Source organism: Bifidobacterium sp. wkB338 (genome assembly GCF_003688325.1).
In the GTDB taxonomy this organism is placed as follows: Bacteria; Actinomycetota; Actinomycetes; order Actinomycetales; family Bifidobacteriaceae; genus Bombiscardovia; species Bombiscardovia polysaccharolytica.
Genome location: NZ_NPOR01000018.1, coordinates 57,672 through 109,907 on the forward strand (window position 1 = coordinate 57,672; position 52,236 = coordinate 109,907).

The 52,236-nt window shown below is 58.7% G+C and carries 40 protein-coding genes and 1 tRNA gene (1 of these 41 cut by a window edge); 21 read left to right on the forward strand and 20 right to left on the reverse strand.

The window, feature by feature from the left end:
- Positions 1-1,233, reverse strand: the 5' portion of a protein-coding gene (locus CI603_RS04260) for a CocE/NonD family hydrolase (protein ID WP_121913166.1). Its footprint begins 687 nt before the window's first position; 1,233 of the gene's 1,920 nt are visible here — the first part of the coding sequence; it begins with the start codon at positions 1,231-1,233; its stop codon lies beyond the left edge, outside the window.
- A gap of 283 nt (positions 1,234-1,516) precedes the next feature.
- Here CI603_RS04260 and CI603_RS04265 point away from each other — a divergent pair, with 283 nt between their 5' ends.
- On the forward strand, positions 1,517-1,747 hold the full coding sequence (locus CI603_RS04265; RefSeq protein ID WP_110425556.1) for a helix-turn-helix domain-containing protein: 231 nt from the start codon (positions 1,517-1,519) through the stop codon (positions 1,745-1,747).
- 66 nt (positions 1,748-1,813) lie between these two features.
- Positions 1,814-2,569 carry an HAD family phosphatase gene (locus tag CI603_RS04270; RefSeq protein ID WP_259465470.1) on the forward strand — a complete coding sequence of 252 codons (756 nt, stop codon included), beginning with the start codon at positions 1,814-1,816 and terminating at the stop codon, positions 2,567-2,569.
- Between the two features lie 10 nt (positions 2,570-2,579).
- Here CI603_RS04270 and CI603_RS04275 read toward each other — a convergent pair whose 3' ends face one another.
- The gene (locus CI603_RS04275) at positions 2,580-2,912 is read right to left on the reverse strand and encodes a nucleotide pyrophosphohydrolase (protein ID WP_121913168.1); all 333 of its coding nucleotides are present in this window, start codon (positions 2,910-2,912) and stop codon (positions 2,580-2,582) included.
- A gap of 304 nt (positions 2,913-3,216) precedes the next feature.
- Between CI603_RS04275 and CI603_RS04280 the strand changes: the two genes are divergently transcribed.
- The 5 genes from CI603_RS04280 to CI603_RS04300 all read left to right on the forward strand — a co-directional run bounded on the left by CI603_RS04280 (position 3,217) and on the right by CI603_RS04300 (position 10,367).
- Entirely contained in the window at positions 3,217-5,142 is a 1,926-nt protein-coding gene (locus CI603_RS04280; RefSeq protein WP_220702256.1) for a DNA/RNA helicase domain-containing protein, read from the forward strand.
- Between the two features lie 96 nt (positions 5,143-5,238).
- Positions 5,239-6,183, forward strand: a complete 945-nt coding sequence (locus CI603_RS04285; RefSeq protein WP_046323844.1) for a nucleoside hydrolase — start codon at positions 5,239-5,241, stop codon at positions 6,181-6,183.
- A gap of 92 nt (positions 6,184-6,275) precedes the next feature.
- A complete protein-coding gene (locus CI603_RS04290; protein ID WP_232346978.1) occupies positions 6,276-7,637 on the forward strand; it encodes an MFS transporter in 1,362 nt (453 codons plus the stop codon).
- A 244-nt stretch (positions 7,638-7,881) separates the two neighbouring features.
- Positions 7,882-9,063 (forward strand): SLC13 family permease, encoded by a 1,182-nt coding sequence (locus tag CI603_RS04295; RefSeq protein ID WP_121913171.1) that lies wholly within the window; start codon positions 7,882-7,884, stop codon positions 9,061-9,063.
- A 101-nt stretch (positions 9,064-9,164) separates the two neighbouring features.
- Positions 9,165-10,367, forward strand: coding sequence for an MFS transporter (locus CI603_RS04300; RefSeq protein ID WP_121913172.1), 1,203 nt, complete (start codon positions 9,165-9,167; stop codon positions 10,365-10,367).
- Between the two features lie 47 nt (positions 10,368-10,414).
- Here CI603_RS04300 and CI603_RS04305 read toward each other — a convergent pair whose 3' ends face one another.
- From CI603_RS04305 to CI603_RS09255, 3 genes are read right to left on the reverse strand one after another with little or no spacing between them, the layout of a single operon-like run.
- The gene (locus tag CI603_RS04305; protein ID WP_121913173.1) at positions 10,415-11,020 is read right to left on the reverse strand and encodes a DNA-3-methyladenine glycosylase; all 606 of its coding nucleotides are present in this window, start codon (positions 11,018-11,020) and stop codon (positions 10,415-10,417) included.
- Positions 11,017-11,403 (reverse strand): ferredoxin, encoded by a 387-nt coding sequence (fdxA, locus tag CI603_RS04310; RefSeq protein WP_029678651.1) that lies wholly within the window; start codon positions 11,401-11,403, stop codon positions 11,017-11,019. Before fdxA ends, CI603_RS04305 begins: the two co-directional genes overlap by 4 nt.
- Positions 11,400-12,152: a metalloregulator ArsR/SmtB family transcription factor gene (locus CI603_RS09255; protein ID WP_121913174.1), complete on the reverse strand. Its 753-nt coding sequence runs from the start codon at positions 12,150-12,152 to the stop codon at positions 11,400-11,402. Before CI603_RS09255 ends, fdxA begins: the two co-directional genes overlap by 4 nt.
- A 58-nt stretch (positions 12,153-12,210) precedes the next feature.
- Between CI603_RS09255 and CI603_RS04320 the strand changes: the two genes are divergently transcribed.
- The gene (locus CI603_RS04320) at positions 12,211-14,865 is read left to right on the forward strand and encodes a multicopper oxidase domain-containing protein (RefSeq protein ID WP_259465471.1); all 2,655 of its coding nucleotides are present in this window, start codon (positions 12,211-12,213) and stop codon (positions 14,863-14,865) included.
- A 777-nt stretch (positions 14,866-15,642) separates the two neighbouring features.
- Here CI603_RS04320 and CI603_RS04325 read toward each other — a convergent pair.
- Together CI603_RS04325 and CI603_RS04330 are read right to left on the reverse strand one after the other, a co-directional pair.
- A tRNA-Arg gene (locus CI603_RS04325) sits at positions 15,643-15,719 on the reverse strand.
- A gap of 44 nt (positions 15,720-15,763) precedes the next feature.
- Positions 15,764-17,659 carry a 1-deoxy-D-xylulose-5-phosphate synthase gene (locus tag CI603_RS04330; protein ID WP_121913175.1) on the reverse strand — a complete coding sequence of 632 codons (1,896 nt, stop codon included), beginning with the start codon at positions 17,657-17,659 and terminating at the stop codon, positions 15,764-15,766.
- A gap of 179 nt (positions 17,660-17,838) precedes the next feature.
- Here CI603_RS04330 and purE point away from each other — a divergent pair, with 179 nt between their 5' ends.
- From purE to CI603_RS04345, 3 genes are all read left to right on the forward strand, one after another.
- The gene (gene purE, locus CI603_RS04335; protein WP_121913176.1) at positions 17,839-18,345 is read left to right on the forward strand and encodes a 5-(carboxyamino)imidazole ribonucleotide mutase; all 507 of its coding nucleotides are present in this window, start codon (positions 17,839-17,841) and stop codon (positions 18,343-18,345) included.
- On the forward strand, positions 18,329-19,495 hold the full coding sequence (gene purK / locus CI603_RS04340; protein ID WP_121913177.1) for a 5-(carboxyamino)imidazole ribonucleotide synthase: 1,167 nt from the start codon (positions 18,329-18,331) through the stop codon (positions 19,493-19,495). The genes purE and purK overlap by 17 nt, the downstream gene beginning before the upstream one ends.
- A gap of 69 nt (positions 19,496-19,564) precedes the next feature.
- The gene (locus CI603_RS04345; RefSeq protein WP_046323168.1) at positions 19,565-20,008 is read left to right on the forward strand and encodes a Fur family transcriptional regulator; all 444 of its coding nucleotides are present in this window, start codon (positions 19,565-19,567) and stop codon (positions 20,006-20,008) included.
- Here CI603_RS04345 and CI603_RS04350 read toward each other — a convergent pair.
- Both CI603_RS04350 and CI603_RS04355 read right to left on the reverse strand, forming a co-directional pair.
- Positions 19,980-22,565, reverse strand: coding sequence for a bifunctional lysylphosphatidylglycerol flippase/synthetase MprF (locus CI603_RS04350; RefSeq protein ID WP_121913178.1), 2,586 nt, complete (start codon positions 22,563-22,565; stop codon positions 19,980-19,982). The two genes, CI603_RS04345 and CI603_RS04350, sit on opposite strands and share 29 nt — an antisense overlap.
- A gap of 54 nt (positions 22,566-22,619) precedes the next feature.
- Positions 22,620-23,984: an esterase family protein gene (locus CI603_RS04355; protein WP_121913179.1), complete on the reverse strand. Its 1,365-nt coding sequence runs from the start codon at positions 23,982-23,984 to the stop codon at positions 22,620-22,622.
- A gap of 219 nt (positions 23,985-24,203) precedes the next feature.
- Here CI603_RS04355 and CI603_RS04360 point away from each other — a divergent pair, with 219 nt between their 5' ends.
- Complete coding sequence (locus tag CI603_RS04360; RefSeq protein WP_121913180.1) at positions 24,204-25,124, forward strand: metal ABC transporter solute-binding protein, Zn/Mn family; 921 nt, start codon at positions 24,204-24,206, stop codon at positions 25,122-25,124.
- A gap of 125 nt (positions 25,125-25,249) precedes the next feature.
- Positions 25,250-27,397 carry an alkaline phosphatase family protein gene (locus CI603_RS04365; RefSeq protein WP_121913181.1) on the forward strand — a complete coding sequence of 716 codons (2,148 nt, stop codon included), beginning with the start codon at positions 25,250-25,252 and terminating at the stop codon, positions 27,395-27,397.
- Here the strand turns inward: CI603_RS04365 and purD are convergent.
- The 6 genes from purD to purT form a co-directional block, all read right to left on the reverse strand.
- The gene (gene purD, locus CI603_RS04370) at positions 27,394-28,665 is read right to left on the reverse strand and encodes a phosphoribosylamine--glycine ligase (protein ID WP_121913182.1); all 1,272 of its coding nucleotides are present in this window, start codon (positions 28,663-28,665) and stop codon (positions 27,394-27,396) included. The genes CI603_RS04365 and purD overlap by 4 nt on opposite strands.
- An 18-nt stretch (positions 28,666-28,683) precedes the next feature.
- The gene (gene purM / locus CI603_RS04375) at positions 28,684-29,733 is read right to left on the reverse strand and encodes a phosphoribosylformylglycinamidine cyclo-ligase (RefSeq protein WP_121913183.1); all 1,050 of its coding nucleotides are present in this window, start codon (positions 29,731-29,733) and stop codon (positions 28,684-28,686) included.
- Positions 29,734-29,771: 38 nt separating this feature from the next.
- Positions 29,772-31,280, reverse strand: a complete 1,509-nt coding sequence (gene purF, locus CI603_RS04380; RefSeq protein ID WP_121913184.1) for an amidophosphoribosyltransferase — start codon at positions 31,278-31,280, stop codon at positions 29,772-29,774.
- A gap of 17 nt (positions 31,281-31,297) precedes the next feature.
- On the reverse strand, positions 31,298-35,077 hold the full coding sequence (locus CI603_RS04385) for a phosphoribosylformylglycinamidine synthase (protein ID WP_121913185.1): 3,780 nt from the start codon (positions 35,075-35,077) through the stop codon (positions 31,298-31,300).
- Between the two features lie 79 nt (positions 35,078-35,156).
- Positions 35,157-35,909, reverse strand: a complete 753-nt coding sequence (purC, locus tag CI603_RS04390; protein WP_121913186.1) for a phosphoribosylaminoimidazolesuccinocarboxamide synthase — start codon at positions 35,907-35,909, stop codon at positions 35,157-35,159.
- Positions 35,910-35,986: 77 nt separating this feature from the next.
- On the reverse strand, positions 35,987-37,294 hold the full coding sequence (gene purT / locus CI603_RS04395; RefSeq protein ID WP_121913187.1) for a formate-dependent phosphoribosylglycinamide formyltransferase: 1,308 nt from the start codon (positions 37,292-37,294) through the stop codon (positions 35,987-35,989).
- A gap of 135 nt (positions 37,295-37,429) precedes the next feature.
- Between purT and CI603_RS04400 the strand changes: the two genes are divergently transcribed.
- From CI603_RS04400 to CI603_RS04420, 5 genes are all read left to right on the forward strand, one after another.
- Complete coding sequence (locus CI603_RS04400; protein ID WP_220702257.1) at positions 37,430-38,482, forward strand: methionine ABC transporter ATP-binding protein; 1,053 nt, start codon at positions 37,430-37,432, stop codon at positions 38,480-38,482.
- Positions 38,479-39,159: a methionine ABC transporter permease gene (locus tag CI603_RS04405; RefSeq protein ID WP_045935580.1), complete on the forward strand. Its 681-nt coding sequence runs from the start codon at positions 38,479-38,481 to the stop codon at positions 39,157-39,159. The genes CI603_RS04400 and CI603_RS04405 overlap by 4 nt, the downstream gene beginning before the upstream one ends.
- A 25-nt stretch (positions 39,160-39,184) precedes the next feature.
- A complete protein-coding gene (locus CI603_RS04410) occupies positions 39,185-40,066 on the forward strand; it encodes a MetQ/NlpA family ABC transporter substrate-binding protein (RefSeq protein ID WP_121913188.1) in 882 nt (293 codons plus the stop codon).
- A gap of 33 nt (positions 40,067-40,099) precedes the next feature.
- Complete coding sequence (locus tag CI603_RS04415) at positions 40,100-40,963, forward strand: MetQ/NlpA family ABC transporter substrate-binding protein (RefSeq protein ID WP_015022162.1); 864 nt, start codon at positions 40,100-40,102, stop codon at positions 40,961-40,963.
- Between the two features lie 90 nt (positions 40,964-41,053).
- On the forward strand, positions 41,054-42,211 hold the full coding sequence (locus tag CI603_RS04420) for a glycosyltransferase (RefSeq protein ID WP_121913189.1): 1,158 nt from the start codon (positions 41,054-41,056) through the stop codon (positions 42,209-42,211).
- A gap of 12 nt (positions 42,212-42,223) precedes the next feature.
- On the opposite strand, the gene CI603_RS04425 is transcribed toward CI603_RS04420, so the two are convergent.
- Both CI603_RS04425 and CI603_RS04430 read right to left on the reverse strand, forming a co-directional pair.
- Positions 42,224-43,000, reverse strand: a complete 777-nt coding sequence (locus CI603_RS04425) for an ABC transporter permease (protein WP_121913190.1) — start codon at positions 42,998-43,000, stop codon at positions 42,224-42,226.
- On the reverse strand, positions 42,997-43,929 hold the full coding sequence (locus tag CI603_RS04430; protein ID WP_121913191.1) for an ABC transporter ATP-binding protein: 933 nt from the start codon (positions 43,927-43,929) through the stop codon (positions 42,997-42,999). Before CI603_RS04430 ends, CI603_RS04425 begins: the two co-directional genes overlap by 4 nt.
- Before the next feature lie 157 nt (positions 43,930-44,086).
- Here CI603_RS04430 and CI603_RS04435 point away from each other — a divergent pair, with 157 nt between their 5' ends.
- On the forward strand, positions 44,087-44,779 hold the full coding sequence (locus tag CI603_RS04435; RefSeq protein ID WP_046323156.1) for a response regulator transcription factor: 693 nt from the start codon (positions 44,087-44,089) through the stop codon (positions 44,777-44,779).
- Positions 44,780-44,834: 55 nt separating this feature from the next.
- Positions 44,835-45,734, forward strand: a complete 900-nt coding sequence (locus tag CI603_RS04440) for a HAMP domain-containing sensor histidine kinase (protein WP_183122242.1) — start codon at positions 44,835-44,837, stop codon at positions 45,732-45,734.
- A 189-nt stretch (positions 45,735-45,923) separates the two neighbouring features.
- Here CI603_RS04440 and CI603_RS04445 read toward each other — a convergent pair whose 3' ends face one another.
- Complete coding sequence (locus CI603_RS04445; RefSeq protein ID WP_110413184.1) at positions 45,924-46,973, reverse strand: NAD(P)-dependent alcohol dehydrogenase; 1,050 nt, start codon at positions 46,971-46,973, stop codon at positions 45,924-45,926.
- 247 nt (positions 46,974-47,220) lie between these two features.
- Positions 47,221-48,246 carry a low specificity L-threonine aldolase gene (locus tag CI603_RS04450; protein WP_121913192.1) on the reverse strand — a complete coding sequence of 342 codons (1,026 nt, stop codon included), beginning with the start codon at positions 48,244-48,246 and terminating at the stop codon, positions 47,221-47,223.
- Between the two features lie 1,052 nt (positions 48,247-49,298).
- On the opposite strand from CI603_RS04450, the gene CI603_RS04455 reads away from it, so the two are divergent.
- Positions 49,299-50,681, forward strand: a complete 1,383-nt coding sequence (locus CI603_RS04455; RefSeq protein WP_121913193.1) for a Sau3AI family type II restriction endonuclease — start codon at positions 49,299-49,301, stop codon at positions 50,679-50,681.
- On the opposite strand, the gene dcm is transcribed toward CI603_RS04455, so the two are convergent.
- A complete protein-coding gene (gene dcm / locus CI603_RS04460) occupies positions 50,650-51,918 on the reverse strand; it encodes a DNA (cytosine-5-)-methyltransferase (protein WP_121913194.1) in 1,269 nt (422 codons plus the stop codon). The two genes, CI603_RS04455 and dcm, sit on opposite strands and share 32 nt — an antisense overlap.
- Between the last annotated feature and the right edge of the window lie 318 nt (positions 51,919-52,236).

The following is a 52,236-nucleotide window of genomic DNA, read 5'->3' on the forward strand; positions in this document are numbered from 1 at the left end:
CTTGTCGACCTTCAGTCCAAACAATGTCAGAGCGCTGGCAACTGAGAAGGCGGTGGCTGACAGCAGGCAGGCCCACAGCCATACTGAACCTCCCTTGTAGGCATCAGCTTGACGCATGCGTGCCGGTTCCTCTGATCCGGCCTTTTTGAAGAGGCTGGTTCTGACCAGACAGAGGGTCCCGTAGACCATGAAGAGCATGAGTCCTATCAGTCCGAGAAGCCCTCCGATCATTTTGACAGGGTAGATATGGTCGCCGTCGGCAAGGTCTGTTTTCATGTTGAAAGCCCGGACCATGAATTGGACGGCATCGGTGCATGGGCGGGATAGGAAGAGCACTGTTCCATGCGTCCCGTTCTCCATATATATGACGTGCGAGGCTCGATGACCATTGATCTGCTTGTGGTACCAGCGGCCGCTGATCCCTGCAGGGGTCTGATCGGTGGGTGTGATGCCGAAGTTGAGGAAGGATCGTGCGTTATTTGATTTGAGATACTGCGGATTGGGCTTGATTTTGCCAGTTGACGTATCTTTTTCCTTGAAAGAGTAGTCGTCATATTTGCCGGCGAGTACTCCTACAGTACGGTCACGGTAGTAGTTGAAATATTTGCCGTTGGTGTTCTTCTTGGCTGCTTCGACGACGTTGGTCTTGCCGGGAACATACCCGAAGGCGGCCGTCTCGTTGTCCTTATAGACCGGGTCTCGGCTGACATAGAGCACGGTCTTGATCAGTGGATGCTGTCGCTTATTGTCGATCAGGATGGATTCATGTATTGTGTTCCCACCTCTTGAATGCCCTGAAACCCCTATCCGATCAGCATCGACAAATGGGAGAGAGGTGAGGTATTCCACTGTGTCATACAGTCCACGTCCGTTCACCAGCCATTCCTGGTCATTGAGAATTTCGGATTCGCCATGGCCATAAAGGTCGAAAGATACCACGACGAAACCTCTGCGAGCCCACTCAATCTGGAAGTCATCGCTTTTCTCCTTGTTGGTGTTGCCTCCGTGAGCAAAGACAATGGCAGGTGCCGGGTGCTTAGGAGTAGCCGTTTTCGGCTGGAGCATGTCCATGCTCAACCGGTGGCCTGATGGAGATTCAATCTGCAGCGTCTCCTTGGTGACGCGGCCCCCATCGGTTTGGGCCAGATTGGACATAAGCCCGCACGCCAGACAGAGGATGAGTGAAATGGCCAAGCCAATGGCCGGGTTATGAAGAATGGCAGATTTTTTCATGGATTCGTCCTTTTTGCAATGTTTGCATAGTTGCCTTGTATTGTGTCTTTCATTGATGATCCTCTTTGTTCATCGGATTTGTAGGTGCCGAAACCAGTAACGACTACGACAGACCTATTTTTGGCGTGAGGCAGAGCTAGGAAATCGTCTCCCGTTTAAATAACCGGTAATGCCTTACTGATATAGTATTACCGGTAAGGCATGACATTTTATTTATTGTTTCTATCTTGGCTCTGTGGCACATTCTCAAGTACCGAGTGGATGGGCGGATTACGCCGTAATAATGGGCTTGAACATACAACGCAGAAGGGCAGCTCTGCACTACAGCCAAGAGTTCGTTGCTTATAATGCCAACCTTTCCCGGTTCGCATACCAACAGTTGGAGCATGGCCAGTCGCGACCCGGGAGTCCAGCCAATCCCAGTTTGATCAACATCATGGCAGTTGCCCAAGTGCTTAATGTGAGTCTGGATGAGCTGTTGCCTGATCCGTGGCCTGATCTTCATGCCAAGTAATTTGGGTGGCACCATTGTCAAGACAAGCCCTGCCGATAGGGTGAATGCATGAACATGGAGCATCAAATGGAAGAAAGTCGTGCCGGGTCGACTGACAAAGCCCGGTCTGCTGTGAGTGGCCGACCGCTCGCGGTCTTTTGGGACATGGACGGAACCTTGATCGATTCAGAGCCCTACTGGCATCAGGCGGAGGTTGATCTAGTGCGCGAGCATGGGGGAGACTGGAATGCCGACATGGGTTGGCAGGTTTCCGGCAAACCTCTGCCCACCGTGGCAAGGTTGATGCGGGAGCGTGGTCTTGACCTTCCTGAGGATCAGATTCCAGATTTGTTGATTGATGGGGTCATTGCCATGGAGGAGCGTCACATGCCTTGGATTGAAGGTGTTCGCACTATCCTGACAGACCTGGTTGGGGCCGGCATTCCCTCGATTCTGGTCACTACTTCGCCACGCCGCATGGCCCAGGCAGTGGTTGCCAAGGCGCCCGAGGGGGCTTTTGCCGACTATGTTTGCGGGGACGATGGGCTGGCGCAGAAGCCCGACCCTGCGCCCTATCTGCATGCGGGCAGTCTGGTTGGCATCAACAGCCCTGATTTGATGACCTCCTGCTTGGCTTTCGAGGATACCTTGACCGGCATCACTTCGGCTGTGGCATCAGGAGCCACCACTGTGGCCTATACCGGCACCAACCCGGTCGACACCTCATCAGGCCCTCAGTTCGCTTCCATGAAGAGCTATGTTGGAGTCACCCTGGATGATCTGTCTGCACTAATCGCCAAGCGACTCGGACGATTGGGGTCGTCGGCTGCGCAGACCTGCTGACTCAATCTGACTACTGCAGGGGGCGGTATTTTCGGCTGGAGCCGCGTGAAGTGGCCACCGGATACCTTTCGGCCGTCCTCTGCAGTTTATCCATGATAATTTGATCCATGTCCAGATTCAGCCGATCCGCCAGCTGGATGCAATAGGTGAGCACGTCAGCCAGCTCGTCGGTTACGTGGCCTTCATCTCCGTCCCTGGGATCGTCCCCCCACTGATAGCATTCCAAGAGCTCGGCAGCTTCGATGCAAATTGATTTGGCCAGGTTGGCGGGCGTGTGGAATTGATCCCAGTCGCGCTCGTGTACAAAATTCATCACCGCTGTTTCTGTTTCCTTGCTGATCATGATTTCGAGCCTATCAGCCGGCCCTCCTGCCATTAGATTGGTATGGGTTCGTGGCATAGTGAAAAACATGGATTCATCAAGCGCGCCGCAGCCTGTTGTGATGACTCTGCCCTATGGCGATTTTAGAGATGAGGATTTTTCCAAGGCTATTGCAGAGTACAAGCAGGCGAAAGCTGTTGGCAGTCAGGGCAGTCATTTGGAGGAGAGGCTGCTTGAGGAGCTGTTCCTACGCTATCCCACTGTATATATTGTCTCTGCTGATGAAAGGGACAGCAGCAAAAAACATGGCGGTGGACCCCCTTACGTGGTTTACGTCGGGGAAACCAATGACATTCGTTCTCGGACCAGGCAGCACATCGAGCTGGATCCACGAACCCGCACGGATTGGGAACGCCTGGTGCGATTCATGCGCAATCACCGAGACAGGGTCTGCCAGTACATCATCGGTGATCGCCACCTCAACAAGTCCCTGACCCTGGATATGGAAAATCGGTTGATGGGGTATATGCAGAGCGTCGATGCAGTCAAGCTGGTTATGAACCGTAGAACTAACGCTCAAGACATGTATTACACCAGCGATGAATTCGACAGCATCTTTTCCAAGGCTTGGCAGATCCTGCATGAAATGGAGCCTGATCTGTTTCCGGAAGAGAAGGCCATCCTGGACTCCGCCCTGTTCAAGGCCTCGCCCTTCCGCAAGCTCACCGACGAACAACGGCGAGCTGAAGAAGCTGTTCTGCATGTGCTGGAGTCGGTCATTATTCAAAACCCCGGCGAGGGTTTCCACTCGATGACAGAATCGATAGGCCCGGTTCGGATCAACGATAAAGCCCATACTCGAGTCATAGTCGTTCAGGGCATGTCAGGAACTGGCAAGACCGTTTTGCTTAGCCATCTCTTCTATCAGATATGTGCCAGATATGGCATCTATGGGAACTTGGACGGCAAGGACGATAACCGTTCGGCAAATGCCAGACAGCGTTCCTACATCATTGTCAACCAGGCCGAGCAGGCCAATGTCTACAACCAAATGGCTCTGAAGCTGGGACTGCAGAAGAAGCGCGGCCAGTGCGTTGTTGGCGCTGTCCAGTTCATCAACCGGTTCAGCAAGCACACTCATCGAAATGGCCGGTCCACAGGCAGGGCGGCAGACCCTATGAATAGCGTCGAGGCGAAGGCGGATGTGGTGCTGGTTGACGAGGCGCACCTGCTGCTGACGCAAGGGTCGCAGAGCTACTCCGGAAGCAACCAGCTTTACGACATTCTGCGGCGGGCAAAAGTAGCCATCGTGGTCTTCGACCCGGAACAGGTCTTGCGTGGATCCCAGTTCGTAGATGCTCAGGAAAGTCGGCTTCTGGGGTTGACGGGTTCTGAGCATGACAAGACCTTTTCGCAACCCATGCTCATTCGCGAAAAGTCAAGGGACGGTCAGCATTCACGCGAGGATATCTTCCAGGTCAGTCATGTTCATTTGGATCAACAGATGCGTATCCAAGCTGATCCTGCAACCTGCGCCTGGCTGGATCGGATGACAGCTAAGGATGGCACCATTGGCCAACTGCATCCGGATCCCTGGGAGCATCCTTATGAGATCAAGGTTTTCGATTCGCCTAAGGCTTTGAGAAAGTTCATTCGCCAAAAGGACCAAGAGCAAAGGGGAGAGGGTTCCTTGGGCCTTTGCCGACTCCTGGCCACCTATGACTGGCCTTACAGCAGCCAGAATCACCCGGACCCACAGGATCCCTCCCATCACTGGCAGGTTGTACTGCGCCAAGGGGATTCAGGCCAGTGGGTGTGGGCCGAAGAGGGTCAGGACGGGGATGGTGAATTCGCCATGCCTTGGAATTACGAACTGTATGAGGAGCAGGGAAACTCTGCTGCAAATCACCGGATCGCCTGGGCCGAGCTGCCCTTCACCATTGATGAGGTCGGCTCCATCTTCACCATCCAAGGTTTTGACCTCAACTATGCGGGAGTCATCATCGGGCCCTCGGTCACCTACAGGAATGGAAAGGTCGAATTCGAACCGAAGCTCAGTTGCAACACACTGGCGACCAATCGGCGGTCGGAGCAGGAGATGGACCCTGTGGATAATCTTCGGCACGAGTTCAACGTGTTGCTCAAACGAGGGGTGCACGGATTGGGGTTATTCGCGGTGGACCCCGAGCTTCGGGATCGACTGGCCTGGGCAGTGGGTGGATTCGCCACCTCCGGTCCCGACCCAGCCTAACGCGCCTACATCGTTTCAAGGCCAATCAGGGGTATCATGTCCTGGGCCATGGTCCATGGCCCAGGACATATCCATGAGAAAGGCGTAGGCGAGTATATGACGACGCGCAAGATCATCCTGGACTGCGATCCAGGTCATGACGATGCGGTGGCTATCCTTCTGGCAGTAGGTGATCCGCGGATCGACCTGATCGGAGTGACTACGGTTGGCGGCAACCAGAGTCTGGACAAGGTTACCTATAATGCGAGGGCTGTGCTGGAGAAGGCTCATGCGCGCCAGGTGCCGGTCCACGCCGGATGTGATAGGCCGCTGGTGCGTCCACAGGAGGTGGCCGCCTCCATCCATGGCCAGACTGGTCTGGACGGTGTCGAGCTGCCTGAACCTACCAGGCCCCTGGATCCTGGCCACGCCGTCGATTGGATCATCGAGACCATCATGCGCGAGGAGCCAGGCACAGTGACCCTGGTCCCCACCGGACCCCTGACCAACATCGCCATGGCCGTCCGCAAGGAACCCCGCATTGTCGACCGCGTCCGTGAGGTCGTGCTCATGGGTGGCGGCTACCATGTGGGCAACTGGAGTGCTGTCGCTGAATTCAACATCAAGGTGGATCCCGAGGCCGCGCACATAGTCTTCAACGAGCCCTGGCCGGTTACCATGGTGGGGCTGGATCTGACTCATCAGGCCCTGTGCACCCCCGAGGTCCAGCAGCGCATAGAGGGCATCGGCACCGATCTGGCCCACTTTGTAAGCGGGCTGATGGATTTCTTCCGCAAGTCCTACCAGGATAACCAGGACTTCGTGGACCCGCCCGTGCATGATCCATGCACTGTGGCCTATCTGATCGACCCCTCTATTGTGAGCACCCGTCGTTGCCCGGTTGATGTGGAGCTGCGTGGGGACCTGACCTGCGGGATGACCGTGGCCGATCTGCGCGGCCCTGAGCCCTCAGCTGAGGACTGCCACACCCAGGTGGCCGTCAAGCTGGACTTCCAGGGATTCTGGGACCTGGTGGTCAAGGCCATCACAGCGATTGGATGAGATCAATGAAGACTTCGAACACAGCCGCACCCAAGACTGACAAGCCCACCACCACAACCGCTGGCGGTTCAGGCTCTTCCATCGTCGCCTTGATGACTGCCCTGATGGCCGCCGTCTTCGCCTTCCAGCTCAACGCCTCCATGCTCTCGCCGGCTCTGACGACCATGGGGAACGAGCTCAATGCCAGCAGCTCCAGCATTGGTCTGACCCAGACGGTGTTCTTCACCTCCTGCGCGGTCTTCTCCCTTTTCCTGCCTCGGCTGGGCGATCTTGCCGGCCGCAAGAAGGTGCTGCTGGGCATGCTGAGCTTGACGGCGCTGGGATGCGTGGTTTCCGCTCTGGCACCGAATGTGACGGTGCTCATGATTGGTCGTGTCATTCAGGGGGTGGCCGGTCCGGTCGTGCCTATGACCCTGATCATGCTGCATGCCGAGGTGACTGATGAGGCCCGATACGCCAGGCTCATGGCCGTTTTGACGGCGGTCAACGGCGGCATCGGCGGCGTGGATGCCATCTTAGGCGGGTGGCTGGCTGGTACTTTCGGTTTCCGCTCGGTTTTCTGGTTCATGGTGGCCATTGCTGTGATCGCCGTACTCCTGGTGGCCCTCTTCGCCCGCGAGAGCTATGCAGACGATCGCCCCCGCATGGACTGGGCAGGTGTGGTCTTCCTCTGCATCGCCTTCCTGGCCGCATACCTGGCTATCAATGAGGTCGAGAAGCTTGCCCAGGCGCGCTGGCTACTGGTGGTTGTCGAGATCCTGGTGGCCGCGGTCTTCTTCGCGATCTTCTGGAAAGTTGAAAGCACAACGTCAGCACCCATGGTCACCACCACCTATCTCAGACAGCGGCGCACCTGGGGACTTCTGCTGACGACTCTCACCACCATGGTCGGTGTCTTCGCCATCATGAACGGGATCGTTCCGGCCCTTGCCCAGGATGGCGAGGTAGGTGTCGGCTTGAAGGCCAGCATCGTCTCCTTTGCGACGCTGACCCCCTATGCCTTGGTCGGTCTGGTCTTTGGTCCGGTTGCCGGGATGCTGGCCTCACGCTTTGGCTACATCAAGGTCCTGAGAGTCGGTCAGCTAGTAAGCGTGCTGGGACTGGTCTTCGGCATCTACGTCTGTCTGGTTCCCAGCATCTGGAGTCTGGTGCTCCTCTCCCTGATCCTGGGTGTCTCCTATGCAGGGACGGCCAATATCATGCTCAATGGGTTGGGCGTGGTCCTGTCTCCTGCGGACAATACCGGGTACCTGCCGGGACTCAACGCCGGAGCCTTCAACCTGGGCTCAGGCCTAAGCTATGCGGTCCTCTACGCATTCATGAGCGGCCTGGCGGCGTCCGGGGGAGCCCGCGCTGGATATGTTGCCGCCATGATCGGAGGCGGAGTGCTGGTGCTGATTGCCCTGGCCCTGTCCTACCTGATTCCCGATCCGGAACGAATGGATGACAAGTAATATTGCCATCTGACAGGGGTCCTGCGGGTGCAACCTATTCGCAGGACCCCTGTTCATGTTTAATGGGCATCCGACTCTGTGACTGTCCGACAAGGGTCAAAAGTCGGGGCCAGACAGACTAGCCGTCAGTAGCGCCGAGTGTCCCGACCCCGGGTTCAGGAGCGGAAAATAGCGTCAACAGAGGCCCTGTAAGCCACGGGCGGGCGCGTAAACTAAGTGGGGAATTCGTTCGCCGGAGGTGACCATGCAACATCGGGTGATCGGACTGCTGAAAAACGAGACCGTCCTGGTCGTCGCGGCAGTCATCGCTCTCGTATCCTGCATTCTCATTCCTCCCGACCGACAGTATCTGGGCTACATCCACGTCAATACCCTTACCCAGCTGGGTTCCCTGATGATGGTGGTCTGCGGATTTCAGCGGATTGGGGTCTTCCATGCCATTGGTGCCGGTCTGCTGAGTCGCGTCCGCTCGGTGCGAGGCCTGGCCTTGGTCCTGGTTTCCCTGCCTTTCTTCTCCAGTATGTTCATCACGAACGATGTAGCCCTGGTTACTTTCGTGCCCTTCGCCATTGCTGTGCTCATCATGGCCGGTCTGGAAAGCCATGCTCTGCTGATCGTCACCCTGATGACCCTGGGTGCCAATGTGGGCAGCATGCTGACGCCGATTGGCAATGCCCACAACTTATACCTCAAGGCCCGCTCCGAGATGCCTACTGGGGAGTTCCTCCTCCTTATGGCGCCCTACGCTCTGGTGGCGGCCCTGATGCTCTTCGTGTGCTGCTGGTTCGCCTTCAGGAATCAGCATTTGGATAAGTTCGAGGGCATGGATGCACAAGAGATTCGTCACAGCATTCTAGCGCCCCGGGAAGAGGGGATACAGCCTCAGGTCAAGGAGATGCAGCAGTCCAGCGGATGGCGCATCGCCATCTACCTCCTTCTCTTTCTTGTCTGCCTGCTCGGTGTGGCCAAGCTGATTCCCCAGTGGACCATGGTCCTGGTGGTGGTTGTAACCTTTCTGATCTGCGACAGGCGGGTCTTTCTGCATGTGGACTGGGGACTGCTGCTGACCTTCGTGGCTTTCTTCATTTTCATAGGCAATGCCAGGAGGATTCCCCAGTTTTATAACCTGGTCAGCGGCCTGGTCAATATCCACCCTTTGATTACCTCGGTCCTGTGCAGCCAGGTCATCAGCAATGTGCCCACAGCACTCCTGGTCTCAGGTTTTTCGACAGCCTGGCGCTCAATTATTCTGGGCACCAACCTGGGCGGGCTCGGAACCCTGGTCGCTTCAATGGCGTCGCTGATCTCCTACAAGGCTGTAGTCAAGCAGTATCCGAGCAAGAAAGGTGAGTACCTGAAAATCTATACTGCTTTTAATCTGCTCTTCCTCGTCGTGTTGGTTGGCATGGCCCTGCTGCTGGAGTAGACTACCCACCATCAACCAGGAATGGTGCCGCTGACATTGAGAGGGAGGCAGCAACGGTGGAACCGGACCCGTGCGCGTCTAAGTCCAAGGACACAGGGATATTGACCAGACGGAACCTTGGGGTTCTGGTCGGAATCATGGCCTTGGCTATCATGTCGCGGTTTGACTCCATCATCTCTCCTTCCGTGGCCGCCATTCAGGCATCTTTTCCTCGCGCTGATCCCTCCACCGTTGAATCGGTGGTCTCCATTGGCTCTTCGGCGGCCATAGTTTCGGCCCTTTTATTCGGTCAGCTCTTGACCAGAATGAGTTTCAGAACCGCTGCCTGTATCAGTTGTCTGTGTGTCGCCCTGGGCGGCTTGATGCCCCTTTTGGTGCATAGCAGTGTAAGCCAGCTGCTCTTGTTTGCCTTGGTTGTCGGATTCGGCGTGGGCATCGCCACTACAGTTCTTCCGAGCCTGTCGGCCAGGTTCTTCCGCGGGAAGCAGTTGGCGGCGCTGATGGGGCTGGTCCTGGCTGTTCAGGACGGCTCTTCCATGCTGGTCCTTGCCTTGGGCGGTGTCCTGGCCAAGGGAGGGTGGCTGCACAACTATTGGCTCTATTTCCTGGCCTTGCCTGCCTTGGTTTTGGTCGTCTTCATGGTCCCCGGAGTCGGTGCAGTCGAGGAGGAGTCGGAAAAGGCCACAGAGTCTCAAACATCCCCCTCGCAGAAGGGCAGACAATGCTGGTGGGCTACCATTTCCTGCATTCTCATCGGTTTTCTGAGCATTTTCCTGGTCGCGGTCCTGTACAACAAGCTCGCAGTCTACATAGCTAAGTACGGTTTGGGCGGCACCAGTGCAGCAGGGGTGGCCTTGATGTTCAACACGGGTTCCTCGGTCGTGATCGGGCTTAGCATCAACGGCATCAAGCGGGTCTGCCGGCAATGGACCATTCCGGTCGCCTTCCTTTTGATGGCTTTGGGCGCCCTGCTCTTCCTGACCACCCGCTCCTTCCCGCTGGTCTGCCTATCGGCCTTCTTGGTCGGTTCGGGCAGTGCCATCAATATGGCCACCTGCCCCTTCCTCCTGTCCAACCTGACCCCGCACAGACGCTATCCCTTGGTCATGGGGGTCTTCTCGGCCACCACCAGCCTTGGTTTTACGGCATCCACCTGGGCTTTCAAGGCTTTCTCATTAGCGTTTGGACTGGACCCGGTAACCGGCAGTTTCATGGGCATGCTGATCATCGCTCTGCTGGCCGCTGTCATTCTCTCGCTTGTTCGCTTCCAGAGCTGTGTCGAATCCCGCTTCATTGAGCAATAAGTCACCCCGTAAGCTATACAAGTCAGAAGTGTAGGTTCTTCGCCTAATCATCGCGACAGGTAGGGGTTGCCGGTGATGACGAACCTCCGTAGGGTCTCCTTGGCGTGGGATATGCCAATTCGGGGGGTTGCCGTGATGGTCTCGTCCTGGTCCAGACTGGCGGCTGCCAGGCGGATGGGCGGTTTTCTGAGGTCATGGCCGTAGTTTCGCTTGTCGATGTCCAAGGCCTGACAGAGCTTGGCAGGACCGTTGGTCAGTTCCCGGTCCGGGTGATGGCCGTGCCTGTGGCTGCGCAGAAGGTCCAGACCCTGCACTGGCTGGCAGGCTCGAATCAGCACGCCGGCACCGAATCCGTCCTCCTGGCAGGAGATGTTCATGCAGTAGTGCATTCCATAAGTGAAGTAGACATACATGTGTCCGCTGGGACCGAAAAGGGCATCGTTGCGGGCCGACCGTCCATGGTAGGCATGGCTGGCCGGATCATTTTGATCGTAGGCTTCGGTTTCCACGATCCGAACCCAGGCCTGCTTTCCCTCCGACTCATAGTCCCGGATGATCAGGCAACCCAGAAGCATCCGGGCTGCCTCCTCTACAGGGCGGTCCAGAAAGTCAGGGAAGACCAGATGATCATCCTGGCTTGAACCGGCCTTCATTCTGTCTGATCCTTGCGGACCCAGACCGCGCGCTGACCGCGTGATTCTGGCTGAATGCAGACGAAATTGTCCTGGTGGGGCAGGGCGGCGACCTGTGGATGGTCGTGATCGTAGGGCCCCTGGGCTTGGGCGCCGCCGGCATCACCGACCTGGGCAAAGAAGTCTTCGGAGGCATCCTTGAACCAGGTCCACTCCTCCGGCAGATCCTCCTCATAGAAGATCGCCTCCACAGGGCAGACAGGCTCGCAGGCACCACAGTCGATGCATTCGTTGGGGTTGATGTACAGGTTCCTGGGACCCTCGTAGATGCAGTCCACCGGGCACTCGTCCACGCAGGCCTTGTCCTTGACATCCACACAAGGCTGGGCAATTACGTAGGTCATTGCTTGACTCTCTTTCTTGATTGGTTGTCCGCTTTCGATACTTTCAGGAAGCATCCTTTTGGTGAGGTCAGAGGTTTCAGCAGTACACGGGCCTTTCTATCCCTGGTCGCGCTGTTGCTGCTCTCCACGAATCCCTGGACCATGCCCCGATGGATTGTGCAGATAATTGGATGGCTGCTGACGCTGTCCAGGAAGGGGCATGAGGTCAGATACAGACTTGCTGAATCCGACCCCGTCCTCACCGGTGCAAAACCCAAGGTATTCAGAACATCCAACAGCGTCTGGGCGATACTCGACGGCGCACTCTTTTCTGCATGCTCCCGCCTCTGCTGGGCCAGGGTCCGACCCCAGGCCAGACCTGCTTTCAGAGCAGCCGCATTCCTGCTCCGAGTATCGGGGCAGGCAGTCTCGAGAGCAGTGCAAAGCGAGGAGATCATATCCTCCCTGGCGTGGTTCATGGATGTGGGGGAGTAGATGACAGCCGGTCTGCCTCGACCGACTGATTGACCATCACCGTCTCTTGTTTGGCGGACTGCCTCGCCCTGTTTGACCAGATGCTCAAGATGGAAACGAGCAGTCGTCGGATGGACGCCGAAGGCTGCTCCGATTTGCTGGGCGGTTAGACCTGTACCGGTCCGTTCGGCTGACGTATGTAGGTAATCTAAGATTGCGGAGCGAATCTCTTCCCCGCTTCTTCGCCTGGAGGGGGTTTGGTCCCGTCGCTTGCGGGCTTGAATTTCCTGACTCATCGATTAAATTGTATAACTATCAAATCAATTATCAACCCAGGGCAAGGCGGACAGATCCATGCAGAGCGACCAGAAGATGCGCAAGTCCGGAGGCAAAACAGCCTTACCCAGGTCCAGGATGGCCCTTCTCATAGGCGCAGGTCTGGCTGCACTGCTTGGCCTTATAGCGGCGCTGATTCGTGCGGATCTGATCCACCCTTCAGACAGGGTGCCCTTGGCTGATCTGCATGGTGGGCTCATGGTCTATGGGTTTTTGGGCGCTGCCATCGGTCTTGAGAGGGCAGTGGCTTATCGCAGTGGCGGATCCAAGAAACCCTCCTGGGGATTTCTCGCTCCCGCCTTGGGCTTGCTGGGGTCCCTGCTCTGCCTGCTTTCGCTGATGGTTTCAAGCCGCGCTGCTGCCCCGGCATGGGTCAGAGTGGAGCTTTTTGGCGGCATTCCGTGGACTTTGTCCATGTTGGTTTTGACAGCCATGTATCTGGCTATCTGGCGGCGGCAACCTTCTGCAGAGGTGCTCATACAGATCCTTGGATCCCTGGTGGGTCTGGTCGGAGCTTTTGGATGGGTTGCAGGATTGGATGCCTCGGTTCTGGCTCCAACCTGGCTCTTTTTTCTGATTCTGACCATCGTCGGGGAGCGGGTGGAGCTGGCCAGGGCGGTCTTCTCGGGTGTCCGTCTCGAATCGGGAATTCTGGGTCTGAGCCTCCTGACCGTCCTGATGCTGCCTGTTCAAGCCATGGCACCTTCGGTCGGTTATCCGCTTCTGGGATTGTCCCTGGGCCTGCTCCTCCTGGTTATGGCCAGTCACGACGTAGCCAAGGGCACCTTCCGTCACGGCGGTCTGCCAGGATTCATGGGCACCTGCATGCTGTCGGCCTACGCCTGGGGACTTCTGGCTTCCCTCATCTGGATGGTGGCACCTCTGGATTCCAGCACCTACTGGGGCGATATGGCGCTGCATGCTTTGGCTGTGGGATTCATCATGACCATGGTCATCGCCCATGTCTGCATGATCGTCCCCTCGGTCATTCGCAGGCCTCTGCCTTTTCATCCCCTCCTCTGGGGTGCTTGGGCGCTCATGCAGGTTGGCTTGCTAATCAGGCTCCTTGGAGCCATCCGGCTCTACACACCCTTATGGAAGGCGGGGAACCTGCTGAATGTCTTGGGAATCCTCTCCATGATGCTGACCGTGGTTTACCTGGCTGCTCGTGGCAAGCAGGTCCTGGCTTCCAAACGCTACCGTCGTCGCCAGCCCAAGGATTCGCATACCGAACTTGCTGGGACCTTGGCCCTGCGGGCGGACCTTGTTGCCACCTCGGCTACTGTGCTGATCTTGGTGGCAGCGGTGGTCTTGATGGCTCTGCGGCCGGCGCTGGCTGTCTCCGTCGGGGCAACGCCCAATACTGGAGGGGTTCAGGACGCATCGTCGAAGAGCATCCAGCCGACGGGACACACTAGAAGAGCTTCAATCAGGGTAAAGGGGATGGCCTTTGTGCCGGATACCATCGCCATCGATGCAGGCGACCGGCTGGTTGTAGATTTTCGGAACACCGGAGATCAGCGGCACGACTTGGTTTTCGCCAATGGCAAGAGCACAGGATCCGTGCCTGTAGGCCAGAGCGTCTCGGTCGATGTGGGAGTCCTGGGCGGCGACACATTAGGATGGTGCTCGCTGGCAGGACACCGTCAGATGGGCATGGAGCTCAAGGTCAAGACCAAGGGTGGAACGACTACCGAGCAAATGCAGTCCTCCGCTCGGAAGATGACCAGCAACCAGGCCCCTTCAGCAGCCAAACTCAAGGCGCAGGCTGAGAAGAGCGAACCTGCCAAGGCCACTCTTCCACCCTTGGATGACCAGGGGAGGGCTGGAACAAGAAAATACACTTTGAATGTCAAGGAACGCAGGGAGCAGGTTGCAGCAGGGCTTGAGCGCACGGTCTGGAGCTTCGATGACGCGGGCGATCCGCGGGATAAGGGATCGAGGCCCTTGGCTCAGGGTCCGGTGCTCAGAGGCCGGGTGGGAGACACCTTTGAAGTAACCATCAGAAACAAGGGAAGCATGAGCCATTCCATTGACTTTCATGCCGGCCCGGCTGTTCCCCAGACCATGATGCGCAACATAGAACCAGGCAAGGAGCTCCTATACACCTTTACCGCTGATCGGGCTGGCATATGGATGTACCACTGCAGCAGCGACCCCATGTCAAACCATATAGCCAACGGCATGTATGGAGCTGTGGTCGTGGATGATGGCACCCTGCCACCAGTGGCTGCGGAATATGTTCTGGTCCAGTCCGAGATTTATCTGGGATCCAATGGAGGGACAGCCGATGCTGAAAAAGTGGCGGCCATGACCCCGGATATCATGACCTTCAACGGACGAGCCTTTCAATATGATGCACACCCTCTCAAGCTGGAGAAGGGGCAAAGGGTCCGCATCTGGGTTCTGGATGCCGGCCCCAACCAGCCGCTGTCCTTCCATATCGTGGGAACCCAGTTCGATACGGTCTGGACTGAAGGCCGTTATCTGATAGGCGGAGGTTCAGGAGGGAATTCCGCTGACTCATCAGCCGGAGCACAGGTCCTGCCCTTGCTGCCGGCCCAAGGCGGCTTCGTAGAGCTCAAGGTCGATCAGCCTGGCGACTATTCCATAGTCAACCACATCATGAGTCTGGCCGAAAAGGGCGCTCACGGCATCCTGCGGGTGTCGTGAAGCGATCAAATGACGTGCATTGCTTTTATCCAGATGGTTGCCAAGTTTCGGGACTGATCCGATCCTTGACTACTTGGAGAGATAGTTCCTGCCTGGTCGCCTGTGCTGTGCCTTTCTGATTGTCTGCCGTCTCCAAGCAGGAAGGCTAAGACGCAAAAGCATCCATGGAATCTCAGGCGGATAAGGAAGTTGTGGACTGGGTCCGAGCGACCAATCCTGTAGCTGGAGGCCCTTGCCTTCCACCTGGTAAGTTGTGTATGCCGACGCCGTCCAAGAAGAAAGTCGGGATGGCCGCTGTGACCTTCGGTTTGTTCGACATACCCGGTCCGTTGCATACTGGGTCTGAAGTTGCCAAGGCTGAATTTGGGTCGGTCCGTTGGTGCCGTTGGGTTGAGGTGTATATGCGGTTTGCCCGTAGAAATTTTGTGGTCCTCACTGAGTGCTCGAAGCCAGCCAAGATTGATTCGCATTCGGGTACCCGTTGGTAGCTGTTGAATGTTTCCCCTGCGGGGAAGCAGACTCGTAGCTTTGACTGGAAGGCTCTTGGCCCTATCCCTTGTAGTCGGAGTAATTCTGGCTCGCTTGAGCTGGGTCTTGATTGTCGCTTGGTTGCTGATCTATTGGTTGATGCCGATCGTTCATGGTTGTCTTTCTTGTCCATATTGCTTCTGCAATTGCGATCGTTGAGAGCCGTACATGGGTAACGCATGCTGCTATGGCAAGATGAACAAGAACACGAAGAACCCTTACTCCTTAGGTAGAAGCAGGGAGGACTAGTGGTGACCCCGGAGAGATTCGAACTCTCGACCTACAGATTAGAAGTCAGTTGCTCTATCCAGCTGAGCTACGGGGCCAAACCCTTTCATTGTACCCGCTTTGGTCCACCGGCGGGTCAAATCTATGAAGCCTGGTCGGCGAGGGCATCCGAGATGGCCTGAGCCATAGCAGGAACGGTCATGCCATACCTTTCCATCAGGGTGGCTTGGGGAACCCTGTCGTTGAACTCCTTGGCCGCTCCGAAGGCCAGGGTGCGAATGTGAGCAGGTCCGTAATATGCAGCCACTGCCTGTCCCCAGCCGCCGTCCAGCTGACCGTCCTCGATGGTGGCCACCAGGGAGTGGGTGCTGGCCAGAGCATTTAGGGTCTGCTCATCCAAGCGGTCATAGCGATGTGGGTCCACCAGTGTGGGCTTTAGCCCTATGGACTTTTCCAAGTAATCTGCAAGGTCGCGGCCTAGTGGCAGCGCATCGCCGAGAGCCAGCACGGCTACGGTCTTACCTTCTTGCAGGATGCGATAGCGATCCCAGGGAGCAGGGTCCGACCCGCATTCGGTATCGATCTTCGAAGGATCTGGAGCCGGCGCTGTCGGCTTCCCGGCCCGTTCTGTAGCCAGTGTGCGCTCGCCGGGCACCCTGATTACCACCGGCTGCCGAGCCGGGCCAGTGGCCCAGGCCAGCATGTCCAGAAACTCGGCCCCGCTGGTCGGAGCCAGGCAGGTCAGTCCGGGGATGCCCCGCATCATGACCATGTCGGCCGTGCCTGAATGCGTGGCATCGGTTTTGGCAATGCCGGTGGAGAAAACCAGCAGGGTCACAGCGCTGCCGTTCAAGGCCATCTCCTGCTCAATCTGGTCGTAGGCCCTCTGGAAGAAGGTGGCCGAGGTGGCGACAATGGGAGTGCCTCCGGCCTTGGCGATGCCCGCAGCATAGGCTATCGCGTGGGATTCGGCGATGCCCACGTCCCGGTAGTGGTTTCCAGCCCGCTGGCGGAAGTCAGGATCGATGCCATTGGACAGCGGCGTGGCGGGGGAGATGACGGTTAGGCCCGGCTCTTGTAGGAACCTGGACTCCAAGGCCTGCATGGCCATTCTTCCGTAAGTCTTTCGTGAATTGGGCAGGCGGTCCAAGGAGCCCAAGCCGTCCTGCCAGTGGTTGGCCTCCACCGGACCTTCGGCGGGCAAATCGGGCAGGGGAGTCATATGAGCTGTGTTCCCATCGCTCTGGGCCACGGAAGTCGGGCCAATCTGTCCTTGACTGCCCTGTCCCAACCCCAAGCCCTTGCGGGTGTGAATATGGACCACCATCGGATGATCGATGTCCTTGACCCGACGGAAGGCCTCGATTAGATCCTCAATACGGTTGCCCTCCTCTACGTAGCAGTAGTCCAGTCCAAGGGCACGGAAGGGATTGTCTGAGCTGTGCCCCCCGGTGGCACGGAGGGCCGCCAGGCTCTTGTAGAGTCCTCCGTGGTTCTCGGCAATGGACATTTCGTTGTCATTGACCACGATGATCAGGTTGCCGCCCTGTTCTGCAGCCCAGTCCAGCCCCTCGAATGCCGGCCCGCTGCTCAGGGAGCCGTCCCCGATGAAGGCGATGATGTTGGCCCTGCCGCCGGCCGCATCCCGCTGGGCGGCCATCCCGCAGGCCAAGCCGATGGAGGTGCCGGTGTGCCCCAGCATGAAGTCGTCGTAGGGGCTCTCCTTGGGCGAGGTGAATCCGGACAAATCCTCCTGAGACTCAGGGTCCGTGTAGGCCTGGCGCCGACCGGTCAGGATCTTGTGGGTATAGGCCTGGTGAGAGACATCGAAGATCAGATGATCATGAGGCATATCAAAGACGTAGTGCAGGGCGATGATGGGCTCGATGGTGGCCAGGTTGGAGCCCAGGTGGCCGCCGTGACGTCGACAGAAGCGGATCAGCAGCTGACGGATCTCGTCGGCCAGTCGATTCAGCTCTTCCAAGGAGAGAACCTTCAGATCCTTTGGGGAGTCGATGCTGTCCAGAAGCTTGCCCATAACCCTCCTGTCTGTTTCTGTCATGCAATCCAATGATTCTAGGTCCGGAGCGGCGGTTTGGAGACGCTGAGTACCCGATGTTCACCAGGCCCGGCCTTTACATCCATAGGACCGTCACGATTGGCTGGCTTCTCCTCTGCCTTGCGTAGTATCAAATGTGCATGAACATTGGAGGGCCGATGGCTGACAATACACATGAAGGGGCACGCGTCGCAGTGATCATGGGATCATCGAGCGACTGGGAGACGATGAAGGAAGCCTGCCGGATGCTGGACCGGTTCGCTATCGTCTACACCAAGGAGGTGATATCCGCCCATCGCACACCTGGGCGCATGGCGGAGTTCGCGCATCAGGCTCGGAACCAGGGCATAGGGGTCATCATCGCCGGAGCCGGAGGAGCAGCCCATCTGCCTGGTATGGTGGCGGCCCAGACCACGCTGCCGGTCATTGGGGTGCCAGTGAAGTCCCACGCCTTGAGCGGGGTTGATTCGCTCCTGTCCATCGTGCAGATGCCCGCCGGAATTCCTGTGGCGACCACGGCCATAGGGGCATCCGGGGCTACCAATGCCGGCCTGCTGGCGGCTTCAATTCTCTCCATTAATGATTCACGACTGGCCCAGGCCCTGGATGACTACCGTGCCGAGCTGGCCCAATCCGTGGAGGCGTCCAATGCCCAGCTTGTCTGAAGAGACCAAGGGGAGGATTGATCACCTGGAGCCGGGGTCCGTCATCGGGATCGTGGGCGGCGGCCAGCTGGGGCGGATGATGGCCCTGAGCGCCCGCTACCACGGATTCCGCATCGGTGTGTTGGATCCCACGCCCGATGCTCCCGCGGCTCAGGTTGCTGACTTCCAGGAGACAGCCGACTATGGCGACCTCGATGCCCTCAAGCGGCTTGCTGAACGCAGCGATGTGCTCACCTACGAGTTCGAGAATGTGGATGCCGATGCGCTGGACCAGGTGAGGGATCGTGTGGCCATCCCTCAGGGGACTGATTTGCTCAGGGTCACCCAGGACCGGGTTCACGAGAAGACCTTCATCAACCGCCATGGCATTGATACCGCCCCTTGGAGACAGGTTGACAGTCTTGACCAGCTGGATTCAGCCTTGGAGGAGTTGGGAATGCCCGCTGTGCTCAAGACGCGAACCGGTGGCTATGACGGCCACGGCCAGGCGGTCCTGCGCACCAAGGATGATCTTCAGGCCCTGCAGGCGCGGATGAAGGGCCGGGACTTCCCGCCCTCCGTGCTGGAGGGGTTCGTGGACTTTGCCTTCGAGGCCTCCATACTGGTCTCAGGCAACGGGAAGGACTATGTCACTTTCCCCATGGTGCGCAACGAGCATCGTCACAACATCCTGCACATGACTCTGGCACCGGCACAGGTCGAGCCTGAAATGGCCGAACGCGCGCGTGACATGGCTCTGACTTTGGCTGACGGCTTCAAGCTGGCCGGCACCTTGGCCCTTGAGCTTTTTGTCATGCCCGATGGCGGTCTGGTAGTCAACGAGTTGGCCCCGCGCCCCCATAACTCCGGTCATTACACCATTGAGGCCTGCTCCATGGACCAGTTCGATGCCCACGTCCGGGGCATCGCCGGGTGGCCCCTGCCCAATCCTCGTCTGCTCAGCCCGGCGGTCATGGTCAACGTTCTGGGCCAGCATGTGGCCCCGGTCAGAAGGCTGCTGGGGAAGCACCCCGAATGGTACCTGCATGATTATGGCAAGGCCGAAGTGCGCACCGACCGCAAGATGGGGCATCTGACGGTGCTGACCGACGATCTGGAGAAGACGGCCAAGGATCTGGAGGCCACAGGCTGCTGGTCCGACCTGGACTGAACCGAATCCTCACATCTGTCCCGGCAATCCGGATGTAGGCTTGGTGGAGCCCAAGGAGTGTGTCTAATCATGAACGCTGGCTCATCCGTCGGCCGCCGGACGCGGCAGAAGAACGCTATCTGGAGGATTCTTCAGTCCCAGAACGACTTCGTCTCAGCCAAGGAGCTGCACAGGCTTCTCCGCGATTCGGGCCAGCGAATCGGCTTGGCCACTGTTTATCGGCAACTGGGCTCTCTGCATATGTCCGGCAGCCTGGACTGCATTGAGCATGGGGGCATTCGCCTTTACCGGGTCTGCCTGGCCCAACGGAAACACCATCACCATCTGGTTTGTGAACGCTGCGGCAGGACCGTGGAGATCAGCCCGCCGGACGATGGCTGGCTGAAGGCCGTGGCAGCTGAGCATGGCTTTACGGTCTCCTCGCACACCTTGGAGGTCTACGGCCTGTGCAGCAGCTGCCAGGGCCACTCTGGTCAGGCGGACGTCAGTGATCCTCCCGGCCCTTGGGCATGATGGTCTTGATGGCATCCCATGCCTGCGAAGCCTTGAGATTGGGTAGGTAGGCCTGGACTACAGCCAGTCCGATCTGGGCCAGCTGAGCCGGGTCGGGATAGCAGATATAGACCGGGTGCTCGCTGGGCTGGAACTTCTTCTTGAAGAAGAAGAGCGAACGGAAGCCATAGGCCGGTTCCATCAGGTCTGCCACCATATGCAGGGCATGTTGCAGGAAGGCAGTCTGATCCTCGCTGCTGTCCATGCCGGCCAGGGGAGCGGCCGACAGGCTCATGAATTCCGCCGTGCCCTGGTCGCGTAGCCGTTCGGCCATCCGTGCGATCAGGAACTCCATGATTCCATTGGGGCTGTCGGTCCTGTGCCTCATGAAGTCCAAGGTCCAGCCGATCACCTGGCCCTGGCGGTAGGTGGGCATCCAGCTGGTCACGGCCAGCACCTTGCCCTGGTCGTCCACGGCGTAGAGGATGGCCATGCGAGGATCCCTCAGTTCATCCAGGCCACCCAGGGTGAACTTCATCTCAGGCAGCGCCTTGAGCTCGGCCCACTGCTCGGAGATGTCCACAATCTGCGACTGGACGTCCCAGGAGGCGTCGTTGAATGTGGTCAGCACGTCGGTGATCTTGTCGCGCTTGGCCTTGTTGATGGCTGTGCGAATGTCCTGCCATTTCTTGCCCTTGGTCTGCCAAAGGCTGGGGGTGACCACCATCTCCGAGCCGACTGTCAGGCTGGACCATCCCCTGGCTGCCAGCAGATCACGCTGCGGCTTGTGGACGCTGTAGAAGACCGGTGACCAGGAATGGGCGTTGCAGAAACGGGTGAATTCGTCCAGGTCATCCGCATACTCGTCAGGGTCGCCGAAGGGACCAGTGGTGGTCAGGGCTATGCTGTGCAGGAGCCGGTAGGCGATGGCTGAACGGCCGCTCTGGGAGAACCAGTAGCTGTTGCCCTCCCAAGTGGTCATGAAGGACATGCTTTCGCCTCCGTACTCGACCAGTCGATCGGCCTCCTGGCGCTCGCTGCCGTTCTGGATGACCGAGCTGCGCATCCAGGAGAGCAGGACTATCAGGACCACCAGCCAGAAGATCAGCCCGACTCCATGGCTAATGATTATCCCCGTCGGGGTGCGTGGTGCCAGGGCCGGACGGAAGCGTGAGGCCACCCCATTGGGCAGGTAAAGCTCTGGCAGTTGGGAGAGCGCCCTGCCGGTGGTGGGCCAGGGATGGAAGGAGCCGGGGCTGACCGCGGTGAAGGCCAGATAGCCCATGGCTGTAGCCAGAAAGGCCAGACCGATGGCTGCCCAGCCTACCTGCAGGCGTGAGGCCTTGGTCCGTACCAGGAAGATGCGCAGGTTGCGCGCCAAGAAACAGTTGAGAATCAGCGGGGGAAGAGTGATGATCAGCAGGGAGGGAATAGCACCGTGACGGATGGCCTGGGGCAGGCCGTCGCCGATGGTCAGCGGGAAAACGAGGTAGTAGAGCACAGCCAGGACGATGGTCAGGCCGTTCAGGACCAGACTGGTGACAGCGGCAACCCGGCGGCCATGGTAGATGCCCCAGGCCACCACCAGCAGGACCAGGGTGGGCATGATCAAGGACGAGACGCTGGTGGGTGCTCGGCCGGCGACCAGGCCATACTGTGCATAGCAGCTGGCTTGGTTGTTCTTGGCCAGGCAGCGGGACAGGGCGGCGCTGCCGCCAGGGTCCGAACCCAGGAACATGCCCAGCGGGGTGAAGAATCCTGCACGGATTTTGGAGGAGACGGTGACCAGTGGGCCAAGAGCCAGAACCGTGGAGACGGCTCCCAGCAGGTGGCGGGTCTCGTATGAGCCGCTATGGCCGTGCGGATTGGCGTCCTTGACCGGTCCGTGCCAGAGGTGGCCGGTCAGGTGGCCGATGAGTGCTGCCGCCAGGGCGCAGTAGTAGCCGGGGTTGCCGGTATACAAAACCATCAGGATCAAGGCCGTGTAGCCTATGGTGGCGATCCTGCGCCGCCAGAGGAAATCGCTGAAGGGGATGGATGCCATCAGGGATCCGACCACCAGGATGATGGGGCTGAGTGTCATGGGCACTCGGATGAACCAGGCCCAATGATCCTGAAGGGCATTGATCAGGGTGCAGATGACCAGACCGATAGCCGCGCCGCCTACCGCGCTGATGACTGAGGCGAGCACGGTGCGCCTGCGACCCAGTCGGGTCTCGGCGATGCATAGCATAACCAGGACCAGGGCCACATCTATGACCAGTTGCAGAGGACCGGGGGTGATGACCAGGGATACCAGCAGCCGTGCGAACTGAACCAGGAGCGAGGGACGCCCCTGGCCATGAACGGGATGTGGCGCCTGGTGAATGATCAGGTCGGACAAGGGCAGGCCCAGCCGTGTCCTGCCGGGGATGCGCAATAGCCAGATCAGCAGCCAGCTGATCAGGTTGAGCAGGACCAGTCCCAGGCTGAAAGCCAGTGCAAAGGCGTGACGTCTGATCCATCGGGTCAGATCCCGCAAAAGCACGGTCTTAGCCGAAGGCTCCATCAGTCCGGATCCCTTATTCGTTGTCTCCATGATTGCGGCGGCTCTTTCTGCTTATCTGCTTGAACGCTTTGGCCTGTCGGCGGTTCAGTCGATGCTGGTTTCGATAATGTTCGGAAAATCTGCAAGCGGCCGGGACATTGGCCCTAGTCCCATGGCTTCGCCCATCCACTCCAGCCCGGGTTCCCAAGCGGTTTTGACTGTGTGCCAGTCATGGCCCGACCCCTGGGTGACGACGGCCTGCACCTTCATGCCTGCCTGGGTGGCGGCCTTGGCAATAACCATCATATTGTGCTGGGACTCCTTATCGTTGGATCCGGCTGCGGTGAACAGGCGCTGGCGTGAGGGTGCCCGCTCCAGCATGGCCCTGGCTGGGACCTGGGCCAGGAAGCGTCTTTTGTCGCCGCCGAAGTAGTCGCGGATCATTTGCTCTTGCCGACCCTGGGTCGGTTCTAGCTCTCCGTCGGCGGGGAGCATGTTCCCGTAGACGTCGGGATGCCGTGCCCCAAGCTGGGTAGAGCAGGTCCCGCCCTGGGAGAATCCGCCTATGGCCCATTGTTGGGGCTGGTCGGCGACGGGCAGCTCTGTGCGGATCCAGGCAGGCACGTCCTTGCTTAGGTAGGTTTCTGCCTTCCCGTAGACCGGGGAGTCCACGCACAGGCTGTTGTGGGAGGAGGACCCGTTCTGGTCGGGGGAAACCACCACTGGCGCCAGGCCCTCGTGCCGTGCAGCATAGGCATCCATCATGGCCGGAATGGCTCCAGCCGTGAATAGCCGGTCGGGGCTGCCGGGCTGGCCGGCCAGAAGAACGAATACAGGCAGTGCAGGCGGTCTGTCGCTCAAGGCGGCGGGTGGCAGGTAGACATCAGCTGGCCGGGCCGCGAATCGGGAGCGCCCGTTGGGGATGAGCATGCTGTAGGAGCGACCGGCACTCGGATGCGAGGGCAGCTCGCCCTTTGACGCCAGGGATCGCCACTGGGCCACGCTCATGGCCGGTCTGGCTGCCTTATGGTCTCGGTAATCAGGGTAAAGGGAGACGCTGAACAGGGACCCCAAAGTAGTGAATTCACCGTAGATGATATCCACGCGAAGCCCGGTGGAAAGCAGACAAAGCAGGACGGTCAGTGCGGCCAGGATCCGGCGCCACCCCCGGGCGGTGATCAGGATGCAGACGGCGAACCCCACAGCGAGAAAGCCCAAGGCCACGCTGATGATAACCATCCAGCCCAGGGAGACACCGAAGAGCATGAAGACATCGGAGACCAGCCAGGTGGCCAACAGTCCCAAGGCTCCTATGCCCAGGGCAATGGCCGCCTGCCGCAGCAGGGTCCGCCAGCGTCCGTGTGTCAGTCCGGTCAGCGTCAGCACGATCAGGGCCAAGGCCGTCAATAAAAACAGTGACGCGGGCAGCCATCCCTGGGTCAGATGGACCTTTGCCAGCCATGCACCCATGCCATTCCTTCCAAGGAAAATACATCCGCAGTTCAGTATAGGGAATGTTCGGGCTCATGGAGACTATTTAGGCAGGCATTCATTCTTGACAGGCCCGAGTCACCGGATTCCGGTCACGGGTTCGTCTATGGTAGATTTATTGATAATCAATCTCAGTAACGTTCGACAGATACCGCAACAGGCTCATATCGCGCCGCCACCAGGAAGGAATCCCCATCCATGCACTCCATAAGTCCACGCTTCCGTCGGACCCGAACCTTGGCCGCAGGCCTGCTGGCCGGACTGACCCTACTGACATGCCTGACTGGCTGCGGGAAGAGCGAATCATCCCCGTCAGCTGCAAAGTCCGGCACCCTGCAAGTGGTGACCAGCATCAATCAGTGGCAGTCCCTGGCCGTGGATCTGGGCGGCAACCAGGCTCGGGTGGATACTATTCTGAGCAACACCTCCACTGATGCCCATGACTATGAGCCGACAACGGCCGACATCGCCCGGATCAGCCGCGCAGATCTGGTCATAGTCAACGGGGCCGGAATTGACGACTGGGCAGCCAAGGCCGCTGAAACCGGGCAGGCCCGGCTGGTGGACATATCCAAGGCATCAGGGCACGAGGCCGGAGACAACCCCCATCTCTGGTTTTCCTCCCAGAGCAGGAGAGCGGCCGCCAAGGCCGTGCATGAGGCCTACCGGCAGCTACGCCCAGGTCGCGGGGCCGACTTTGACAAGGCCTACCAGGACTGGCAGGGTCGACAGGCCCGGCTGGACGATCTGATTGCCAAAGCGCGCAAGCAGACCCAGGGCCGGCACTATGCGGCCACGGAATCGGCTGCCTACTATCTTTGCCATGATCTGGGCATGGAGGATCTGACCCCCGAAGGGTACCTGCGGGCGGCCGCCAACGAAAGCGAACCCTCGCCGGAGGACCTGGTGGCCTTCCGCCATTTGCTGGCATCCAGCCAGTTGGACATGTTGGTGCTCAACACCCAGGAAGTCAACCGAACATCCAAGGATCTGGCCATTGAGGCCCGTAAAGCCCATGTGCCGGTGTTCGAGGTCAGTGAGCAGCGCCCCGATAAGTACCGAAACCTGGAGGATTGGATCAGCGCCTTGGTCCAGCAGGTGCCGGGCGCCAAGGCCTGACGGCTCCACTTCCTCTTCATGTTCGCTAAAGGGTGTTCTCACGGGGCTTGTCGTCCTTGATGGGAACAATGGCACAGGTATCGGTAAAGGCCCTTGGGCCCAGTCGCCAAAGTCAGGAGTAAGCGGTGAAGGATCGTAAGCGTCAGCCCGGCCGGTGGACATCCCGGATGCAGAACATGACCGGACGTCTTCGGGTGCGTGGGTGGGTCTACCTGCTCGCCTTCATCCTGATCGACTTCCTGTCAGTGGGCATCCTGCAGTGGGGGGTCTCCCTGAACAGCTCCCGCGTAGAGCTTTCCAACCCGCTGATCGGCTTCTGGGGCTTCATCTCGGCCATGTGGACCCAGCGTCGGTTCGTCCTGGTGCTCAACATGCTGGCTGTGGGCCTGGTCTACCTGGCTCTGGCCTACCTGACCAATCGATTCTGGGCGGCATCAGGGCTGATTCTGGCCATCTGCGCGATCATTGCAATCATCGAACGCTTCAAGGTGCGTGCACGGTATGAAGCCGTCCTGCCCTCGGATTTGGATTTCCTCCATGCCGATGCGGCCAACCTGGTCTCCTTCCTGCCGGCCCGGTCCCTGCTCATGATCGGGTTGGGAATCGTGGCTCTGGTTATTCTCGGAGTGCTCTGCTGGTTGGTGACACGGATGGATGCCCGTCGCGGCCGTCCGGTGGCCACTGGCAACAAGCCTCTGGGCGCGGGACTGCGTACGGTAGGGGTCCTGGTCCCGGCCCTGGTGGTGGCACTGTTCATGTCCACTGTGGGCACCTATGGCAGTCCCGCCTATCGCTTCTCGCAGTTCATGGGCGACATACCCTCCATGTGGGATTCTGTCTATGATGCCCAGCGCAACGGGGTCTTCGTGTCCTTCTCTCGGCAGCTGCGGCCAAAGGTCATGGACCAGCCCGCCGGATACAGCCGTGCCACCATGCAGTCTCTGGCCCACCGCTACCAGCGTTCGGCGGACCGCATCAACCGTGACCGCAAGTCCTATATGAATGAGTCCAGCCTGGTCTACATCCTCTCCGAGTCGTTCTCGGATCCCACGCGGGTGCCGGGCGTCGCACTCAACCAGGACCCAATGCCTCATATCAGATCCATCAAAGAGGGCACCACCAGCGGACTCATGCTCTCCTCCGGTTACGGCGGCGGCACGGCCAATCTGGAGTTCCAGGCCATGACCGGCCTGTCCATGGCCAACTTCGATCCCTCGCTGACATCCCCCTATCAGCAGGTCATCCCTCACTTGAGCTGGATACCCACGGTCAACCAGGCCTGGGGATCGCCATCCAAGTCCCTGGCCTTCCATCCCTATGAGTCCTCCATGTATTCCAGGGCCGAAAACTACAAGAAGTTCGGCTTCTCGCACTTCTACTCGCTGACTGGCCCTGACCAGATAGCCCACCAGGACCGCATCGACCGCAGCCAGTATGTCGGCGATCGCTCCGCCTATGATTCCGCCCTGGAGCAGATGGGTGACGACAAGGGTAACCAGTTCGTCGAGGTCATCACCATGCAGAACCATATGCCCTACAACGATTGGTATGACGATAACAACTTCTCGGTCAACTCCTCCGACCCCAGCAGGCCTCTAGGCGACGATGAGATGCAATCCATCCGCACCTACGCCAAGGGGGTCAGTCTGACCGATCAGGCCACCGCAGATTTCCTGAACAGTCTGGACTCCCAGAGCAAGCCGGTCACTGTGGTCTTCTACGGCGATCACCTGCCCGGTATCTATGGCACGGCCAGCTGGGACGAGCACAACTCCCTGGCCCTGCATCTGACCGACTACTTCATCTGGTCCAACAAGGCCTCTGATTCCTCGGGAGCACAGGTCAGCAACAGCGCATACTCCTCGCCCAACTTCTTCCAGGCCCAGGCGGCCGAGCACATGGGTGCCAAGGTCTCGCCCTTCACGGCTTTTCTGACCGAGCTGCACGAAAAGATCAGTGCCATTGAGCCTCCGGTGGCCAACCAGATCCAGGACTGGAACAGGATACCCGCAGGGCAGACCAACTATTTGGATGCCCAGGGCCAGCCCATGAACGCCCGTGACTTCGACCGGGCCACCCGGCAGCTCCTGAATGACTACAAACTGATCCAGTACGACATCATGGCAGGCAAGCACTACCTGCAGGGAACCGGCTTCACCACCACGCCCACCCGCCGTTCGGATGCCGCCCGGCAGAAGGCCAAGGAGCAAGCTCGCCAGGAGAAGCAAAACCGGGATAAGGACAGCGAGGGCTCGACCAGTTCGGCCAATTAGGCTTCCAGGCCGTGGTGGCCGATGTCGTGCCGATAGAAGAGGCCGGGCATCGACAATCCATCCAGCCGGTCATAGACTCGGCGGGCTGCCTGGGCCAGGTCGTCGCCTTGGGCCACAACCAGGGCGGTCCTTCCCGAAGAGGATGTCAGACCAGTTGAAGCCGAGCCGGACACTCCGGCATAGTAGGCTCTGAGGTCAGGCTCCGGAGCAATCAAGGGCACGGGCACCCCGGTCTTGGGATTGCTGGGATAGCCCTGGGCTGCCAGGACCACACCCAGGCGGTTGTGGGAGCTGTCCCAGGTGAATTGAGGCTCTCCGCCCTCCATCAGGGTGCGGATGGCCGTACCCAAATCGCTGGTCAGGGCAGGCAGGACTACCTCTGTTTCCGGGTCTCCCAGTCGTGCGTTGAATTCGATGACCTGAGGGCCCTGGTCGGTGACCATCAATCCCGTGTAGAGAACCCCGGTGAAAGGACTGCCTTCCTGGGCCAGGGCACGGACGGTGGGGGCGACGATGGCATCCAAAGCCTTTTGGGTCAGTTCCGGTCCGAACTGGGGCAGAGGGGAGTAGGCTCCCATGCCGCCGGTGTTGGGGCCCCGATCCCCGTCATAGGCGGGCTTGTGGTCCTGGGACAGTGGCATGGGCCAGAACCGCTCGCCCCGGACGAAGCACATGAGCGAGCACTCCTGACCCACCAGCTGATCCTCGATGACCACCTGGGCTCCGGCCTGCCCGAATTTATGATCGATGAAGATGGCATCCAGGGCCTGCATGGCCTGGTCAAGGTCGGCGGCCACCGTCACGCCCTTGCCGGCTGCCAGCCCGTCAGCTTTGATGACCACCGGTGCGCCGTGCGAGCGCACATAGGCCTTGGCTGTTTCCAGGTCATGGAAGACCGCATAGTCGGCGGTGGGGATCCCATGCCTGCGCATCAGGTCCTTGGCAAAGCCCTTGGATCCCTCGATGCGGGCCGCAGCCTTGGTGGGTCCAAAGGCAGGGATGCCGGCAGCTTGCAGTTCGTCGACCAACCCAGCCGTCAAAGGAGCCTCGGGTCCGACGAAGACCCAGTCGATTCCCAGTTCGCGTATTGCGGCGATCAGTTTTTCAGGCTGCGAGGAATCCTCTTGCAACAGGCTGATGCCGTCCGGCTCCATGCCCGGGTTGCCCGGGGCACACCAGACCCGATCCACTCCTGGCCCAGCCAGCAGGGTGGTGGCGATGACGTGCTCCCTGGCTCCCGACCCGATGACCAGTACCTTGTCCGCCATGATGGGCTCCTCTCGTTATTACTGACGACCGTCTTCGTTAAGGATGACCTGCTGGCCGTTTTGAGCACGTGTCACCCGTCCGATCAGGGTGTAGGACTCCTGCTCCTCATCCAGGACTGCACGGGCCTGGTCCAGCTGGTCAGGGGAGACGACCAGAACCATTCCAATGCCCATGTTGAAGATGTTGTACATCTCCAGATGGTCGACCCTGCCCATCTCCTCGATCATCGTAAAGATGGGCGGCACCTTCCAGGCATTCAGGTTGAAGCTGGCAGCCAGCCCTTCGGGCAGAATCCGTGGCACCTTCTCCACGAAGCCGCCTCCGGTGATGTGTGCAGCGCCCCTGAGCAGGCCGGAGGCGAAGAGCGGGCGCAGGGCCTTGACGTAGATTCGGGTGGGCGTCAGCAGTTCCTCTCCCAGGGTCCGTCCGCCAAGCTGGTAGGGCCGATCCTCCAGCTTCATGCCTCCCTGGTCCAGCAGGGCCTGGCGAATCAGGGAGAATCCGTTGGAGTGGACTCCTGAGGAGGGCAGGCCGATCAGCTGGTCGCCCTCTTTGATGGCCGAACCGTCCACCAGGGACTCCCGTTCGACCACACCCACGGTGAATCCGGCCAGGTCGTACTCGTCAGGCTGGTACATGTCAGGCATCTCTGCGGTCTCCCCGCCTACCAGTGCGGCCCCGGCCTGGACACAGCCGTCGGCCACGCCCTTGACCACCTGCTCCAGCAGAGCCGGGTCGTTGTGTCCGCAGGCGATGTAGTCCAGGAAGATCAGCGGTTCGGCCCCCTGGGCGATGATGTCATTGACGCACATGGCCACGCAGTCCTGACCGATGGTGTCATGGCGGCCGGCTTCCCGGGCCACCATCAGCTTGGTACCCACGCCGTCAGTGCCCGAAACCAGAACAGGATGGCGGTAATTGAGCGCAGACAGGTCGAAGTCGCCGCCGAAGCCGCCAATGTCTCCGGCGCCCGGCCTATGGGTTCTGGCCGTGTGGGAACGGATTCTGTCGATCAGTTCATATCCGGCCTCCACCGATACCCCGGCCTGCTCATATGCCTTCGGCATGGATGCCCCTTTCTCTGCGCTGTCTGTTCTGTTTTTCGTTAGCACTCATTGGTCTTCTGCCCCGACCCTGCAGGCATGTCAAGCCCGTAGGATCCCTTGGAGGCCTCCAGCCGGGTCCGGTCCTCTGGGGTCAACGAGGCCAGGAAACCCTGCTCATAGTCGTCAAGTCGCGTGGGATAATCGCCGTTGAAGTAGGCTACGCAGAGCCCTTGGTAGGGTGCGTCACGGCCCAGACCGATGGAATCCACCAGACCGTCCAGACTCAGATAGGCCAGGGAGTCGGCCCCGATGGCTTCTCTGATTTGCTCCACGGACTTCTTGGCGGCGATCAGTTCGGAGGTCCGTTGGATGTCGATGCCGTAGTAGCAGGGATACCGCAGGGGCGGGGAGGCGATGCGCATGTGCACTTCGCTCGCCCCGGCCTCCCGGAGCAGACGGACGATTCTGCGCGAGGTGGTGCCTCGAACTATGGAATCGTCGATGACCACCACCCGCTTGCCGGATACGACGCCTCGTACAGCGGCTAGTTTCATCCTGACACCCTGTTCGCGCATGGCCTGGCTGGGCTGGATGAAGGTGCGTGCCACATACTGGTTCTTGATCAGCCCCATCTCGTTGGGCAGTCCGGACGCCTCGGCATAGCCTGAGGCTGCGGACAAGGAGGAATTGGGCACTCCGATGACCATATCGGCGTCCACCGGGGCTTCGCGGGCCAGCCTGGCACCCATCCGCTTGCGGGCCGAGTGGACGTTGACCCCATAAATATTGGAGTCGGGCCTGGCGAAGTAGATGAATTCCATGGAACAGATGGACAGGCAGGTCTGATCGGTGTAGCGCTCGATGCTGTAACCCGAGTCGTCCACCCGGACGATTTCGCCGGGGCCGATGTCACGCACCAGCGTGGCGCCGACCAAATCCAGTGCGCAGGTTTCCGAAGCCAGGACGTAGGCCCCTCCTGGCAGCTGGCCCAACGAGAGAGGACGGAAGCCGTTGGGATCCATGGCTCCGATCATGGCATCCTCGGTCATGAGCAGGTAGGCGAAGCCGCCATGGACCTGGCGCAGGGCCTGTTTGAGTGCTGCCATGAAATCCTTTTCAGGACTGCGCCGGATCAGATGCATGAGCACCTCGGTGTCTGAGTTGGAATGGAAGATGGCCCCTTGATCCTCCAACTCCGCCTTGAGGCTGTCGCAGTTGGTCAGGTTGCCGTTGTGTGCCAGGGCTATGTCCCCGTCATGAAAGCGGAAGACGAAGGGCTGGATGTTCTCGATGGACCCTGAGCCGGTCGTGGCGTAGCGGACATGGCCGATGGCCCGGTCTCCGGTCAGCGGCGTCAGGCTGGACTCGTCCGGGAAGACCTGAGTCAGCAGGCCCAGGCCCCGCCGTCCGATCAGATGCCCCTGGTCGTTGGAAACGATGCCGGCACCCTCCTGGCCGCGGTGCTGCAGGGCATGCAGGCCGAAGTAGGTCAGCCGGGCGGCATCGGGGTGGCCCCAGACTCCGAAGATACCGCACTCCTCGTGAATGCCTTCAAGCTCCAACGACATGGTCTATGTCCTTTCCCCTAGGCGGCAAAGTAGTCCACTCCCGACTGGAAAAGCGGCTGCGGGCGGCCTCCGGGCACGTTGAGATACAGGTCGGGACCGCTGCGTTCCGTGTGGCCCATCTTGCCCAGCACCCGGCCGTCCGGGCTGGTGATGGCTTCGACGGCCATGTCGGATCCATTGGGGTTGACCAGCGGATCCATGGAGGGGTGGCCCTGTGCGTCTACATACTGGGCGGCCACCTGTCCTCGGTCAATCAGGGTACGCAGGAGGCCAGGCTTGGCCACGAACCGCCCTTCGCCGTGGCTGATGGGCATGGTGTGGATGTCGCCCACCCGGCAGGCGCTCAGCCAAGGGGAGCGTGTGGAGCTGATCCGAGTATGGACCAGACGGCTCTGATGGCGGCCGATGGTGTTGGCGGTCAGGGTGGGATCCTCGGGCGACCCAGTGACGATTTTGCCATAAGGGACCAGACCCAGCTTGATCAGCGCCTGGAAGCCGTTGCAGATGCCCAGAACCAGCCCGTCCCGGTCCTGCAGAAGCTCCTGGAGGGCATCGGCGACCTGGTTCGAACGCAGGAAGGATGCCACCAGTTTGGCTGAACCGTCGGGCTCATCGCCACCGGAGAAGCCTCCGGGCAGCATCAGTATCTGGCTGCTGTGGATGGCCTGGGCCAGACGGCGGGAACTTTCGGTTACGTCCTCGGCGTTCAGGTTGCGGATGACCACAGTCTCCACCTGGGCTCCAGCGTCCCGGAAGGCCCGTGCAGAGTCGAACTCGCAGTTGGTGCCGGGGAAGACCGGCATGACCACCCTGGGTCGGGCGGTCTTGGCAGTCCCTTTGGTTCTACGGGTTGCTGGCCTGCCGGGCTCACGGTCGGTGCGGCCGATGGTCGGCACCGGGTCGCCTTGGCCTCGGTATGGGAAGATGGATTCCAGACCCCTGGCACGGATTTCCTCAAGCTCAGCCAGATCCAGATCCTCACTGCCACAGCGCAGGCGGTAATCCTCCCGTGTGTGCCCCAGCAGCTGCAAATGCAGACCGGAATCCTGAATGAACAGGGGCTCTGGGCCTGAGGTCTCCAGGATGAAGCTCCCATAGGCTGGACGGAAGAGCGCAGATATGGCAGTGTCTGATGCCAGATTCAGCCCGATTCTGTTGCCCAGGCACATCTCCATCAATGACTGGGCGATGCATCCGTAGCCCGGAGTGGCTGCAGCATCCACCAGGCCCTGGCTGATCAGCGCCTCCACCTGGTCCATGACGGCCCTCAGGCTCTCCGGATCGGGCAGCAATCCGTCCTCCTGATATTCGGGCGTCAAAAGGTAGACCTGCCGGTTAGGGGCCTTGAACTCGGGAGAGACCGCATCCTTGGCTCGCCCCAGGGCCACGGCAAAGCTGATCAGGGTGGGAGGCACGTCCAGGTCCTCGAAGCTGCCGGACATGGAGTCCTTGCCGCCTATGGCACCCACGGAAAGATCCAGCTGGGCCTGGAGGGCTCCCAGGACGCCGGCCACCGGCAGACCCCAGCGCCGGGGGTCGGCGCCGGGCTTGGGGTAGTACTCCTGCAGGCTCAGGTGGGCCCGGGAACGGCTGAAGCCGCTGGCCACCAGCTTGGCCAGGCTCTCGACCACGGCCAGGTAGGCCCCGGTGTAGGGATCCTGGCTGCTGATCCATGGGTTGAATCCCCAGGCCATGGCCGAGGCGGTGGTGGTGTGTCCATCCACCGGCAGCTTGGCCACCATGGCCTGGGCCGGAGTCAGCTGCCGTGCTCCGCCGAAGGGCATGAGGACGGTGCCCGCGCCGATGGTGGAGTCGAACTGCTCGGCCAGACCCTGCTGGGAGCAGACGTTGATGTCTGCAAGCAGGGCCCTCATGCGCGCGTCCAGGCTGCCCTGGACTTCGAATGGGGCATGGTAGGGAGCTGGAACCGCCACCTGGGCATCGGCCTCGTGAGGGGCGCCGTTGGAAGCCAGGAAGGATCGGGGGATGTCCACGATGGTCTCTGATCGCCAGGTCATCCGCAGACGGGGTTCTTCGGTGACTTCGGCGATGACGGTGGCTTCGAGGTCCTCCTGCCGGGCGTAGTCGATGAAGGCGGGCGCGTCTTCGGCAGCCAGGGCCACGGCCATGCGCTCCTGGCTCTCGGAGATGGCGATTTCGGTTCCATCCAGCCCCTTGTACTTGAGCGGCACCCGGTCCAGGTCCACGTTCAGTCCGTCGGCAAGCTCGCCTACGGCCACGGCGACGCCGCCGGCTCCGAAGTCGTTGCAGCGCTCAATCAGCCTGGCTGCCTCCGGGCGGCGGAAGAGGCGCTGAAGCTTGCGCTCCTCGGGGGCATCGCCCTTCTGCACCTCGGCTCCGCAACGTTCCAGGCTCTCTTCGTTCTGGGACTTGGATGCTCCGGTGGCACCGCCGATTCCATCGCGGCCGGTTCTTCCGCCCACCAGGATGATTAGATCGCCGGGTGCAGGCCGACGGCGGATCACATGGTCGGCCGGGGTGGCTGCCACCACTGCGCCCACCTCCATCCGCTTGGCTGCATAGCCGGGGTGGTAGATCTCCCGAACCTGTCCGGTGGCCAGCCCGATCTGATTGCCATAAGAGGAGTAGCCATCGGCGGCCTGACGGACTATCCGGCTCTGGGGTAGCTTGCCCGGCAGGGTCTGATTCAGAGGCTGGCGGGGATCCGCTGCCCCGCTGACCCTCATGGCCTGGTAGACGTAACCTCTTCCGGAAAGAGGATCGCGGATGGCTCCGCCGATGCAGGTGGCGGCACCGCCGAAAGGCTCGATCTCGGTGGGGTGATTATGCGTTTCGTTTTTGAAGAGAAAGAGCCAGTCCTGATCCTGGCCGTCCACGTCGACCTTGGTCCGGATAGTGCAGGCGTTGACCTCTTCGGACTGGTCCACGTCGTTCAGGATGCCTCGCTTCTGCAGGTACTTGGCTCCGATGGTGGCCATGTCCATCAGGCATTCCGGTCGGTCCTGGCGGCCCAGCTCTTCACGGATTGCCCGGTAACGTTCCAGCGTGGCGCGGGCTCGGGGATTGTCCGCCTTAATTCGCTCCAGCTTGGTATTGAAGGTGGTGTGCCGGCAGTGGTCGGACCAGTAGGTGTCGATCACTTTGAGCTCGGTCAGTGTGGGGTCTCGCTTTTCCTGACGGTAGTGGTCCTGGCAGAAGCGGACATCCGGCAGATCCATGGCCAGATCCAGCTTGTCAATCAGCGCTTCGAGTCCAGGATCGGCCAAATCGCGAAATCCGTCCAACACGGGCACTGGATCAGGATCCTCGTCAGGCATGGCCAGGGTCTTGGGCTGCTCCAGCCCCACCACCCGTGAGTCGACTGGATTGACCAGGTAATTGCGGACGGCTTTGATCTGCTCGGCATCCAAATCGCCTTCTAGCAGGTAGACGGTGGCCGTGGCAACCAGGGGGCGGGCGCCCTGGCCGACCAGCTGAACACATTGGGCTGCGGAATCGGCTCGCTGATCGAACTGACCAGGCAGGGGGGCCACGGCGAAAAGCATGGGGGAGTCCAGTGGCGGCAGGTCCTCGTCACCCTTCATGCGCAGGGCCTGCTCCAGTCGGGTGGCCACCAGGTCAGTCTGGGGCTGGGCGAAGACCGTGGGCAGGCAACGTTTGAAGAGGTCCTCGTCGATTCCCTCCAGATCGTAACGGTTGATTATGCGCAGGCCAGTCAGCCCTTGCACGCCCGGCAGGGTGCGAAGCTGTTCGGCAAGCCTATCGGCGGCCTGGTCAAAGCCCCGCTTTTTCTCGGTATAGACACGGAAGAGCACAATGGATCCTTTCGCGATGGACTGGTTGGGGACCAATGAAAAACCCGGAGGCGATATGCTCACTTCCGGGTCGACCGATTCAGCTGTTCGATTGGCTTTCGCGCTCCTCCAATTCGGTAAGCCCATCCAGAATGGTTTGATAAGCCGGAATGATGCTGCCCAGGTCCCTGCGGAAGAGGTCCTTGTCCAGGTGGGTGACCTGGCCGTCATTATTGTTGCTGATAGCCCAGAGCCTGCAGGTGTCGGGGGTGATCTCGTCGCCAAGAAGGATGATGCCCGAACTGGTCTTGCCCATTTCGATCTTGAAGTCCACCAGCTCCACATTGATGGCGCGGAAGATGCCGGTCAGCGCCCCGTTGATCTCCCGGGTCTTAGCGGCGATGATGTCCAGATCCTGCTCAGTGGCCAGTCCCAGGGCCAGAATGTCGTCCCGGTTGATAAACGGATCATCAAGAGGATCGGACTTGTAGAAGAATTCCAGCACCGGCTGCTTCAAGGCGGTGCCTTCCGCAACCCCGTACCGTTGGGCGAAGGAGCCAGCGGCCCGGTTGCGCATGACAATCTCCAGGGGGAACATGTCCAGCCGACGGTTGAGCTGTTCGGTGTCCGAGATGCTGCGTACGAAGTGGCTGGGTATGCCCCGGCGGGCCAACAGGGAGAATATCACCGTGGTGATCCTGTTGTTCAGTCTGGCCTTGCCTTCGATATTGGCCTTCTTGGCCCCGTTCCCCGCGGTGGCCTGGTCAGTGTACTCAACCCAGAGTATGTCTGGATCATCCGTCTCGTACAGTTTCTTGGCTTTGCCTTGATAGCGCATTCCCAACTTTTCCACTGTTCGCCTTCCTCGAGTTTGTTGCGAATTGGAAACTTCTGCACTGCTTGGGACACGACCACCATAGCAAGCCCGGGTTACATCCCCGCGCCCACCCGGGGTTTCAGATCTTTGACCACGGCTTCGGCACGTTCGGTGGCGGTCTGCAGGTCAGGACCCAGGGCCAGGACTACGCCCATGCGACGCTGACCATGCACTTCCGGCTTGGAGAAGATGCGCAGATCAGTGCCTGGGTGATCCAGGGCCTGCGGCAAACCTTGGAAGCTGACCGGTCCCTGGCCCCTGACCAGGATGGGACGGCTGACCGCGCATGTCCCCTCCGGCAGACTCAAGGCCAGATCCTCCTGGTGGACTGGAACGCCCAGGATGGCCCGGGCGTGAAGGTCGAACTCGGTCAGCCGCTGGGAGATCATAGTCACCATGCCGGTGTCATGGGGGCGCGGCGCTACCTCGTTGAAGAGCAGCGAGCCGTCGCGCAGAACAAAGATCTCCACTCCGTAAATACCCCATCCGGTCTCGCCACTGCGACGGGCCAGGGAGGTCATGGCCTCAACCAGCCGGGTGGCCATGTTCCGGGCCTGCTGCAAGATCTCGGTATTGAGCTCCGCCGGTTGCCAGGAGAGCCGGTAGTCCCCGTCCTCCTGCCGTTGGCCGATGGGTGTGCAGGTGGCAACGCCGGCAGAGGAAGCCACGGTCAGAACGGTCAGCTCATGGGCCAGGGGAGCCAGAGCCTCCACGATGACCTCGGCTTTGCCCTGATGTTTGGTGGCTGCCCGGCCCTGGGTCAATGCAGAATTCCAGGCTTGCGGCAAGCCCTCCTTGCTCCGTACCAGGGTCTGTCCGTGGCCGGAGGAGCTCATCAGGGGTTTGACCATGCATGGGTAGCCAACCTGGTCCGCCGCGCTGGCCAGTTCTTCGGGGGAGTCGGCGAATCGGTAGGGGGTAGTAGGCAGGCCCACCTGCTCGTGGGCGAAGACGCGCAGAGCCCGGCGGTCCATGCACATGGCCGCCAGGGGGGCGGCAGGCACCACCTGGATGCCCCGGGCCGCGGCACCGACCAGGCGGTCTGTGGCAATGGCCTCCACTTCAGGCACGATCAAATCGGGCTGGACCTTGTCGATCAGGTCCTCCAGGGCCTGCGGATCGCTCATCTTCACCTGATAGCCGGCATGAGCCACCTGGGTGGCCGGTGCGCCGGGATATGAGTCCGCCGCACCCACCCAAGCTCCCAGCCGCATAAGGCTGATGGCAATCTCACGGCCGAGTTCGCCGGCCCCTAAGAGAAGGACTCGTGTGGGTCTTGGACCCAGAGGAGAGCCGAACGGTCGCTCCCCAGGATTGATAGTGTTGATAATCCGCTGCTGACCGGATGCGCTCATACCCATATTCTGCCACCGACCCGTAGACCAAGCAGGTGAATTATCGATACATGCCTATAAACGACATCTATAGAGGCCTGCTTGTCCACTGGCCGCCGGGACGATTACCATGTCATGCAGTCGACCAGGGAAGGCGGGAACGTGAGCGAGCGGACACCGGCGGTGCGGATGGAGCACCTGACCAAGACCTATCACAGCGACGACGACGAAGACAAGACGGCCCTGGCCGACATCGATCTGACCGTCGAAACTGGGGACATATTTGGCATCATAGGACTGAGCGGGGCGGGCAAGTCCACCCTGGTCCGCTGCATCAACGGGCTGGAGGATTATGACTCGGGCAGCGTCAAGGTCCGTGGCCGCGAGGTCAAGGACCTGGCTCCGGCCGAGCTCAGGGACTTGAGGCGTCGTACGGGCATGATCTTCCAGCACTTCAACCTGATGCCCTCCAGGACGGTGGCTGACAATGTTGGCCTCCCTCTGCGGGGGAGTGGCCGTGACCGTGCGTCTCGACGGGCCCGCGTGTCTGAGCTTCTGGAATTGGTGGGACTGACCGAGCTGGCCGACCATTATCCCGCCGAGCTCTCCGGCGGCCAGCAGCAGCGGGTGGCCATCGCCCGAGCCCTGGCCAATGAGCCGGATATCCTGCTCAGCGACGAGGCCACCAGCGCACTGGATCCGACCACCACTCGCTCCATTCTTCAACTGCTGCGTGATCTGCATGACCAGCTGGGCATCACTGTGGTCATGATCACTCACGAGATGTCGGTCATCAGGCAGATCTGCAACCGGGTGGCAGTCATCGATAAGGGCGTCATCGTGGAGCAGGGCAGGGTCTTCGACGTCTTTGCAGACCCCAAGGCCCAGCTGACCAAGTCCTTCGTTGCCACCACCTCCAACCTGGACAAGGTCAAGGATCTGATGGCCGCCGATTCGCCTCTGGTGGCCCTTGAACCCGGACAGATCCTCATGCGCATGTCCTATGTCTCCAAGGAGGTCTCCGAGGCCCTGGTCTCCACCATCAGCCGTCGCTACAACCTGGACGTCAACATCATCTTCGGCGACATCGATGTGGTGGAGGGAGCGCCCCTGGGCGGACTGGTGGTCAGGATGGGCGGCGACCCTGAAAACATCCACCAGGCCATGGAATACCTGCGCTCTCGCAACATCGGAATCGAGGTTCTCAAGTCATGACGTCCCTGCTTACCACCTGGTTCCCCAACGTCATGAGCCGGCTGCCGGAGTTCTTCAGCAGCATGGTTCAGACCCTGGTCATGGTCGGCGTCTCCGGGGTGATTTCCTTCCTGTTTGCTCTGGTCATCGGGGTGGGGCTGATCATCAGCCGACGTGACGGCATCCGCCACAACGGCCTGGTCTTCACCATCCTGGACAAACTGATCGATCTCTTCCGCTCCATCCCCTTCATCATTCTGGCTGCGGCCCTGGTGCCGGTGACCAGGATGCTCATGGGTACGGCCATCGGGCCCAAGGGGGCGATTTTCCCGCTGGTTGTAGGCATCACTCCTTTCTTCTCCCGGCAGATCGAGTCGGCCCTTGCTGGTCTGGACCCCGGCTATGTTGAGGCGGCGGAATCCATGGGCATGACCACCTGGCAGATCATCTGGCACGTCTACCTGCGTGAGGGCATCCCCTCAATCATCCGGGTGACCACCATCACCATCGTCAGCCTGGTGGGCGAGACCGCCACCGTGGGCATCGTGGGCGGCGGCGGTCTAGGTGACTTTGCCATTCGTCTGGGCTACCAGCGATCCATGAACGACGTGACCATCGCCACCATCATCGTGCTGGTCATCTTCATAGCCCTGATCGAACTGTTCGGCCGGCTTCTGGCCGAGGTCGTCGAACACTGAGCAACCGGGGAAAGGTCAGATTATCGTGGTCGGTCGTAGTCGCGTCGGCAAAAAGAACAGAGCCAAGATCCAGCTGGCGGCGCTCAGCCTGGTCATCGTCCTCCTGCTGGCGCTGGTGGTCGGTACCGATGTCCGTCTGAACCAGGTGGGTGCCGATGTCAAGGTCGTCAAGGTCGGCGTCATCGGCAGTTCGGACGATCAGATCTGGAAGGCTGTCCAGGCGGAGCTGGATCGGCGTGGCGAACACATCAGAATCGAACTCAAGCCTTTCCAGGACGCCATCTATGTCAACCAGGCCACAGCCAACCGCGAGGTGGACTTCAACGCCGCCCAGCATTACGCCTACCTGCAGGACGATGTGAAAACCAACCACTATCAGCTGGCAGTGCTTGGCAATACCTATATCTCGCCCATGAACCTCTACTCGCAGCGCTATGCCAAGCCCTCGCAGTTCCAGGACGGCGACCGGGTGGCCATCCCCAACAATGCCACCAACATGGGCCGGGCACTGAAGGTCCTGGCCGATGCCAAGCTGATTGGTCTGCGCGACCCCAAGGCCACCAACCCGCTGCCCGAGGATGTGGTGGACAATCCCAAGCATCTGCACATCGAGCAGGTGGACCCGGCCGGCATCCTCAATCTGCTGCCCGACTATGCAGGTGGGGTCACCAATGCCAACTTCGTGGTCGATGCAGGTCGCAGCGTGCACGATGCCATCCACGAGGTTCCCTACGACCTGCAGAACCCGGCCAACAAGCCTTACATCAACATCATCGTCACCACCAAGGATCAGCGGGACAACCCCACCTACGCCGCAGTGGTGCGCGCCTATCATTCCAAGCCCGTAGCCGACACCATCGTCCGTGTCTACAAGGGCGCCTGCCTGCCGGCATTCAAGGTTTCCTGATGCGATAGGTTCCAGCAATGAAGGAGGACGGATATGAGCACCAGAAGAACCAGGGCCAAGCGAGAGCTGGCGGCTGTCTCGGTCGTCATCCTGGTGGTCGCCGTCCTGATGGGCGTGGCCTATGTCAAGGTCAACCAGCCCGAACGTGGCCAGCGGGAGATCAGCATCGGCCTGGTGGGTGATGCCGATGAGGAAATCTGGAAGGCCGTTCAGCACGAACTGGACCAGCGCCGGGCAGGCATAAAAATCAAGCTTCGGTCCTTCCAATACGGGCGTTACGCCAATCAGGCGCTGGCCAATGGGGAGATCGACCTGAATGCCTTTCAGCACTACGCCTTTCTGGAGCAGGAGTCCAAGCAGCACGGGTATCGGTTTGCCGCCATCGGCGACACCTACATTTCACCGCTCAACCTTTACTCAAAGAAGTACCGGAGCGTCGACCAGATAGGGCATGGCGAGCGGCTGGCCATTCCCAGTGATCCCATCGACCTGGGCCGGTCCCTGAAAGTGCTTGCCAGCGCCGGACTGATCGGGCTGCGAGACCCCAAGGCCACCACGCCGGTTCCCGAAGACATCGTCGACAACCCGCGTGGGCTGGTCCTGGACCAGGTCGACCCACCGGGAATCGTCAAGGTCCTGCCCGACTATGCGGCCGGCATCACCAACACCAATTTCATCCTGGATGCCGGCATGAAGATCCAGGATGCGATTTACCAGGTGCCCGGCGATCTCAAATCGCCAGCCAATCATCCCTATGTCAACATCATCGTGGCCAGGCAGGCCGACAAAAACGACCCTGCATACAAGGCTCTGGTCTCCGCCTACCACAGCCGATATGTGGCTGACGCCATCAACCGCTACTACCGTGGGGCAGCCGTCCCGGCCTTCTCCTACTAATAGTGACTGCAATTAGTGGGTGCAATCGGGTCGTCGCCCTGTCTTGGTCCGGCCCAAGGCTGCTAATGATGAACAGCGGAGGGAACGCTGATGAAGGATCATGATCGCCTGACGCTGGCCCTGGTCCTGGACTCTTTTGGCAACAGGGGCAACGGGACATCCAATTCCGCCATCCAATACGCCCAGGGTCTGGAGGCGCTGGGGCACCGGGTCCGTCTGGTGGGGGTGGGGTCGACCGACTATCCGGCACGGGTGCATCGCATTCCTTTGGTCTCCGCAGTGGCGGCCAGGCAGCAGATGAGCTTCGCTCGTGCTGATCCGGATCTCTTCCGAAGAGCCTTTGCCGGTGTGGACCTGGTTCATATTTACGAACCTTTCGCCTTCGGCCGCGCCGCCCTGTCCCAAGCTAGATCCATGGGCATACCGGTGACCGCCGGCTTTCACATTCAGCCTGAGAACATCACCTATTCCTCTGGCCCATTGCGCTACCTGCCCGGGGTGGACGCGGCCATTTACAGGCTGTTTCGGTTCTGGCTCTACGACCATGTCAGGCACATCCACGTTCCCACCCAGCTGACGGCCGACCTGCTGCGCTCGCATGGGTACAAGGCCTGCCTGCACGTCATATCCAACGGGTACCAGCCCAGGTTCAACCCTGGTGACCGATACGAACGGCAGCAATCCGGTCGGCTGATCCAGGTTGTGGCCTCTGGCAGGCTGGCCCGGGAAAAGGACCATCTGACTTTGATCCGTGCCTTGGCCCTGTGCAGGAACAGACGCAGGATCCGTCTGACCATAGCTGGCACAGGACCCATGGAGCGCCGACTGAAGGCAGAAGCCGCCCGGCAACTGGACGGCATGCAGGTCTCTATTGGATTCCATCAGAACGCGACCATGCCCGATCTGCTCAGGCAGGCCGACCTGCTGGTTCACCCATCAATAGCGGATCTGGAATCGGTCAGCGTCCTGGAGGGGATGGCCTGCGGCGCAGTCCCGGTTATCGCCCGATCCAGCCTGAGCGCCGCCGGTCATTTCGCCTTGACGCAGCATTCGCTCTTCCCGGTCGGTAAGGCTCAGGCGCTAGCTTCGCAAATCGACTGGTGGGTAGACCATCCTCATGCCCTTTCAGTCTGGTCCAGTCGCTATGCCGAACATACCAAGGAACATTACTCACTGGACGCCTCCGTCAGCGCCTTTGCCCATATGGCCGTGCAGGCCGTCAGCGATCAGGAGCCGGGCCGGGTATAGGCCTGACCTGGCTTAGATCTCCTGCTTGGATATGATCAGAGCCGATCCGAAGATGGCCACCAGGACCACGCCTGCGGATACTCCGGCGTAGATCCAGGCCTGATCGGCCTTCAGAGTGTTAAGGATGATCTGTTCGCCGAACCCGACGAAGTCGAAGTATTTCAGCCAGTTCAATTTAAAGGCATACTCCACGAGGCCGATCAGCATGGGCCATATCACGATCACCACCGCTGGGATGACCAGGGATTTGGTAAGGATCAAGAGGATAATGCCCAGGCTGATGATGACGGAGATGCAGAAGCTGACCAATAGGGTCATGACGGCCACATCCTTGCATAGGATGCCCCAACCGGCTCCAGGTTTCCTTCCTAGGGCCAGTCCGGTCAGCAGAATAGCGACGAAGTAGCACAGGGTCAAAAGGATGATGTCAGTCAGGATGGTCACATACTTGCCCAGGATGAACTGTATGCGCGAGATGCCCGATGTCAGCGTGTTCTTCAGAGTGTGCTGGCTGTATTCCGCACCAATGACAATGACGAAGACCGCGATGAAAAAGTAGATCAGGAGCGAGGTGGAGGCGGCACCCACTTGCAGGCCTGTTCTGACGGTCCAGCTTCGGCCTTCGATTGCCAACAGCTTATCATTGTATTCTTCGCTCCCGACGCTCATTCCTATGGTCGTCTTGCCCCATGTGGTCACTATGCCGAGTGCCACAGTGGCAATCAGCAGAATCAGCATGCCGATGGATCGCCGCTGCCTGTAAAAGTCGGCCCTGATCTGGTTAATCATTGTTGTCTCCTAAGCTCTTGAGGGTCCTTGTTCAGCAGATCCGCGAAATATTCCTCCAGCGATCCCTTCTGCTGGCCGATCTGATTGACCAAGATGCCTTCCTGAACCAGAAAACTGTTGATGGGTCCCGGTTCCAGATTCCCTTGCTTGATTAGAATCTGATGGTCGTCAAGGACTTGGAAGGGGCCGATTCCCTTGCGATCCAGGAGCATAGCGGCCTTGGAGCTCTGGTCCACGTCGATCAACAGTCCATTCTGATTGATCCGATCCAGTTCATCCTTGTCTACCTCCTTGATCAGGCGACCGTGGCTGATGAATCCGAACCGGGAGGAGACCAGGTAGAGTTCGCTCAGAATGTGACTGGAGATGAGAATGGTCGTCTGGCGCTCCTTGTTGAGCTTGTCCAGGAGTGTTCTGAATTCCATGATTCCTGCCGGGTCCAGGCCGTTGATGGGCTCGTCCAGAATCAGGAAATCGGGTCGGGTGAGGATGGCCATGGCCAGCCCCAAGCGCTGACGCTGGCCCAGAGAGAGGTGACCGGCCCGAGTCTTGGCCTTTTCGCTCAGGCCGACGAAGTCGATGGTCTGATCGATGGCCTTGTCGTCGGCCAGCCCGTGCTGGATGGCTGTCAGCTTCATGTTCTGGCTGACGGTCAGTTTTTTGAAGGCGGCTGGTGCCTCAATGACCGAGCCTATTCTGCTCAGTATCCGGCTGTCCTTGCCAATTGTGTGCCCCATCAGCCTTATGGTTCCCTTCTGTATGGGGGACAGTCCGGTGATCAGACGCATCAGGGTGGTTTTGCCAGCGCCGTTCTCGCCGATCAGCCCGTAGATCTCGCCCTTGTTTATGGAGAGGCTGAGATCGTCCAGTGCCTGGAAGCGGCCGAACCGTTTGCTGACATGGTTAATATCCAGAATGGTATCGTCCATGGAATTCCTTTCCCTGTGTCGCTGTCTTAAAATCTAAAGTGCCTTTCTTAAGTGCTTGGCTAAGAAATCATTAAGAATTTCATAAATCCGCTTGGGCGAGATCGGCATCGTTAGGCGGCTTCAGTAACATGAGAGTGACCTGCGAAAGGAAGACAGTATGCCGACGATTCTGGTCGTGGAGGATCAGGAGGACATCCAGTCCCTGCTCAAGGATGTGCTGGGCGAGACCTACAGGATTATCCAGGCGACGACGGGCGCCCAGGCCTTGGCCCGCTTTCAGCAGGAGGAACCCGACCTGATCCTTCTGGATCTGATGCTCCCTGTAGTCACCGGGGACAGCGTCCTCAAGGCCATTCGGCATATGTCGTCGGTGCCGGTCATCATCCTCACGGCCATTCAGGATAAGACCAGAACCGTCAGCCTCCTGGAGCAGGGCGCCAATGATTATGTGACCAAGCCTTTCGACATTGACGAGCTCCGCGCTCGTGTCCAGGTCCAGCTGCGCCAATCCGGGGCACTGAAAGCCGATGCGGATGCAGCAGGTGAATCCGACGCCAAGATTTGTTTTCAGGGGATCGAGCTGGACCGGATGGAGCACACGGTCAGCGTTGATGGGCACAGGGTCGAACTGGCACGCAAGGAATTCGCCATCCTTGAGCTTCTGATGGACCATCCACATCGGGTCTTCGAGAAGGAGGACCTCTACAGGCAGGTTTGGAACCAGCCATACATCAATGCCGAGAATACTCTCAATGTGCACCTGAGCACCTTGCGGACCAGTCTGAACAGATACACCGGCAGTCAGCGCTACATCGTGTCGGTCTGGGGCATCGGCGTCCGCCTGGTCTGAATTTGGATGGAAGAAAGAACGATGAATAAGGGTCGTCGGAGGTGAATCCGTGAAGGTGGCCGCACTTGTTTTGGGTCTTGTCGCCCTCGCCCTGGCGATTGGCCTGATAATGCTGATTGTCGACCTCAAACGGATCAGTGACGATCTGGACTTCATCAACCATGCCGACACTAATGCCTTGGTAACCACTGGGTCCAATATCGGGCTCATCCGCACTCTGGCGGATAGGATCAACGCCGTTCTGAACAAGACCAGGCGGCTGCAGATCACCCAGGCTGAGCAGAACAAGCAAGTCCGGCAGATGCTGACCAACCTAACCCATGACATCAAGACCCCGCTGACCGTGGCCAGGGGATACGCCCAGCTGCTCAAGGAGGGATCGGCTGATCAGGAGCAATTGGGTAAGATCCTCAACAACCTGCAATCGGTGGATCACTATCTGCATTACCTGATGGATTTCAATCTGATACAGGAGAAGAGCGTGAGCCTGGATCTGACCAGGGTGAACCTATCGGCTTTGGTTCAGCAGGAGCTCTTCAATGCCTTCGATTCTCTGACTGCGCGGTCCGTCACGGTGGAGCCCAGAATTCAAACTGGTGTGGAAATTACGACGGATCAGACCATGATGAGTCGAATAATTCAGAACCTGATTGGCAACTGGCTCAAGTATGCGGAGGAATCAGCCTGGGTGGACCTGCACAAGAGTGAAGATGGACGAATTCATTTGGACTTCGGCAACAAAACTACGGGCGAAGCAATCGATGTGGACAGGCTCATGGAACGGTTCCAGACCGATGACCAATCACGGACCAAGATCAGAAGCACAGGCCTGGGTCTCAGTATTGTTGACTCCTTGGTGGATTCACTGGGCGGCTCCATGCGGCTGGAATCCACCAACGGTATTTTCTTGGTCCACTTGCTGCTGAGTGATGCTCCGCAATCGAAGGAGCTGTAAATAACCAAGGTTCGAGGCAGCTTGGTGAGACGCTGTGGCTTGTCACGGCCTTCATGGCAAAACCATGACAGGCCACAGCGCATGTAGGCGGAGGATGGGGTCAGCACATGAATCCGACAGTACTTAAATCTGATTGTGCTTAAATCCGACTGACAGATGAGTCGCTTCTGCGTCTACAATCAGGCGAAATCAGGCCTTGGTGTGGGGCACTATAACAGCCCTGGCCGAGAGCTTGTTGTCGACCAGCTTGTGGTAGGCATCTAGGGCATTGTCCAGCGAGTAGGTTTCGATCTCGGTCTCGATCTGGCCGTTGCGATACATGTTGGCCACATCGTAGAGCTCAGGGATGGAACCCCAGTAAACGCCAAGCAGCTCCTGCTCCCAGGGCTTGGAGTACCAGTCGTATTCCGCCTTGCCGCCGGCGATGCCGACCACGGTCACACGGGATCCCGGGCCGCCCGAAGCCTGTGCGGCAGCAATGGTCGGGGCCACACCCACGAAATCGAAGGCGGCATCCACACCCTCCCCGTGGGTGATCTTCCTGATGTTCTCCACCTGGTGCTCGTCGCTGACCACGGGGATGGCACCCTTGGCCTCAGCCTTGGCCAGGGCCTCCGGCTTGGTGTCCGTGGCAATCACGGTGGCGCCGGTCAGGGCGTGAAGAATCTGAATGGCGATCTGGCCCAGTCCGCCCAGGCCAATGACCAGAGCATACTTTCCGCCGCCGTTCAGGTGGGGCATGGCAGCCCGGATGGCGTGGTAGGGAGTCAGGGCAGCGTCAGCCAGGGGTGCTGCGCCGATGGGATCCGCATCGCCCAGGGGCACCAGGTTGCGGGCCGGGACGGTCATGTATTCGGCCATGCCGCCGTCGCGCCCCAGTCCCAGGGCCAGTGATTTATTGGTTGCGGCGCTGGAGCAGTAGTTCTCCTGGCCGGCCACGCAGTGAGGGCAGTGGCCGCATCCGGTGGGCCCATAGACAATGTAGGCATCGCCCTTCTTGAAGCCCGTGACGTCGGGTCCTACCTCTTCGACCCAACCAGTGGTCTCATGTCCCAGAATGAATGGCGGCTTGGTGTGGCTGCCGGTTTCGGGGGTGTAGTCCTGGAAGACGGAGACGTCGGAATGGCAGCAACCTGCCCCGGCCACCTTGAGTAGAACCTCGCCGCTCCCGGGTGTCGGCTCCGGCACTTCCTTGAGGGTGGGGAAGGTATTGTATTCTTCGAAAACAACGGCTTTCATAAGCTTCCTTTCATCGTTGAATCATTCGCGCCCCTATGCTCAGGACGGGGTGTGCGCATCTACATCGATGCAATAAAAATCTTAATGAAAGATAACTATGTACTCACCCTGAAAGGGTGTGATATGTCCGACAAAGTGGGATCGGCAATGTTCATATACATAAACGCCCCCCCCCCCCCAAGGATGACCGGTAGGGGAGGGGCGGCAGGATGACTTTGGTCTTGTCTTCGTTTAGCGTGAACGGCTTTTACAGCAGATTGATCAGGGCTTGGGTGTCCTCGACTGTCGTCGCCCAGGAGGTGGCCAGCCGGATCACGGTGTGGGTGGCATCGCTGCGTTCCCAGAAGTCGAAGGCGACCTGCTTGGACAGCTCCTCCATGCGTTCATTGTCCAGGCGGACGAAGGTCTGGTTGGTGGGGGAGTCCATGACAATCTGATACCCCTTCTCCCGCAGGGCCTTTTTGATCATCGCTGCCGTCTGGATGGCGTTGCGGCTGATTCGTGAATAGAGGTCATCGGTAAAGAGGGCATCGAACTGCACTCCCAGGAGTCTTCCCTTGGCCAGAAGGGCACCTCTTCTTTTGATCATGGTGCTGAAATGCTCGGGAGCATTTCCTCCGGGGAAGACCACCGCTTCGCCGCAGAGTGCGCCTACCTTGGTTCCGCCGATGTAGAAGACGTCGCAGAGACGGGCTATGTCCGTCAGGTTGACGTCGGTTCCGGGAGCCACCAGTCCGTATCCCAGCCTGGCCCCGTCCAGGTAGAGCGGAATCTTGTATTCCCGACAGATCTGCGAGAGGTCTTCCAGCTCCTGGCGAGTGTAGAGGGTTCCATACTCGGTGGGATGTGAGATGTAGACCATGCCGGGGAAGACCATCTGCTCGTGGTTTCCGTCGGCATAGAAGCCTTCCAGAAAAGCGTCAAGGTCCTCTGCGCGAATCTTGCCCTGTTCGCCGCGAATTGTCAGAACCTTGTGGCCTACGGCTTCGATGGCGCCGGCCTCATGGACATTGACATGGCCAGTATCCGCAGCGACCACTCCTTGATATGACTTCAGCAGGCAGGAAGTGACGACCTGGTTGGTCTGGGTTCCTCCGGCCATGAAATAGACCTGGGCCTGGGGGCAGCCACAAGCTTGGGCGATTTTCTGAGCGGCGGAGGAGCAGTACCGATCCTTGCCGTACCCGGGAAGGTGCTCCATGTTGGTGTCGATCAGCCGCTGCAGGACTGCGGGATGTGCGCCCTCGGAATAGTCGTTGACGAATGACAGCATAAACACCCTTTCTAGGACCGTTCCCGTGTATGCCTTATGGTACACGTAAATTGGGTTTCACATCCCTTTCCAGGTTCTTCATTCATGCTTGTTCGGAGCATTGGTATGACATGAGAAAGGTTCGTACACAAGCTTGCGAAGACAAGGCTAAATACAGTGATGATTTCATTCAATATGGGACAAATCAAAGTGTTGATGATGGAATTCTGCTTGTTGTCCACACTTCCCATTCAGTTGAAGAAAAGAGGACGATGATAAAGACATAAACAGCAATTATAACGTTAATGAATGTGACCTTGATGTTGGCCGGCACTCTCCCGTCTTCTTCATGCTAAAGATGGTAAATCCAATGAGTTTGGAAACGCGTATCGATGCCAGAGAGTGTTGTATCTAGGACGAAAGAAAAATAGGCATTGTACGTAGTGGCTATCTAGAGCAGCTATGAATAAAATGCTGCTACCCCGAAACAGAAGCTACGCGTCCATTCCTCATTCTGTGGCCTAGGCTCCAGCGTGGCCCCTGCTGCGAACTGTCTGCTGTTTTGCATATGCTTCATGAGAACTGGTGGTTTGCATCATACATTCAGAATCCTGCAGTTGTTTACTTCTGTTATGTCAAGTGGCTTCAACGACGGAGTTCCCTGACTTGGCAGTCTCGGCCTCATGCTCGGCAACCTCGGCCCTGGCAGCGAGATAATTTGATTCTTGTCAATCATATCTTTTTGGTCGCATTCGTTATTGTTCTTGCGTCCGTTCATGTTCTGTTCTTTGTCTCTAATTGCTGGTCTCCACCTGATTTGTTAAAAGGTGTACGTAATCCTATGATGCACTCGCTTTATCAGAATGATCCTAATTTAATTGGTATGAATTTGGGATACTACACGATACTTCTAAACTGGTAAACCGGAGGAAATGAGGTATGTGGCATACCGTTGTTGTGGTTGACGTATTTTAATTCCTCAGAAGGCAATGGGCATAATCTTACATAAACCTGTCTGCTGGTTCCAATACCACCGAGATACAGTATGACTGAGGTAAGTATACTTGTTACACATGGTGGAGATGCAAGAGGACGTACCATACGATGACAGTAATGTCAGCAGCATTGAAGAGTATGCCAAGCGCATTGTAAATAAAACTTTGAGAGAAGCTTTGGATTTGCCCCCGGATGCCAGACCCAAGGGTAGCGGAGGCAAGGGGGCCATGGGCGAAACTGTCGAAGAATACTATTTTCGCATCAGAAACAACAATGTTCAAGGTCCTGATTTCCCAAAAGTCGGTGTTGAGCTCAAGACTACAGGTTTAAGATACGATGCCCACCACAAGCCTTGTGCCAAGGAACGACTCGCTATAACTAACATCAACTGGATGACGATTCTCAACGAGGATTTCAAGAAGAGCCATCTTATGGATAAGATGTCGAAGATTCTCCTGCTGGCCTACGACTATGACCCAGGTAGCGACAGCGTTTTGGATATGAGATTCAGACTGGCCACCATGTGGGGTGTGCCAGAAAGAGATAAGCCCCAGATGCTGGCAGACTGGAATACGGTTCTCGCAAAAGTGAGGAATGGAGACGCGGATAAGGTAAGCGGCCGTGACACCGTATACCTTGAAGCTGCCACTACCGGTTCCGGTCACGGGGAAAAATACCCGCAACCCAAATCGGACCGGTGCGCCAAGCCAAGAAGGTGGGCCCTGAAATCATCATATATGACCACGGTCATCAATCAGCTCTTCCAAAAGGAAAAGTACGCTTCAATCAAGAGGGAAAAGGACGAGGTGAATCTGACCCTCCACCAGTTGGTGAAGACGAGATTCCGCCCTTACATGGGAAAAACGAAGAAAGAGCTGAAATCCGTCCTGCAAATCTCCGCAAGTGAGCATGCTAAGAACTATTACGCAATAATAACAAAGAAAATCCTCGGTATAGGTACTGACAAGAGTATAGAGGAATTCGACAAGGCTGGTATTATGGTGCGCACAATCAGGCGGAGCCGCACAGGACGTGTCAAAGAGTCGCTTTCATTCCCTGCAATGGACTATAAGGAAGTAGCCTGCACTGATTGGGAGGACAGCAAGCTGTACGGATACATGACCACTCCTTATCTGTTTGTCGTCTTCAGTCAACGTGAGGAGCATGGCCCCTTGTTTTTGTCGCAGTTGGTGTGGTGGACGCCAACCGACGAAGACCTGGCCGAGGCCTGTCGAGTGTACAAGATAACGAGACAGCACATCCTTGCCAATGATTATGATCACTTTCCCGGCATCAGGGGATTGGAAGGCAATGGTTCGCATATACACGTGCGCCCTCACGCCACGAAAGGTGAGACCTGTCTTACCCCGCAGGGAACCAGGGAGACGAAGAAATCTTTCTGGATTACGAACAAATATGTTCAGCAGATTATCGACCAGGCATCAGACGACCGGCAATGACCTTGCCAATTCTGTGGGGGATTCCGGTGACAAGAGCATTGCCCATACAGAAGGCCCTGTGCCCGTCGCTCATACCGTCATCTGTCCAGCCCCGTGGGAACATTTGTAGCTGGTCGAGTTCATCTGGTACCAGCCTTCTGAGCCTGCCGTTCTGCTCGACAACATGCTTCATACGGCTGGCCCCTTTACCGCCTTCACCAGTCAGAATGGTCCTACTGGGTTTGTCCAATGAATCTGGAAAGGTGACGGGCCCTTCGGCGTAAGTGTATTCAAAACCTGACTTCGCCTCCCGCTGTTCCTTTTTTGCACCCTTCAAATATGACCATTTCGATAGGGAGTCTTCGTCAATCCAGAATTGCTGTGGAACATCTTGCGGAGGTACAAGGATGTCTCCTAAGACAGTTTTTTGGCCGGTGTACACCGCTTCTACCCGTTCGCTGAATACGACACCGTCTTGCATTACGCCCGCATTCCGAAAGAGAGAAGTCTTCGAATCGATGCCGAATCGTTTGGTTACGTCATAGGGGTCATCGTTGATGCGAAATGTACCAGAATCTTTTTTTTCGGATGGCTCTGCCGGAAAGGCCTCTGCCATGATTCCATTGCTGTGCAGACGAGTCGAGAGGTCCCATGCACTTCGGGTGAGTTCTGCGAAGATGTAGACCCTCCTCCTTCGTTGGGGCATCCCATAATCTGCAGCATTAATCACTCTCCATTCGACCGAGTAACCCAGCCGGGACAAGCAAGAAAGAATGATGGCAAAATCACGTCCACGCTGTGTAGATGGTGATTTCAATAGTCTATCTACGTTCTCAAGCAACACTAGACGTGGTTTACGTTTCTGCAAAAGTGTATTTATGCTCCACCAGAGGACGCCTTTTTTGCCCTCTATTCCTGAAGATTGAGAGAGCGGCTTAGCCACGCTGTAATCCTGGCATGGGAAGCCGCCGACAAGCATGTCGAACTGTGGGATATTGGCTTCTCCCTTGTCGACTTTCCTTAGTACTTCAGCTATATCTTCATTAACGCAAGATCCAGTTCCAAAACGGTCCTCGTAGCAGCGCCATGCAAATTGCTTGGCTTCGCTGCCATTGGGCTCCCACTGGTTGGCCCAGACGGTCTGGAAAGGACCGGCGGCTTCCATGTGGAATTCGGGATGCTCAGGATTGTTATAACCATCCAGGCCTAGACGAAATCCGCCCACACCTGCGAACAGTTCGACCACCCTGATGGACATAGACGCACCAACTTACTTCCGAGGAAATTCTGACATACCAATGATACGGGGATTTATCGATTTGATCAACCGGAGCGGTTCTCGGGAGCGTCGAACGTCTGTTCGAAAGAGACCAAGTTGAGCCGAAAAAAGAGCGTGAAGTTTTCAAATAAAGGTAGACGAAATGCTCATGTTTTGCTGCTGGCCAATAGCTATCGTCGACATTTCAGGCTGGCTATACAGGTTATCGATTGTTATGAATAGTTGCGCAGGTTACAATGAGTCAACGGCTTTCTCTTGACGCCTACGAGAAATCTGTTTCCTTAGCTTCTTTAAATA

Coding starts and splice junctions, on each gene's coding strand:
- CI603_RS04420 (WP_121913189.1), top strand. CDS start 41,054: ATGAAGGATCATGATCGCCTGACGCTGGCCCTGGTCCTGGACTCTTTT.
- CI603_RS09255 (WP_121913174.1), bottom strand. CDS start 12,152: ATGAGTCAGGAAATTCAAGCCCGCAAGCGACGGGACCAAACCCCCTCC.
- purT (WP_121913187.1), bottom strand. CDS start 37,294: ATGGGTATGAGCGCATCCGGTCAGCAGCGGATTATCAACACTATCAAT.
- purE (WP_121913176.1), top strand. CDS start 17,839: ATGGCTGACAATACACATGAAGGGGCACGCGTCGCAGTGATCATGGGA.
- CI603_RS04445 (WP_110413184.1), bottom strand. CDS start 46,973: ATGAAAGCCGTTGTTTTCGAAGAATACAATACCTTCCCCACCCTCAAG.
- CI603_RS04360 (WP_121913180.1), top strand. CDS start 24,204: ATGCACTCCATAAGTCCACGCTTCCGTCGGACCCGAACCTTGGCCGCA.
- CI603_RS04435 (WP_046323156.1), top strand. CDS start 44,087: ATGCCGACGATTCTGGTCGTGGAGGATCAGGAGGACATCCAGTCCCTG.
- CI603_RS04330 (WP_121913175.1), bottom strand. CDS start 17,659: ATGGGCAAGCTTCTGGACAGCATCGACTCCCCAAAGGATCTGAAGGTT.
- purK (WP_121913177.1), top strand. CDS start 18,329: ATGCCCAGCTTGTCTGAAGAGACCAAGGGGAGGATTGATCACCTGGAG.
- CI603_RS04430 (WP_121913191.1), bottom strand. CDS start 43,929: ATGGACGATACCATTCTGGATATTAACCATGTCAGCAAACGGTTCGGC.
- purM (WP_121913183.1), bottom strand. CDS start 29,733: ATGCCGAAGGCATATGAGCAGGCCGGGGTATCGGTGGAGGCCGGATAT.
- purD (WP_121913182.1), bottom strand. CDS start 28,665: ATGGCGGACAAGGTACTGGTCATCGGGTCGGGAGCCAGGGAGCACGTC.
- CI603_RS04405 (WP_045935580.1), top strand. CDS start 38,479: ATGACGTCCCTGCTTACCACCTGGTTCCCCAACGTCATGAGCCGGCTG.
- CI603_RS04455 (WP_121913193.1), top strand. CDS start 49,299: ATGGTGGAGATGCAAGAGGACGTACCATACGATGACAGTAATGTCAGC.
- CI603_RS04270 (WP_259465470.1), top strand. CDS start 1,814: ATGGAAGAAAGTCGTGCCGGGTCGACTGACAAAGCCCGGTCTGCTGTG.
- CI603_RS04320 (WP_259465471.1), top strand. CDS start 12,211: ATGCAGAGCGACCAGAAGATGCGCAAGTCCGGAGGCAAAACAGCCTTA.
- CI603_RS04295 (WP_121913171.1), top strand. CDS start 7,882: ATGCAACATCGGGTGATCGGACTGCTGAAAAACGAGACCGTCCTGGTC.
- CI603_RS04415 (WP_015022162.1), top strand. CDS start 40,100: ATGAGCACCAGAAGAACCAGGGCCAAGCGAGAGCTGGCGGCTGTCTCG.
- CI603_RS04355 (WP_121913179.1), bottom strand. CDS start 23,984: ATGGGTGCATGGCTGGCAAAGGTCCATCTGACCCAGGGATGGCTGCCC.
- CI603_RS04275 (WP_121913168.1), bottom strand. CDS start 2,912: ATGATCAGCAAGGAAACAGAAACAGCGGTGATGAATTTTGTACACGAG.
- CI603_RS04450 (WP_121913192.1), bottom strand. CDS start 48,246: ATGCTGTCATTCGTCAACGACTATTCCGAGGGCGCACATCCCGCAGTC.
- CI603_RS04290 (WP_232346978.1), top strand. CDS start 6,276: ATGACTGCCCTGATGGCCGCCGTCTTCGCCTTCCAGCTCAACGCCTCC.
- CI603_RS04425 (WP_121913190.1), bottom strand. CDS start 43,000: ATGATTAACCAGATCAGGGCCGACTTTTACAGGCAGCGGCGATCCATC.
- purF (WP_121913184.1), bottom strand. CDS start 31,280: ATGTCGTTGGAGCTTGAAGGCATTCACGAGGAGTGCGGTATCTTCGGA.
- CI603_RS04350 (WP_121913178.1), bottom strand. CDS start 22,565: ATGGAGACAACGAATAAGGGATCCGGACTGATGGAGCCTTCGGCTAAG.
- CI603_RS04305 (WP_121913173.1), bottom strand. CDS start 11,020: ATGAAGGCCGGTTCAAGCCAGGATGATCATCTGGTCTTCCCTGACTTT.
- fdxA (WP_029678651.1), bottom strand. CDS start 11,403: ATGACCTACGTAATTGCCCAGCCTTGTGTGGATGTCAAGGACAAGGCC.
- CI603_RS04285 (WP_046323844.1), top strand. CDS start 5,239: ATGACGACGCGCAAGATCATCCTGGACTGCGATCCAGGTCATGACGAT.
- dcm (WP_121913194.1), bottom strand. CDS start 51,918: ATGTCCATCAGGGTGGTCGAACTGTTCGCAGGTGTGGGCGGATTTCGT.
- CI603_RS04265 (WP_110425556.1), top strand. CDS start 1,517: ATGGGCTTGAACATACAACGCAGAAGGGCAGCTCTGCACTACAGCCAA.
- CI603_RS04345 (WP_046323168.1), top strand. CDS start 19,565: ATGAACGCTGGCTCATCCGTCGGCCGCCGGACGCGGCAGAAGAACGCT.